At 65.5% G+C, this 57,671-nt stretch carries 41 protein-coding genes and 1 riboswitch (1 of these 42 running past the window's edge); of the genes, 25 read left to right on the plus strand and 16 right to left on the minus strand.

Annotated features, from left to right (window positions below):
• Positions 1-128 precede the first annotated feature (128 nt).
• Together AC1VNY_RS30410 and AC1VNY_RS30415 are read right to left on the minus strand one after the other, a co-directional pair.
• A complete protein-coding gene (locus tag AC1VNY_RS30410; protein WP_482407922.1) occupies positions 129-902 on the minus strand; it encodes an ABC transporter ATP-binding protein in 774 nt (257 codons plus the stop codon).
• Positions 899-1,942: a FecCD family ABC transporter permease gene (locus AC1VNY_RS30415; protein ID WP_482407923.1), complete on the minus strand. Its 1,044-nt coding sequence runs from the start codon at positions 1,940-1,942 to the stop codon at positions 899-901. Before AC1VNY_RS30415 ends, AC1VNY_RS30410 begins: the two co-directional genes overlap by 4 nt.
• A gap of 112 nt (positions 1,943-2,054) precedes the next feature.
• Positions 2,055-2,252, plus strand: a riboswitch (cobalamin riboswitch).
• Between the two features lie 109 nt (positions 2,253-2,361).
• Between AC1VNY_RS30415 and AC1VNY_RS30420 the strand changes: the two genes are divergently transcribed.
• Together AC1VNY_RS30420 and AC1VNY_RS30425 are read left to right on the plus strand one after the other, a co-directional pair.
• Positions 2,362-4,629: a TonB-dependent receptor gene (locus AC1VNY_RS30420; RefSeq protein ID WP_482407924.1), complete on the plus strand. Its 2,268-nt coding sequence runs from the start codon at positions 2,362-2,364 to the stop codon at positions 4,627-4,629.
• A gap of 112 nt (positions 4,630-4,741) precedes the next feature.
• A complete protein-coding gene (locus AC1VNY_RS30425) occupies positions 4,742-4,915 on the plus strand; it encodes a hypothetical protein (protein ID WP_016846987.1) in 174 nt (57 codons plus the stop codon).
• A 166-nt stretch (positions 4,916-5,081) separates the two neighbouring features.
• Here AC1VNY_RS30425 and AC1VNY_RS30430 read toward each other — a convergent pair whose 3' ends face one another.
• Positions 5,082-6,329, minus strand: coding sequence for a hypothetical protein (locus AC1VNY_RS30430; RefSeq protein WP_482407925.1), 1,248 nt, complete (start codon positions 6,327-6,329; stop codon positions 5,082-5,084).
• Positions 6,330-6,555: 226 nt separating this feature from the next.
• Between AC1VNY_RS30430 and AC1VNY_RS30435 the strand changes: the two genes are divergently transcribed.
• Positions 6,556-7,794: an MFS transporter gene (locus AC1VNY_RS30435; protein ID WP_482407926.1), complete on the plus strand. Its 1,239-nt coding sequence runs from the start codon at positions 6,556-6,558 to the stop codon at positions 7,792-7,794.
• A 28-nt stretch (positions 7,795-7,822) separates the two neighbouring features.
• Here AC1VNY_RS30435 and AC1VNY_RS30440 read toward each other — a convergent pair whose 3' ends face one another.
• Positions 7,823-8,275 (minus strand): MarR family winged helix-turn-helix transcriptional regulator, encoded by a 453-nt coding sequence (locus AC1VNY_RS30440; protein WP_482407927.1) that lies wholly within the window; start codon positions 8,273-8,275, stop codon positions 7,823-7,825.
• Between the two features lie 76 nt (positions 8,276-8,351).
• Between AC1VNY_RS30440 and AC1VNY_RS30445 the strand changes: the two genes are divergently transcribed.
• Positions 8,352-10,160, plus strand: coding sequence for a chloride channel protein (locus AC1VNY_RS30445; protein WP_482407928.1), 1,809 nt, complete (start codon positions 8,352-8,354; stop codon positions 10,158-10,160).
• 167 nt (positions 10,161-10,327) lie between these two features.
• On the plus strand, positions 10,328-12,046 hold the full coding sequence (locus AC1VNY_RS30450; RefSeq protein ID WP_482407929.1) for an N-acyl-D-amino-acid deacylase family protein: 1,719 nt from the start codon (positions 10,328-10,330) through the stop codon (positions 12,044-12,046).
• A gap of 79 nt (positions 12,047-12,125) precedes the next feature.
• Here the strand turns inward: AC1VNY_RS30450 and AC1VNY_RS30455 are convergent, their stop codons facing one another.
• Positions 12,126-13,442, minus strand: coding sequence for an MFS transporter (locus AC1VNY_RS30455; RefSeq protein WP_304498301.1), 1,317 nt, complete (start codon positions 13,440-13,442; stop codon positions 12,126-12,128).
• 226 nt (positions 13,443-13,668) lie between these two features.
• Between AC1VNY_RS30455 and AC1VNY_RS30460 the strand changes: the two genes are divergently transcribed.
• The 5 genes from AC1VNY_RS30460 (at position 13,669) to AC1VNY_RS30480 (ending at position 19,311) form a co-directional block, all read left to right on the plus strand.
• Complete coding sequence (locus AC1VNY_RS30460) at positions 13,669-14,430, plus strand: class I SAM-dependent methyltransferase (protein ID WP_482407930.1); 762 nt, start codon at positions 13,669-13,671, stop codon at positions 14,428-14,430.
• 36 nt (positions 14,431-14,466) lie between these two features.
• Entirely contained in the window at positions 14,467-15,120 is a 654-nt protein-coding gene (locus AC1VNY_RS30465) for an ABC transporter ATP-binding protein (RefSeq protein ID WP_028343545.1), read from the plus strand.
• Positions 15,117-17,576, plus strand: coding sequence for an ABC transporter permease (locus AC1VNY_RS30470; RefSeq protein ID WP_482407931.1), 2,460 nt, complete (start codon positions 15,117-15,119; stop codon positions 17,574-17,576). The genes AC1VNY_RS30465 and AC1VNY_RS30470 overlap by 4 nt, the downstream gene beginning before the upstream one ends.
• Positions 17,566-18,651 carry a lipocalin-like domain-containing protein gene (locus AC1VNY_RS30475; RefSeq protein ID WP_482407932.1) on the plus strand — a complete coding sequence of 362 codons (1,086 nt, stop codon included), beginning with the start codon at positions 17,566-17,568 and terminating at the stop codon, positions 18,649-18,651. Before AC1VNY_RS30470 ends, AC1VNY_RS30475 begins: the two co-directional genes overlap by 11 nt.
• A gap of 267 nt (positions 18,652-18,918) precedes the next feature.
• Positions 18,919-19,311 carry an MAPEG family protein gene (locus tag AC1VNY_RS30480; protein ID WP_482407953.1) on the plus strand — a complete coding sequence of 131 codons (393 nt, stop codon included), beginning with the start codon at positions 18,919-18,921 and terminating at the stop codon, positions 19,309-19,311.
• A gap of 166 nt (positions 19,312-19,477) precedes the next feature.
• Here the strand turns inward: AC1VNY_RS30480 and AC1VNY_RS30485 are convergent, their stop codons facing one another.
• The 3 genes from AC1VNY_RS30485 to AC1VNY_RS30495 all read right to left on the minus strand — a co-directional run bounded on the left by AC1VNY_RS30485 (position 19,478) and on the right by AC1VNY_RS30495 (position 25,401).
• Positions 19,478-20,668: an ABC transporter substrate-binding protein gene (locus AC1VNY_RS30485; protein WP_028344242.1), complete on the minus strand. Its 1,191-nt coding sequence runs from the start codon at positions 20,666-20,668 to the stop codon at positions 19,478-19,480.
• Between the two features lie 297 nt (positions 20,669-20,965).
• A complete protein-coding gene (locus tag AC1VNY_RS30490) occupies positions 20,966-24,139 on the minus strand; it encodes an efflux RND transporter permease subunit (protein WP_028344243.1) in 3,174 nt (1,057 codons plus the stop codon).
• The gene (locus AC1VNY_RS30495) at positions 24,136-25,401 is read right to left on the minus strand and encodes an efflux RND transporter periplasmic adaptor subunit (protein WP_482407954.1); all 1,266 of its coding nucleotides are present in this window, start codon (positions 25,399-25,401) and stop codon (positions 24,136-24,138) included. Before AC1VNY_RS30495 ends, AC1VNY_RS30490 begins: the two co-directional genes overlap by 4 nt.
• Positions 25,402-26,184: 783 nt before the next feature.
• Between AC1VNY_RS30495 and AC1VNY_RS30500 the strand changes: the two genes are divergently transcribed.
• The 5 genes from AC1VNY_RS30500 to AC1VNY_RS30520 all read left to right on the plus strand — a co-directional run bounded on the left by AC1VNY_RS30500 (position 26,185) and on the right by AC1VNY_RS30520 (position 36,624).
• A complete protein-coding gene (locus tag AC1VNY_RS30500; RefSeq protein ID WP_482407933.1) occupies positions 26,185-34,230 on the plus strand; it encodes a cadherin domain-containing protein in 8,046 nt (2,681 codons plus the stop codon).
• Positions 34,231-34,546: 316 nt separating this feature from the next.
• Positions 34,547-35,014 (plus strand): phage tail protein, encoded by a 468-nt coding sequence (locus tag AC1VNY_RS30505; RefSeq protein WP_482407934.1) that lies wholly within the window; start codon positions 34,547-34,549, stop codon positions 35,012-35,014.
• A gap of 12 nt (positions 35,015-35,026) precedes the next feature.
• Complete coding sequence (locus AC1VNY_RS30510; RefSeq protein WP_482407935.1) at positions 35,027-35,530, plus strand: phage tail protein; 504 nt, start codon at positions 35,027-35,029, stop codon at positions 35,528-35,530.
• Positions 35,531-35,539: 9 nt separating this feature from the next.
• Positions 35,540-36,067: a phage tail protein gene (locus tag AC1VNY_RS30515; protein WP_482407936.1), complete on the plus strand. Its 528-nt coding sequence runs from the start codon at positions 35,540-35,542 to the stop codon at positions 36,065-36,067.
• The gene (locus AC1VNY_RS30520; protein ID WP_482407937.1) at positions 36,064-36,624 is read left to right on the plus strand and encodes a GNAT family N-acetyltransferase; all 561 of its coding nucleotides are present in this window, start codon (positions 36,064-36,066) and stop codon (positions 36,622-36,624) included. Before AC1VNY_RS30515 ends, AC1VNY_RS30520 begins: the two co-directional genes overlap by 4 nt.
• On the opposite strand, the gene AC1VNY_RS30525 is transcribed toward AC1VNY_RS30520, so the two are convergent.
• Complete coding sequence (locus AC1VNY_RS30525; RefSeq protein WP_482407938.1) at positions 36,606-36,908, minus strand: DUF6916 family protein; 303 nt, start codon at positions 36,906-36,908, stop codon at positions 36,606-36,608. The genes AC1VNY_RS30520 and AC1VNY_RS30525 overlap by 19 nt on opposite strands.
• 484 nt (positions 36,909-37,392) lie before the next feature.
• Between AC1VNY_RS30525 and AC1VNY_RS30530 the strand changes: the two genes are divergently transcribed.
• From AC1VNY_RS30530 to AC1VNY_RS30570, 9 genes are all read left to right on the plus strand, one after another.
• Complete coding sequence (locus tag AC1VNY_RS30530) at positions 37,393-38,547, plus strand: iron-containing alcohol dehydrogenase (RefSeq protein WP_482407939.1); 1,155 nt, start codon at positions 37,393-37,395, stop codon at positions 38,545-38,547.
• Between the two features lie 87 nt (positions 38,548-38,634).
• Positions 38,635-40,185: an AMP-binding protein gene (locus AC1VNY_RS30535; RefSeq protein ID WP_482407940.1), complete on the plus strand. Its 1,551-nt coding sequence runs from the start codon at positions 38,635-38,637 to the stop codon at positions 40,183-40,185.
• A 113-nt stretch (positions 40,186-40,298) separates the two neighbouring features.
• Positions 40,299-40,997: a DUF2270 domain-containing protein gene (locus tag AC1VNY_RS30540; RefSeq protein WP_375764010.1), complete on the plus strand. Its 699-nt coding sequence runs from the start codon at positions 40,299-40,301 to the stop codon at positions 40,995-40,997.
• 78 nt (positions 40,998-41,075) lie between these two features.
• Positions 41,076-41,963 (plus strand): TauD/TfdA dioxygenase family protein, encoded by an 888-nt coding sequence (locus AC1VNY_RS30545; RefSeq protein WP_482407941.1) that lies wholly within the window; start codon positions 41,076-41,078, stop codon positions 41,961-41,963.
• Between the two features lie 436 nt (positions 41,964-42,399).
• Positions 42,400-43,995 (plus strand): ABC transporter substrate-binding protein, encoded by a 1,596-nt coding sequence (locus tag AC1VNY_RS30550; RefSeq protein WP_482407942.1) that lies wholly within the window; start codon positions 42,400-42,402, stop codon positions 43,993-43,995.
• 91 nt (positions 43,996-44,086) lie between these two features.
• Complete coding sequence (locus tag AC1VNY_RS30555; protein ID WP_038387887.1) at positions 44,087-45,034, plus strand: ABC transporter permease; 948 nt, start codon at positions 44,087-44,089, stop codon at positions 45,032-45,034.
• Positions 45,035-45,120: 86 nt separating this feature from the next.
• Positions 45,121-46,014 (plus strand): ABC transporter permease, encoded by an 894-nt coding sequence (locus AC1VNY_RS30560; RefSeq protein WP_482407943.1) that lies wholly within the window; start codon positions 45,121-45,123, stop codon positions 46,012-46,014.
• Positions 46,014-47,027 carry an ABC transporter ATP-binding protein gene (locus AC1VNY_RS30565; RefSeq protein WP_482407944.1) on the plus strand — a complete coding sequence of 338 codons (1,014 nt, stop codon included), beginning with the start codon at positions 46,014-46,016 and terminating at the stop codon, positions 47,025-47,027. The genes AC1VNY_RS30560 and AC1VNY_RS30565 overlap by 1 nt, the downstream gene beginning before the upstream one ends.
• On the plus strand, positions 47,024-48,019 hold the full coding sequence (locus AC1VNY_RS30570) for an ABC transporter ATP-binding protein (RefSeq protein WP_482407945.1): 996 nt from the start codon (positions 47,024-47,026) through the stop codon (positions 48,017-48,019). Before AC1VNY_RS30565 ends, AC1VNY_RS30570 begins: the two co-directional genes overlap by 4 nt.
• A gap of 133 nt (positions 48,020-48,152) precedes the next feature.
• Here AC1VNY_RS30570 and AC1VNY_RS30575 read toward each other — a convergent pair whose 3' ends face one another.
• From AC1VNY_RS30575 to AC1VNY_RS30590, 4 genes are all read right to left on the minus strand, one after another.
• On the minus strand, positions 48,153-50,132 hold the full coding sequence (locus AC1VNY_RS30575) for an acetyl/propionyl/methylcrotonyl-CoA carboxylase subunit alpha (protein WP_482407946.1): 1,980 nt from the start codon (positions 50,130-50,132) through the stop codon (positions 48,153-48,155).
• Positions 50,129-51,757, minus strand: coding sequence for an acyl-CoA carboxylase subunit beta (locus AC1VNY_RS30580; RefSeq protein WP_482407947.1), 1,629 nt, complete (start codon positions 51,755-51,757; stop codon positions 50,129-50,131). Before AC1VNY_RS30580 ends, AC1VNY_RS30575 begins: the two co-directional genes overlap by 4 nt.
• Entirely contained in the window at positions 51,757-53,355 is a 1,599-nt protein-coding gene (locus AC1VNY_RS30585; protein ID WP_482407948.1) for an AMP-binding protein, read from the minus strand. The genes AC1VNY_RS30580 and AC1VNY_RS30585 overlap by 1 nt, the downstream gene beginning before the upstream one ends.
• A gap of 145 nt (positions 53,356-53,500) precedes the next feature.
• Positions 53,501-54,367, minus strand: coding sequence for a beta-keto acid cleavage family enzyme (locus AC1VNY_RS30590; RefSeq protein WP_461192790.1), 867 nt, complete (start codon positions 54,365-54,367; stop codon positions 53,501-53,503).
• A 213-nt stretch (positions 54,368-54,580) separates the two neighbouring features.
• On the opposite strand from AC1VNY_RS30590, the gene AC1VNY_RS30595 reads away from it, so the two are divergent.
• Complete coding sequence (locus AC1VNY_RS30595; protein WP_482407949.1) at positions 54,581-55,804, plus strand: ABC transporter substrate-binding protein; 1,224 nt, start codon at positions 54,581-54,583, stop codon at positions 55,802-55,804.
• 143 nt (positions 55,805-55,947) lie between these two features.
• Here AC1VNY_RS30595 and AC1VNY_RS30600 read toward each other — a convergent pair whose 3' ends face one another.
• The 3 genes from AC1VNY_RS30600 to AC1VNY_RS30610 form a co-directional block, all read right to left on the minus strand.
• The gene (locus AC1VNY_RS30600) at positions 55,948-56,778 is read right to left on the minus strand and encodes a helix-turn-helix domain-containing protein (protein WP_482407950.1); all 831 of its coding nucleotides are present in this window, start codon (positions 56,776-56,778) and stop codon (positions 55,948-55,950) included.
• Between the two features lie 116 nt (positions 56,779-56,894).
• A complete protein-coding gene (locus AC1VNY_RS30605) occupies positions 56,895-57,551 on the minus strand; it encodes a glutathione S-transferase family protein (protein ID WP_482407951.1) in 657 nt (218 codons plus the stop codon).
• A protein-coding gene (locus tag AC1VNY_RS30610) for an acyl-CoA dehydrogenase family protein (RefSeq protein ID WP_482407952.1) crosses the window boundary here: on the minus strand, positions 57,551-57,671 show its 3' end. The gene runs 1,049 nt beyond the window's last position; only the last 121 of its 1,170 coding nucleotides appear in the window; the start codon falls outside the window, past its right edge; the stop codon is at positions 57,551-57,553. Before AC1VNY_RS30610 ends, AC1VNY_RS30605 begins: the two co-directional genes overlap by 1 nt.

The following is a 57,671-nucleotide window of genomic DNA, read 5'->3' on the forward strand; positions in this document are numbered from 1 at the left end:
AGAGGTGTATAAGAGACAGAATGAACACTCTGTGAGTGGAGAGAGCCCCCACCCGCTGCGCTCTTCGAGCGCAGCGACCTCCCCCGCAAGCGGGAGAGGTGAAAGCTCGTGGTAAGGCCGTGGCCTCATCACACGTCCGCCCACGGCACGATGACGGCTTCGCGCCGAAATTCGGCACGATAGGCGCTGACCCGGAACACGCTGGCGAGGACGCTCTCCGACAGTGCCTCGACAGGCGCGCCCTGCGCGGCCAGCCGCCCCTCCGCGAGCACCAGCACATGATCGGCGAAGCGCGCGGCGAGCCCGAGATCGTGCGTCACCACGATCACCAGCACGCCGGTGTCGGCGACGTTGCGCAGCTTCTGCATCACGTCGATCTGGTGGCGCGGATCGAGCGAGGCGGTCGGCTCGTCGGCGAGGATCACCGGCGCCTCCACCGCGAGCACCCGGGCCAACGCGACGCGGCTGCGCTCGCCGCCGGAGAGTTCAGTGACGCGACGATCGCTGAATTCAGTGACGTCGACCGCCTGCATCGCTCGCAGCACCGCCTCAATATCCGTCTGCGACAGCCGCGCCGGATCGGTCGCGCCGTGTGGGTAGCGACCGAGCGCGACGATGTCGCGCGCCGGCAGCGGCCAGTGCACCATGTGCCCCTGCGGCAGATAGGCAAAGCGCTTCGCACGCTCGCGCAGCGGCAGCGACGCCAGCGGATCGCCGCCGATCCGGATCTCGCCGTCGGAGGGAATCAGCCCGGCCAGTGCACGCAGCAGCGTGGTCTTGCCGGCGCCGTTCGGCCCGACCAGCGCGACCAGATGGCCCGATGGCAGCGACAGCGAGATATCGTGCAGCACCTTGCGGCTGCCGAGCGAGGCATTGAGAGCGGCGGCGGAGAGCAGCGTCATGCCACGCCTCCGCCGAGCGCGCGGCGTTCGCGCATGATCAGAAAGAGGAAGAACGGCACGCCGATGATCGAGGTCAGCACGCCGACCTTGATGTCCGAGGTCGAGGGGATGATACGCACCGCGATATCGGCCGCGAGCAGCAGCGCTGAACCGGTGAGCGCGCTCGGCACCAAGAGCCGTGCCGGATCGTGACCGATCAGCGGACGCATCAGATGCGGCGCGACGAGGCCGATGAAGCCGATCGTGCCGGTGACCGCGACCGCGCCGCCGACGCCGAGCGCCACGCCCGTGATCACGAGGAGCCGCAACCGCCCGACATCGACGCCGAGGCTCTGCGCCGCCTCCTCGCCAAGCGTCAGCGCGCGGAAGGCGCTCGCCTGGCTGAGCAGGATGGCGGCGCCCGCGACGATGAAAGGCAGTGCCAGCGCCACGTGCTGGAAGCTGCGGTCCTCCAGCGAGCCGAGCAGCCAGAACGCGATCTCCAACACCACGAACGGATTGCTCGAGAGATTCATCACCAGCGCCGTCGCCGCCCCCGCAAAGCTCGAGATCGCGAGCCCGGCGAGGATCAGGATCAAGAGCCCGGCATTGCGGCCGGCGATCGCAAGCAGCGCGAACACGGAGCCGAAGGCGGCGACGATCGCCACCACCGGCAGCGCATAGGAGCGCACATCGGCGAGGCCCAGCGCGATCACCAGCACTGCGCCGAAGGCCGCCGATTGCGGCGCGCCGAACAGCGACGGCGAGGCCAGCGGATTACGCAGCAGCCCTTGCAGCGCCGCGCCTGACAGCCCGAGAATAGCGCCGATCGCGAATGCCAGGATGGTGCGTGGCAGGCGTATCTCGCGCACGATCACCTGCGCCACATCGCTGCCGCCGCCGAACAGCGCCTCGATCACCGCAAGCGGCGACAGCCGCACCGGCCCGATGCCGAGCGAGATCACCAGCAGCAGGACCACGAGGGCAAGCAGCGCCGCGGTGGCGCCCCACCGGCGTCGCGCCGCGACCTCGGCCGCCAAGGCAAAATCCTGCACGCTCATTGAATCCATGCTCTTACAGCGATCGCCGTGGCAGACAAGCGACACTCGACAAAAACCGTGGCCGCCCGGCCGTCGCCTGACTTCCGCCGGATTGACTTTGCTGCCCGGCCGAACCCTAGATGAACATGACGGTTCTTTCATGAGATGAAAAGGGAATGCGGTGCGGGGAAACTTCCCCAACGCCGCGGCTGCCCCCGCAACTGTATGCGGTGAATCCTTCGTCACAGGCCACTGGGAATCTCGGTCCTGGGAAGGCGACGAAGGGTAACGACCCGCGAGCCAGGAGACCTGCCGTCAGCCGTGGTCACACGCGAGGATGCCGGTCGGGGAGTACAGGCATGAGCTTCACCTGATGCCGTGAGCACGATGGTGAGACTGGTTCGCGGTGACGTGCCACTGACGTTGCCGAGGCCTCGCTTATGTTCTCCTTCCCTCTCGATCGGCGGCACCGCGCGCTTCTGCTCGCGTCGACGGTGATCGCGCCGGCTATCCTTGTCCCCGCCGCGCGGGCGCAGCAGGCGCCCGCTCCCGATCAGCTGCCGGCGATCGAAGTCACCAAGCCGGGCGACCAGAACGTCACGCGCGCCAGGCCGGCCGCCGACGAAGCGCCGGCGCCGCGCCGCCCGGCGCCGGGCACCACGCAGAGTAACAATACGGGCAGCGGCAGCGGATCTGGCACGACAGGAACCGGCGTGGCCACCGGAACGGGTGGCAGCGGTAGCGGCCGCCAGTTCGCCGGCATTGTCGGCGCCTCCTCGGCCGTGATCACCGCCGACGACATCGCGCATTCGCCGGTGCAGTCGTTGCCCGAGATCCTCGCGCAGGTGCCGGGCGTGCAGTTGCAAACCCCCTATGGCGGGCCGAATGGCGCCAAGACCTCGGTCGACCTGCGCGGCTTCGGCGCATTCGCGACCGACAACACCCTCTTCCTGCTCAACGGCCGCCGCCTCAACGACGTCGACAAGGCCGGCTTCGACCTCACCACGATCCCGCTCGATTCCATCGAGCGCATCGAGATCACGCGCGGCAACAGCGGCGCGGTGCTCTACGGCGACAACGCGGTGGGCGGCGTGGTCAACATCATCACCAAGACCGGTGTCGGCGGCCCGCCGACGACGATGCGGGCCGAGGGCGGATACGGCTCGTTCAACACCCGCATGGCCGCGGTCTCCGCTGCGCTCAATTCCGGACCGTGGTCCACCTCGTTCTACGGCAACGGCATCAAGTCCGACGGCTACCGCGTCAACAATGCGCTCGACCAGCGCAACGCCGTCGGCAACATCAACTACACCACGCCTGATCTCACCGCCTTCCTCACCGTCACCGGCAGCGACCAGAGGCTCGGCCTACCCGGCGGACGGCTGGTCGATCCGTCGATCGGCGTCAACGAACTGCTCACCGATCGCCGCGGGGCCGCGACGCCCTTCGACTATGCCAACCAGCAAACCGCCAGCGTCACCGCCGGCTTCACCAGGACGCTGATCAACGGCGTCGACCTGATCGTCGACGGCGGCTGGCGGCAGCGCGAGACGCAGAGCGGCTTCTTCGGCAAGGTGCCGACCATCAGCTTCGCTTCGACCTACAATGACGCCGCGCTGCAGACCTGGTCGCTCACGCCGCGGCTCAGCGTCAAGAATGTGATGCTGGGGATGCCGTCGACGATCCTGACCGGCATCGACTATTACGATTCGACCTTCCGCGAGGCGCGCGGCGCCTATCAGGGCGTCGACCCGTTCCACATCTACAATATCGAGCAGCAGAGCGTGGCCGGGTACTGGCAGCACACGATCGGCGTGCTGCCGACGACCGACTTCTCCTACGGCGCGCGTGTGCAGAACACCAGCGTCTCGGCGCGCGATCGCTACGACCCGAGCGCGCCGTTCGCGTTCGACGCGCAGGCTGCGCCGCTCGACAGCAACGAGACGCAATACGCGCTGCATGTCGGCGTCGAGCATCGCCTGACCGACACCTTCTCGGTGTTCGGCCGCGCGGCACGCGCATTCCGCACGCCTGATGTCGACGAACGCGTCGCGTCGGGTCCGTCATTCGACCCGCTGACCTTCGCCCCGATCCCGCAGACCTTCCAGCTCAAGACCCAGACCTCGCAGGACGTCGAGGGCGGCTTTCGCGTCAGGACCAACCGCTTCCAGGTCCAGACCAGCGTCTATCTGATGGATCTCGACAACGAGATCCACTTCAACCCGGTGCTGTTCTTCAACACCAACCTCGACCCCACCCGCCGCTATGGCTCGGAGACCAGCGCGGCGCTCAAGGTCAGCGACAGCGTCACCCTGCGCGGCGGCATGGCGATCACCCGCGCGGTGTTCCGCGAAGGCATCTGGGTCGGCAACGACGTGCCGCTGGTGTCGCGCTACACCGGCAATCTCGGCGTCACCTGGAATATCTGGCAGAACTATCTGGTGTTCGACGCCACGGTGCGGGCCTGGAGCGCGCGCATCATGGACAACGACCAGGCCAACACCCAGAGCCGGATTCCCGGCAACGCCACCGCCGACATCAAACTGAGCGGGCAGTATGACCGCTTCTTCTGGTCGCTGAGCGTGAACAACCTGTTCAACGCGCTCTACTACGACTACGCCATCGCGAGTACGTTCACGGAGGGCCGCTTCTCGGCCTATCCGCTGCCCGGCCGCACCTACATGGTAAAGGCCGGCGCGGCGTTTTAGAGCTGTCCAGTGGGGCGAGGTTTGACCCCGCCGTACCCTCTCATCACGTTACAAGCGTCCGCAAACTGGAGTAGAATTCCGCCAGCTGATTTGACCCGTGCAGGGGAAACGCATGGCCAAGGCCGGAAAGACGAGCAAGGACGGCGCCAAGACCAAAGACAAGACCGACGACAAGTCGAAGAAGCCTCCGCCGCCCGCAGCGCTGCAGGACGATGACTATTACGAGGACGGCGACATCGCCACGCCGAAGCTCGACCGCTACGGCAATGATGACGAGCCATTGTAGGGTTAACGCAACAATTCATTCCCCACGTCGTCCCGGCGAAAGCCGGGACCCATTACCACAGGATTGAGTTGTTGAAGCACCCTGTGGCCCAACGCTGCGCAACAATTAATGTCTGTGGTTATGGGTCCCGGGTCGCGCTTCGCTTGCCCGGGACGACGGGTTGGAGTTAACCGAATTCCTCGCCCTCGATCGCCTTGATGCTGCCGCGATCGAGCAGATGCGCGCCAAAGCCGCCGCGCGCCAGCGATGAGGCGATCTGCGGTGATGCCAGCAGCAACGCCGTGGTCATCGCCAGCGGCACGGCACTGAGCCAGTCGAGCCGCACCGGCGTCAGCTCTTCGCTGCTTCCCCGATAGTGCCCTTCGCCCGTGGCGATCCGGCCGCATTCCCGGATCAGGTCACGCCGTGTGCCATCGCGCGACGCACTGCCGAGCAGCGCCTGCATCGCCAGATGCGTCCGCACCCCGGCGCGGCCCTCGGGCAGCGGCGCCGGGGTCTCGCCGCGCGAGACACGCAGCAGCAAGTCGACCAGATCGACGCCCGACTGAAAGGCGTTCATCGGCTCGACCAGCCGCGGGTTGCAGTCGATCAACAGCGGCGTTGCGCTGTCGAGCGGCATGATGACGTCGACCGAGAGCGCGCCGTGCCAACCAAGATGCGCGCCGATGGTCTCGAGGCCGGCGCGGATCGCCGGCCTGCTCACGCTCTCCTTGATCGCCTCGCCACCGCCCACACCGGCCGCAATCTGGCGGTAGGCATGGAAGCCGACAAGCGTGCCGTGGCAGAACACCGACTGCGCCTTCTCGACCGTGCCGGTGATCAGATCCTGCGCCAGCACCTCGCCGGCGAAATCGTCCGCGGACTCGAGGTCGTAGAGCGCGCGATTGAGATCACCAGCGTCGCGCACGAACCAGACGCCGCGGCTGGCGGTGCCGACCGACGTCTTGACCACGGATGGAAACCGCACCGCCTCGCGCAGTTCCTCGGCCGAGTTCACGATCCGGGTCGGCGGCTGCGGCAGGCCGAGCCGGTCGAGCAGGCGGCTGCAGCCGGCCTTGCTGTGCACGGCGCGATAGCTGGCGAAATCCGGCAGCGCGAGGCCGGAACGTGATGCCAGCCCCGCCGCGGCGCGGGCGAACAGAAAGCCCTGTTCATGGGTCGGCAGCAGCACATCGAAATGCCGCGAGGCCAACAGGCGCTCGACGAAGCGCAGGAAGCCGGCCGGATCTGACCGCAGCGGCGGACAATGGTGGTATTTGCGGACGAAGCGGGAGTAGCGCGCTAGGCACCAGCGCGAGGGGTCGCAAACCTCGACGTGATGGCCGGCCAGCCCCAGGATCGTGATCGCCTCGCGGCCGGAGGTGCTGGAGCCCTCTGACACAAGCACCTGGAGCGGCTTTTTGGCGTCGATCATGACCGATCATCGCCGTGCCGCCGCGCTTTGTCGCCGCATTTAATGCCGCATGTGTCGATCCGGCACGCCCGCGCCGGGGGCAGCCATGCGCCCGCGTTCATGGACAATTAGCGGCCAATCTCTATTTTCGGCGGGCCCTGCCGGGCATTTTGTTTGACGCGTTTTCTTCACGCGAACCAGTGCCCACTTCGCTTGAAAACGCTATGGAACTGGGGTTCTCAAGGACATGGTCGACGTTCTGGCCGCACCGCAGCAAGCGAAAGCCGACAGCGCGCTGCGCACGCTGACGGGGATTTCGGTCGCCCATTGGGTCAGCCATTTCCATATCTTCGTGCTGCCGATGCTGTTCCCGTTCCTGAAGCAGCAGCTCGGCGTCGGCTATGTCGAGCTCGGCCTCGCGCTGACGGTGTTCGCGGTGGTCTCGGGGCTGACCCAGGCGCCGATCGGTTACCTCGCCGACCACATCGGCGCGCGCAAGATCCTCTTGATCGGACTGACCGTGGGCGGTTGCGCGCTGATCGGGCTCGGCCTGCATCTCAGCTATACGTCGCTGATCGTCTGCGCGGTGCTGCTTGGCCTTGCCAACAGCGTCTATCATCCGGCTGACTATGCGATCCTCTCGGCTCATATGGACGAAGCGCGGATGGGCCGCGCATTCTCGATCCACACCTTTGCCGGCTTCCTCGGCGGCGCGGTGGCGCCCGCGATCATGGCAGCGCTCGTCGCCTCGATCGGCGGCCTCGGTGCGCTGATCGTCGCCGGCGCGGTCGGTCCGCTGGTGGCGCTGTTCCTGATCGTGCTCGGCATTCCCGATGCCGGCGCCAACAAGAACAAGTCAAAGGACGACGCCGCGCCGAAGGCGAGCGTGATCACGCCGGCGCTGATGGTGCTGACGGCCTTCTTCACGCTGCTCAGCCTGTCGACCTCGGGCATCAACAATTTCGGCGTGGTCGCACTGATGGGCGGCTACGGCGCGTCGTTCTCGACGGCCAATATCGCGCTGACCGCATTCCTCGGCGCCAGCGCGGCCGGCGTGCTCGCCGGCGGCTATCTCGCCGACTGGACCCACCGCCACAGCCAGGTCGCCGCGGCCTGCTTCGCGGTCAATGCCGTGCTGGTGCTGCTGATTGCGCTGCTCAACCTGGCGCCGGTGGCGCTCACGCTGGCGATGGGGCTGGCCGGATTCCTCGGCGGCGTGATCGCGCCGTCCCGCGACATGATGGTGCGCAACGCGGCGCCGCCCGGCGCCGCCGGCCGCGCCTTCGGCATCGTCTCCACCGGCTTCAACTTCGGCGGCATCGTCAGCCCGCTGCTGTTCGGCTGGATCATGGACCAGCACATGCCGCACTGGGTGTTCGGCGCCTCCGTGGTGTTCATGGTGCTGACCGTGCTGCTTGCCCTGGTCACCGAGCGCAAGCCACAGGCTTCGGCGTATCAGGCCGAGACGGCGATCCCGCGCGCCTGACGCGCGAAACGTCGTGCATGCGACGCGTTCATTCCGACCGTCGCGACAGCACCTGCTTCAGGAGCGGCTCGATCCGCGACAGCTCATCGAGATGGACCGCCGACAATTCGGCGAGATGATCGGCTGCAAGGCCGGTTAATTTCAGCAGCACCCGCCGCTGGTCGGCGGGATCAAGCACGCGCTCGACCAGCCCGGCCTCGGACAGCCGGTCGACCAGTTCGACCGTGGTGTGGTGACGAAGCCGCAGCCGTTCGGCCAGATCGCCGACCGCAACCGGCCCGCCGCCCGGATACCCCCTGATCGCCAGCAAGGCCTGATGCTGCCGCGGCGTCAGGCCCGCGGCCTTCGCGGCATCCTGGCTGAACTCCAGAAAACGGCGGATCAGATAGCGAAATTGCGACAGCGTCTCGTAATCGGCTTGGCTGGGAACCTGCTTTGGGTCCTGCCGCGGCGATTTCGACGGTCCTTTCAACGCTGCCATTCGATGTCTCCCGCTTGTAATTATATCGCAATGCGATATGACGCCGCGTCCACTTCATCCGAGCCTTACGCCACCAATGAGCGTCATTTCCACCAAATCGAGCGCCTCCGCCAAGACCAGTGCCAAAATCGGCGACAAGGCCAGCCACCTGCTGAGCGACTTCACGACCGATCCCCGCGTCGTGGTGATCTCGGCGATCGCCGTGTTCGTCTCCGCCGCCGGCGTGCTGGCCGGTGCGGGACTGCTGCAGCTGATCAAGCTCGCCACCAACATCGCCTATTTCGGCCAATTCAGCTTCGCCGACCTGAAATTGCAGGATTCGCCGCTCGGCCTCTGGACCGTGTTGGTGCCGGTCGCGGGCTCGCTGATCATCGGGCTGATGGCGCGCTTCGGCAGCGAGAAGATCCGCGGGCACGGCATTCCGGAAGCCATCGAAGCTATCCTGCTCGGCCGTTCCCGGCTCGACCCCAAGGTGGCGATCCTGAAGCCCTTGTCGTCGGCGGTGTCGATCGGCACCGGCGGCCCGTTCGGCGCCGAGGGCCCGATCATCATGACCGGCGGGGCGATCGGCTCGCTGATCGCGCAGATGCTCCCGGTCAGCGACAACGAGCGCAAGACCCTGCTGGTGGCGGGCGCCGCCGCCGGCATGACCACCGTGTTCGGCACGCCGATCGCCGCGATCATGCTCGCGGTCGAACTGTTGCTGTTCGAATGGACGCCGCGCAGCTTCATTCCCGTCACCGTCGCCGCCGTGGTGGCGGCGGTCGGGCGCACCTTCCTGCACATGCCCGCGCCGCTGTTTCCGTTCACCGGCGGCGTCGACATCTCGGTGCTGCAGCTCGGCGCCTGGATGCTGATCGGGATCCTTTCCGGGCTGCTGTCGGGCGTGCTCACCCAGCTGGTCTATGGCTGCGAGGACATCTTCCTCAAGCTGCCGATCCACTGGATGTGGTGGCCGCTGATCGGCGGCCTGGTCGTCGGCCTCGGCGGGCTGATCGAACCGCAAGCGCTCGGCGTCGGCTATGACAACCTCGCGTCGATGCTGAGCGGCGAAGTGGTGCTGAAAGCCGCGCTGCTGCTGCTCGTGGTGAAGGCGGTCATCTGGTCGGTCGCGCTCGGCTCGGGCACGTCGGGCGGCGTGCTGGCGCCGCTCCTCATCATGGGCGGCGCGATGGGAACGGCGCTGAGCGGCTATTTGCCCGAAGCGAGCCCCGGCTTCTGGGCGTTGCTGGCGATGGCGGCGACGATGGGCGGCACGATGCGCTCGCCGCTGACCGCGACCTTCTTCGCCGTCGAGCTCACCGGCAACACCCATGTGCTGCTGCCGCTGATCGCGGCCTGCGGCACCGCGCATGGCGTCACGGTGCTGCTGATGCGGCGCTCGATCCTGACCGAGAAGGTGGCGCGGCGCGGCCATCATCTGGTGCGCGAGTACCGTGTCGATCCGTTCGCGCTGACGCGCGTGCGCGACGTCATGACCAAGGCGGTCGAGACCGTCTCCGACACCATGACGCTGCACGGCGCGGCCACCTTCCTGACCAACCCGAAGACCGGTCACCCGAGCTTTCCCGTGGTCGACGCCAACCATCACGTGCTCGGCGTGATCGACCCGCCCTCGGTGCTGCGCTGGCGCCGCGCCGGCAAGCATCGCACCGCGACGCTCAAGCAGCTGCTGGCCGGCAGCAAGATCACCGTCGCCTATCCCGACGAATATCTCGACCGGCTCGCCGACCGCCTGATGCAGGTCAACGTCTCGCATCTGCCTGTGATCTCGCGCGAGGACCAGCGCCTCGTCGGCTATATCGGCTGGAAGGACCTGATGCGCGTGCGCGCGAGGCTGCAGGCCGAAGAGACTCAGAAGACAGCGTTCTTCGGCGCGCGATAGGTTCGCGGCGATTTGCCCGGCGGAACAAATTTCCGCCGGGCGGCAACGCTCGATCCCAGCTGGTAAATCAGCGTCCGCGCATCCCAGAGCTTCATCGGTGCTAGTTGACAGCATAAGGGGCTGACCCATGATGCCGTCAACCAAAAACAGCCTCGGGATGAAATGCCATGACCTCGACCCCAGACCTCGTGATCCGCGGCGGCACGATCGCTGACGGCAAGGGCGGCGACCTCTATGAAGCCGATGTCGCGATCTCAGGCGGCAAGATCACCGAAGTCGGCAAGGTCTCGGCAAAGGGCACGGAAGAGATCGACGCACGCGGCAAGCTCGTGGCGCCCGGCTTCGTCGACGTCCACACCCATTACGACGGCCAGGTGACCTGGAGCCAGGACATCACGCCATCATCGCAGAACGGCGTGACCACGGCGATCATGGGCAATTGCGGCGTCGGCTTCGCGCCGTGCCGGCCGAGCGATCACACCAGGCTGATCCAGCTGATGGAAGGCGTCGAGGACATTCCGGAGCCGGTGCTCTCCGCCGGCATTCCCTGGGCGTGGGAAAGCTTTCCCGACTACATGGAGTGGCTGTCGAAGCGCAGCTTCGACATGGACATCGGCGCGCAGCTGCCGCATGCGGCGCTGCGGGTCTATGTCATGGGCGAGCGTGGCGCGCGCCGCGATCCCGCAACGGCTGCGGACAACAAGGCGATGGCAGCGCTCGCCGGCGACGCCGTGCGCGCGGGCGCGCTGGGTTTCTCCACCTCGCGCACGCTCAATCACCGCACCTCGACCGGCGACTACACGCCGACGCTGAAAGCCGGCGAAGATGAACTGACCGCGATCGCCGGCGCGATGCACGGCGTCGGCCGCAGCGTGCTGCAATTCGTGCTCGACCAGAGCACCGTGCACGAAGACCTGCCGATGATGCTGCGGGTCGCCGAGAACACAAGGTGCCCGATCTCGTTTTCGGTCGCCCAGGCCGACAAGGCGCCGCGGCGCTGGCGGCAGACCATGGACACCATCAATGAAGCCGCCGCGCGCGGCCTGTCGATCACGACCCAGATCGCGGCGCGGCCGGTCGGGCTGCTGCTCGGGCTCGAATTGTCGCGCAACCCGTTCCAGACCCATCCGAGCTATCGCGAGATCGCCAGGCTACCGCTGGCCGAGCGGCTCGCGCAGCTGCGCCGGCCCGAGGTGCGCGCGGCGATCCTGAGCGAGAGCGCAACGGCAACCGACGATCCGCTGTTCTTCCGCCCGAACTACGACAAGATGTATCTCCTGGGTAATCCGCCGGACTATGAGCAGCCCCCGGAGAATGCGCTCGGGCCGCAAGCGCGCCGCCAGGGCCGGCAGCCGGAAGAGCTCGCCTATGACGCGATGCTGACCGACGAGGGCCGCGGCATGCTCTACGTGCCGTTCCTGAACTATGCCGACGGCAACCTCGACGCCGTGCATGAGATGCTGCGCGAGCCGAGCGCCGTGCCCGGCCTCTCCGACGGCGGCGCGCATTGCGGCATCATCTGCGATGCCAGCTTCCCGACCTATCTCTTGACGCACTGGACGCGCGACCGCAGCCGCGGCGAGAAGCTCTCGATCCCGTTCGTCGTCGCGGCGCAGTCGCGCAAGACCGCGCTGTCGGTCGGTCTGCATGATCGCGGCGTGATCGCTCCGGGCTTCAAGGCCGACGTCAACGTGATCGATTACGACCGGCTGCATTTGCACCCGCCGAAGGTGCATTACGACCTGCCGGTCGGCGGCCGCCGCCTCTTGCAGCAGGTAGACGGCTATGACGCCACCATCGTGTCGGGCATCGTGACCCAGCGCGAGGGCAAGGCCACCGGCGCACGCCCGGGCAAGCTCGTCCGCGGCGCGCGGGGATTGAATTAAGACAAGACAGTCGCGGCAAACACCCGCCTCTCCCCTTGTGGGAGAGGCAAGGTGCAGCAAGTCTCTAAGGGTGCGCCCCTTACGTCGGCGACATCGCGCCTTTGATCGTGTCTGCCGGCTGCGACGTGCCGGTCAGGCGCGCGCGCTCGGTGTTCGGCCACAGCAGCAGCAGGCCGAGCAGGCCGGAGCCGGCCATGATCGCCGCGTTGATGGTGAAGCCGGACATGTAGCCGGCCATCGGCGTGGCCGCGTGCTGGATCACATTGCCCATCACCATCGGCGCCAGGATGCCCGAGATCGTGTAGAGCGCGCCGTAGATCGCGATGATGGCGCCGCGCTGCGACACCGGCGTGAACTCGCCGAGCATCGGCGGGCACACCACATAGATCGAGCCGCACAGGCCCGAGCCGATCACAAGGAGCGCGATCATGATCCCACCGGGCGGCGCATAGGGCAGCATTGCGAGAATGGCGCCGCCGACGATCAGCGGCACCGAGCCGAGCACGCCGCGCGCACCGCGGGTGGTGAAGCCGCGCGTCAGCATCAGCTGCGAGATCCACCCCGTGAGCAGCACGATCGTCGCGCCGAAGATCCAGGGCAGGATCGAGACGAAGCCGGCCTGGTGCTGCGAGAAGCCGAGCCCCTCGATGATGAAGGACGTGAACCAGGTGAGCCCGAGCGACAGCGCCCAATAGGCGCCGAAGGTTGCCACCACGCAGCCGATGAAGGTGCGCGAGGTCAAAAGCTTCAAATAAGGAATCCGCGGCTCGTCGGCCGTCACGGCAGACGTCGACACCAGCGGCCCTTCCTTGCCGAGTGCGAACCAGGCGACGGCCCAGATCAGGCCGACGATGCCGAGCGCGCCGAAGGCGTGATGCCAGCTGTGATTGACGATGATCCAGTTCAGCGCGGGCACGGCGAGGATCACGCCGAATGCGGAGCCCTGCGACAGGATCGCGGTCGGCAGCGTGCGCTTCTCGTCCGGAAACCATTTGTAGATCGCGTGCGCGGCGACCGAGAACGCCGGCCCCTCGCCGGCGCCGAGGATGATGCGGCAGATCACCAGCGTCGTGAAGCTGACGGTGCCGACCATCGGAAATTGCGCCAGCGACCAGATCACCGCCAGGATCAGCAGCACCCAGCGGGTGGCGACGCGATTGACGATGAAGCCGACCACGATCGCCGAGATCGAGAACAGCAGGAAGAATGACGAACCGAGATCGCCGAACTGCTCCTGGGTGAGGCCCATTTCCTTCTTGATCGGCACGCCGGCGAGCCCGACCACGATCTTGTCGGCAAAGTTCACCACCATGAACAGGAATAGAAGGAAGGTGATTTGCCAGGCGCCCTTCGGCGTCCCCTCTGACGTCCTCTTGGACGTCGCTTGCGTCGTCATGTCCGGCTCCCCGTCGTTTTCGTTTTTGGCTTCGTAAAATCGGCCCCGTCCGGCGATGCTAGCCACGCCTCGCCGTGCAACGCAACACCGCATTTCCTCGGGGGTCACGCGCCCCAGAGCGCTTCCAACGACCTGATCACGATCGCGTCGGTCGCGCCAGTGAAGCGGTGAACTGTCATGTCCCGACTGCTATGTTCGAGGCCAACGAAAAGCCCGGGGTTATTTCATGAACAGATCGATCCTACGTGCGGCCGCTTGCATTGCACTCGTATCCGCCGCCCTGCTTGCCGTCCCTCAGGTTCGCGCGGAAGACGCCGCCAATCCCGACTACGCCGCGATCGTCGCCGCACCCGATCGCAGCGATGCGGATCGCCAGGTCGACCAGCGCCGGCAGCCGGCCAAGATGCTCGCCTTTGCCGGCGTCAAGCCCGGCATGACGATCCTCGACATGGCGGCCAGCGCCGGCTACAGCACCGAACTGCTGGCGCGCACCGTCGCCCCGTCGGGCAAGGTCTACGCGCAGGATTCCGCGACCGTGCTCGAGCGCTTCGTCAAGGACAAGTTCGACACCCGCGCCAAGGCGCCGGCGATGAAGAACGTGGTCCATGTGGTGCGGGACTATGACGACCCGATCCCGCCCGAGGTCAAGGACCTCGACATGATCACCTTCTTCTTTTTCTATCACGACATCACCTATCTGCCGGTCGACCGCGCCGCGATGAACAAGAAGATGTTCGCCGCGCTCAAGCCGGGCGGCCTCCTCGTGATCGCGGATCACTCGGCCAAGGCGGGCGAAGGCACCAGTGTCGCCAAGACGCTGCACCGGATCGAGGAGAGCACCTTGAAGCAGGAGATCGAGGCGGCCGGCTTCAAGCTGGTGGCCGAGGGCGATTTCCTGCATCATGCGGAGGACCCCAAGGACATTCCCGTCTTCAAGGCACCGGTGCCGATCGACGAGTTCGTCCTGAAATACCAGAAGCCGCAATGAGGCACGGCCATCGCTTCATCTGACCAGACCGCCGCGGTGCTTCGCGTCACCGGCCTGACCAAGAGTTACCGCTCTGCCGGCGAAGACGTCGCCGTGCTGCGCGGCGTCGACCTTGCCGTTGCAACCGGCGAAAGCGTGGCGCTATCAGGCGAATCCGGCAGCGGCAAGAGCACGCTGCTGCATCTGATCGCGGGGCTCGATGCCGCCGATAGCGGCGAGATCGCCCTCGCCGACATCGTCGTCTCCCGCCTCAACGACGCCGGCCGCGCCGAATTGCGACGCGACCGGCTCGGCCTCGTCTTCCAGCAGTTCAACCTGATCCCGAGCCTGACGGTCGCGGACAATCTGGTGTTTCAGTCGCGCATCGCCGGCCGGCATGACGCCGCCTGGCACGACGAACTGGTCGAGCGCCTCGGCCTGAAAAGCCTGCTCAGGCGCTATCCCGAGCAATTGTCCGGCGGTCAGCAGCAGCGCGTCGCGATCGGCCGCGCGCTGGCGCCCAAGCCGCTGTTGCTGCTCGCCGACGAGCCGACCGGCAATCTCGACGAGGACACCGCCGACGAGGTGCTGGCACTGGCACGCGATCTCGTGACCCGCACCGGCTGCGGCTTCCTGATGGTCACGCACAGCGCGCGGCTCGCGGCAACGCTCGACCGCCAGGTCACTTTGCATGCCGGGATCGTCGCATGAGGCGCGCGCTGTGGATCCTCGCCGTGCTGCTCAGCCACTGGCGGCGGCATCCGATGCAGCTCGCAACACTGCTGATCGGGCTGATCTCGGCCACCGCGCTGTGGAGCGGCGTGCAGGCGCTGAACCAGCAGGCCCGCATCGCCTATGACCGCGCCGCCGCGACCTTCGGCGGATCGCGCACCGCGATGCTGGTCGCCACGGACAGCGCGACCTTCCCGCAAAAACAGTTCGTCGACCTGCGCCGTGCCGGCTGGCCGGTGTCGCCGATGCTGGAGGGCCGGGTCCAGATCGACGGCCGCAGCTTCCGCCTGCTCGGCGTCGAGCCGGTGACGCTGCCGTCCGAGGTCGGCAACGCGCCGACGGTCGGCCGCGGCAGCCTGCAAGCCTTCGTCACGCCGCCGGGTGAAATGCTGGTGGCGCTGGAGACGCTGCGCGATCTCGGCCTCAAGGAAGGCGAGCGGCCAGAGGCCAACGGCACGAGCTTGCCGCCGCTGCGCGTGCAGGCCGAGCTCGCGCCCGGCGCACTGATCGTCGATATCGGCATCGCGCAGGACATCCTCAAAATGCCCGGCCAGGTCTCGCGCCTGCTCGTCGGCAAGTCCACAGCACCGCACGCAGCGCTGGAAAGCGTGGCTGGTGACAAGCTCCGTCTGGTCGAGCCGAGCGCCGAGAGCGACCTCGAACGCCTCACCGACAGCTTCCATCTCAACCTCTCCGCGTTCGGCCTGCTGTCGTTCTTCGTCGGCCTGTTCATCGTCAACTCCGCGATCGGCCTCGCCTTCGAGCAGCGGCTGCCGATGCTGCGCACGCTGCGCGCCTGCGGCGTCTCGGCACGAATGCTCAACACCGTGCTGGTGATCGAGCTGGTGTCGCTGGCGCTGGTCGCCGGCCTCATCGGCCTCGTCTGCGGCTACTTCATCGCGGCTGCCTTGCTGCCGGATGTCGCGGCCTCGCTGCGTGGGCTCTATGGCGCGCAGATCCCCGGACAGCTTTCGCTCAAACCCGTCTGGTGGTTCGCCGGCATCGCCATCAGCATTCTGGGCGCGCTCGCCGCGGCGGCCGCTAGCCTTGCCAAAGCGATCCGGATGCCGGTGCTGGCGACGGCGCAGCCGCAGGCCTGGCAGCAGGCGCAGCGCCGCTGGCTGATCATCCAGAGCGCGGCGGCACTCGCGGTGTTTGCGGTCGCCGCGGGCCTGATCTGGTTCGGCGATTCCCTGATCGCGGGATTTGCCGTGCTCGCCGCGCTGATGCTCGGCGCGGCGCTGATCCTGCCGATGGTCCTGCAGATTGCGCTGGCGTTCGGGCAGCGCAGCGCGCGGGCGCCGGTCGGCATCTGGTTCTGGGCAGACAGCCGCCAACAATTGTCGGGCCTGTCGCTGGCACTGATGGCGCTGCTGCTTGCGCTCGCGGTCAATGTCGGCGTCGGCACCATGGTGGAAAGTTTCAACCGCACCTTCCTGGTCTGGCTCGATGGCCGCCTCGCCGCGGACGTCTATATCAGCGCCGCCAGCGATCAGCAGGCAAAGGAGATCAAGGCCTGGCTGCGCGATCGACCCGAGGTTGAGGCAATCCTGCCCGGCGGCCGCGCCGACACCCAGCTCGGCGGCGCGCCGATCGAGGTGCTCGGCCTGCCCGACCACGCCACCTATCGCGACAACTGGCCGTTGCTCGAAAGCGCTGCGAATGCGTGGGTTCGGCTGCGGCCCGGCGACACCGGCCTCGTCAGCGAGCAGCTGTCGCGACGGATGAAGCTGGCGATCGGCGATCATATCGAGGTGCCCGCCCCCGGCGGCAACTGGCCGCTCGAGATCGTCGGCATCTATGCCGATTACGGCAACCCCAAGGGCCAGATCGCGGTCAACTTCGCCGCGCTGACCCGGCGCTTCCCGCAGACACCAATGACGCGGATGGGCCTCCGCGTGGCACCGGACAAGATCGCACCGCTGATCACCGCGCTGCAGGAGAAATTCGGCCTCGACGACCGCAACGTCGCCGACCAGGCTAGGATGAAAACGGAATCCAGGCGGGTCTTCAATCGCACCTTCTCGGTAACCGCAGCGCTCAACGCCTTCACCCTCGGCGTCGCCGGCATCGCGCTCTTGACCAGCCTGCTGACGCTGGCCAACTCGCGGCTGCCGCAGCTGGCGCCGCTCTGGGCGATCGGCCTGACCCGGCGGCGGCTCGCCGCGCTCGAACTGTTGAAGACCATGGCGGTCGCACTGATCACCGCCCTGTTCGCGCTGCCGCTCGGCCTTCTGGTGGCGTGGTGCCTGCTTGCGATCGTCAACGTCAAGGCGTTCGGCTGGCGGCTGCCCTTCCACGTATTTCCCTTGCAGCTGATCGAGCTGCTCGCGGTGGCGCTGGCCGCAGCATTCTGCGCGGCGGCACTGCCGGTCGCGAGGCTTGCCCGCATGCAGCCGGCCAGCCTGATCAGGATCTTTGTCAATGAGCGCTAGCGGCACCATCACGCGCCGCGCCTTTGCCGGCGGTGCGCTGGGGCTCGCGCTGCGCGGCAAGGGCCTTGCGCAGGGCTTTGCCGGGCTCGGCGAGACAGCGGAAGGATTTGCCGCCGTCACGCCGGGCAAGCCGTTCACGTTCCCTGCGGATCACGGCCCGCATCCGGAATTCCGGATCGAGTGGTGGTACGTGACCGCCAACCTGTCCGACACGAGCGGCGCGGCCTATGGCGCGCAATGGACGCTGTTCCGCCAGGCGATGAAGGCCGGCGGACCGGCCGAGGGTTGGGCCAATCAGCAGCTCTGGATGGGCCACGCCGCCGTGACCAGCGCCGGCACGCACCGCTTCAGCGAAACCTTTGCCCGCGGCGGCGTCGGGCAGGCCGCCGTCGAAGCCACGCCGTTCCGCGCCTGGATCGACGCATGGGAGCTGCGCGGGCGCGATGCATTCGATGCGCAGCGTGTCGCGCCGCTTGAGCTCAAGGCCTCCGCTGACGACTTCAGCACCGCGCTGCGGCTCGAGGCCGACCGCGCGCTGGTGCTGCAGGGCGACCACGGCTACAGCCGCAAGTCGGATCGCGGGCAGGCCTCCTATTACTACAGCCAACCGTTCTACAAGGCGTCCGGCCGCATCGTGATCGACGACAGGCCGGTCGATGTCACGGGCTCGGCCTGGATGGATCGCGAATGGAGCAGCCAGCCATTGGCGGCCGACCAGACCGGCTGGGACTGGTTCTCGCTGCATCTACCCGGCGACGAGAAGCTGATGCTGTACCGGCTGCGCCAGAAGGACGGCCGCGAAAACCTGTTCGGCAACTGGATCACGCCGGACGGCCGCTCGGCCGAGATCGCCGCCGGCGGCAACAGCATCGCGCCGCTCGCAACCACCGAGATCGACGGCCGCAAGCTGCCGACGTCATGGCGCGTCAGCCTGCCCGCGCGCGGCCTTGCCATCGAGACCACGCCACTCAATGCACGGAGCTGGATGGGAACCAGCTTCCCGTATTGGGAAGGCCCGATCCGCTTTTCAGGCAGCCACGCCGGAATCGGCTATCTTGAGATGACGGGGTACTAGGACGTGACGGAATTGGTCCGAATGGGGCCACGGCATAACTGTGCTCCCTCGCCCCGTTCTTACGGGGAGAGGGTTGGGGTGAGGGGCCGTCTCCACGTACGCGGTGACAGCTGGTCTCGCCGAGGTCCCCCCTCACCCGGAACGCATCTGACGATGCGTTCCGACCTCTCCCCGCGCGCGGGGAGAGGTAAAGCAAGGCCGCATGTCACACCGGGCTTCGCTGTCCCGTCATGACATCGGGACCAATGGAAAGAGGAAATGCCTGACATGTACCACTACACCGCCATCGTCACCTGCCTTGCGGTCGCGCTGCACTTCTTCTTCGCGCTGCAGGTCGCCCGCGCCCGCGCGGTCTACGGGGTCAAGCTGCCCGCGATCACGGGCAATCCGGATTTCGAGCGCATCTACCGCATCCAGATGAACACGCTGGAATGGATGCCGATCTTCCTGCCGTCGCTCTGGCTGTTCGCGATCTATGTCGGCGATGCCGCGGCCTCGGCGGTCGGCGCAATCTGGGTGATCGGCCGCATCGTCTATTTCATCGGCTATCGCGAAGCGGTGGCGAAACGCAGCCCCGGCTTCGCCATCCAGGCGCTGGCCTGCGTCATCCTCTGGGTCGGCGCGATCGGCGGCGCGGTGTGGCGGCTGGTCCACGCGTAACGCCGCCACATATTTCGCCGTCGTCCCGGCGAAGGCCGGGACCCATTACCACAGGCAGGTGTTTTGCGAAGGCTGGAGCTCCAGCTGCGCGCAACAACCGACATCGGTGGTTATGGGTCCCGGCCTTCGCCGGGACGACACCGATGTTTGTTTCGCTAGCCTCGCCTCACTTGGTCAGCGGGCAGCCGCTTTCCTTGGCGGTGAAGAAGGCCTTGTCGCCGGGCACCACGGCGATCTGCTTGTAATAGTCCCACGGCTTCTTCGATTCCGAGGGTTTCTTGACCTCGAACAGATAGAGGTCGTGCACCATGCGGCCGTTCGCGAGCACCTTGCCCTTGGCGAAGGCGTCGTCGACCGGCAGCTCCTTCAGCTTGGCGGCGACCGCCTCGCTGTCCTTGGTGCCGGCGGCCTTCACCGCCTTCAAATAGCTCAGCGTCGCCGAATAGGTACCGGCGTGGATCATGCTCGGCATCCGGCTGGTGCGCTTGAAGAAGCGTTCGCTGAAGGCGCGCGAGGCATCGTCGTGATCCCAGTAGAAGCCCTCGGTGAGCACGAGACCCTGCGCCGCCTCGAGCCCAAGACCGTTCACCTCCGACAGCGTCATCAACAGGCCGGCGAGCTTCTGGCCGCCGCGCACGATGCCGAACTCGGCCGCCTGCTTGATCGAATTGGTGGTATCGAGTCCGGCGTTGGCGAGCCCGATGATCTTGGCCTTCGAGCTCTGCGCCTGCAGCAGGAAGGACGAGAAGTCCGACGAGTTGAGCGGCACGCGGACCGAGCCGACCACCTTGCCCTTCTTCGACACGACGATGTCGCTGGTGTCCTTTTCCAGCGCGTAGCCGAAGGCGTAGTCGGCGGTCAGGAAGAACCAGGTGTCGCCACCCGCCTCCGTCAGCGCGCCACCGGTCCCGACGGCGAGCGCGCGGGTGTCATAGGCCCAGTGGAAGCTGTAGGGCGTGCAGGCATCGCCCGTGATGCGCGAGGTCGCCGCGCCGACCACGATGTCGATCTTCTTCTTTTCCTTCGACAGCTCCTGCACCGCGAGCGCGACCGACGACGTCGTGAGCTCGGTGATCATGTCGACGTTCTCGACCTCGTACCAGCGTCGCGCGATCGCGGTCGCAAGGTCCGGCTTGTTCTGATGGTCGGCGGTAACGATCTCGATCTTCTGTCCCAGCACCTCGCCGCCGAAATCCTCGACCGCCATCCGCGCGGCTTCGAGCGAATATTTGCCGCCGTAGTCGGCATAGACGCCGGACTGATCGTTCAGGATGCCGATCTTGACGCCTTGGGCCATCGCCGGCGCCGCAAGCATCAGGCTGCAAGCCGCGACCGCGGCCAAAAATCCGGACTTCATTTTATGCTCTCCCAGCAGTTTCTATCAGGAAAATCGGCGCGACATTATTTTATAACCCCACGCCTGCCCATCTCTTTCCGCTCAGCCAAAAGTATGGGCTCGCGGCGGTCGCGCATGATCTTTGACCCGTCACCCTGTGGTGCGAGCCTTGCGGCGCAGCTGCGCCGCTGGGCGAGCCTCGAAGGGCGCACGGCCCGGCTCGTGGCCGTGCACCCTTCGAGACGCCTGCTTCGCAGGCTCCTCCAGCGACAAAGGCGAAGCCTTTGCGCGGGGGTGACGGACACAAGTGTAGGCTGCTCAACCCGCCACAGTCGCCTTGGGCTCCGCCGGCTTGCCCTCGTTCTTTCCTTCCGCGAGGTTGCGCACCACCATGTAGAAGATCGGCGTGAAGATCAGGCCGAACAGGGTGACGCCGAGCATGCCGAAGAACACGGCAACGCCGACCGCCTGCCGCATCTCCGAGCCCGAACCGGTCGACACCACCAGCGGCAGCACGCCGAGGATGAAGGCGAACGAGGTCATCAGAATCGGCCGCAGACGGAGCCGGCAGGCTTCGATCACCGCGTCCAGCCGCGACCGGCCCTCGAGCTCGATGTCGCGCGCGAACTCGACGATCAGGATCGCGTTCTTGGCGGCCAGCCCCACCAGCACCACGAAGCCGATCTGGGTCAGGATGTTGACGTCCTGGCCCATCAGCCGCACGCCGATCGTGGCCGCGAACAGGCACATCGGCACGATCAGGATCACCGCGAACGGCAAGGTCCAGCTGCCATATTGCGCGGCCAGCACCAGATAGACGAACAGCACGCAGATCGGGAACACGTAGAGGCCGGCATTGGCGCCGGTGACCTGCTGGTAGGACAGGTCGGTCCACTCGAAGGAAAAGCCGCTCGGCAATGTCTGGTCGGCGAGCTGCTTGATGGTGTTGAGCGCCGTCGTCGAGCTCACGCCCGGTGCCGGCTCACCCTGCAGTTCGGACGCCGAGTACAGATTGTAGCGCGCCACGCGGTCGGGTCCCGAGACGTCCTTGAAGTCCACGATGCTGCCGAGCATCACCATGTCGCCGGCGACGTTGCGGGTGCGCAGCCTCGCGAGATCGGGGCTGTCTTTCCGGAACGGCAGATCGGCTTGCGCGGTAACGTGATAGGTGCGGCCGAACAGGTTGAAGTCGTTGACATAGGTCGAACCAAAATAGGTCTGGATCGTGTCATTGATGTTGGCGATCGGCACCCCGAGCTTCTGCGCCTTGACGCGATCAATGTCGACGAACAGCTGCGGCGTGTTCGCGGTGAACGGCGAGAACACCGATGTGAGAGACGGCGATTTGCGCGCGGCTGTCACCAGTTCATCGGTCGCGGAAGCCAGCAGTTCGGGTCCGCGCCCCTGGCGATCCTGGACACGGATGGTGAAGCCACCACCGGTGCCGATACCGGGCACGGCCGGCGGCGGAATGACGATGATGAAGGCGCCCTGGATCACCGACAGACGCTTGCGCAATTCGGCCGTGATCGCGTTCGCCGTCAGCCCCTTCTTCAGGCGCGCCTCCGGCTCGTCGAATACCGGGAACAGCGCCGCGGCGTTGCCCTGCTGCGTGCGGGTCGCACCGGAGAAGCCGGCGAAAGCCGCGACGCGAACGATGCCCGGCGTATCCAGCGCGATCCGCTCGATCTCGCGCACAACAGCGGTGGTCCGCGCCAGCGACGCGGCGCCCGGCAGCTGCGCCGAGATGATGACGTAGCCGCGATCCTGCGCCGGAATGAAGCCCTGCGAGGTGGTCGCGAGCAGCCAGCCGGCGCTGCCGATCAGTACGAGGTAGAGCGCAAGCATCACCACCGTATGCCGGATCACGAAGTCGGCTACCGATGCATAGCCGTGCGCGAGCCGGTCGAACACGCGGTTGAACAGCGCGGTGAAGCTATCCCAGCCGCGCGCGATGATGTTCCAGCGCGCCGGCGGGCGTTTCTCCTCATGCGGCACCAGGATCTGCGAGGCCAGCGCCGGCGACAGGGTCAGCGAGCAGAAGCAGGAGATCGCGGTCGCGACCGCGATCGTCACCGCAAATTGCTGGAAGAACTGCCCGGAAATGCCGCCGAGGAAGGCGGTCGGCACGAACACCGCGCACAGCACGAGCGCGATCGAGACCAGCGCGCCGCCGACCTCCTCCATGGTCTTGAGCGCAGCGTCGCGCCTGCTCATGCCGTGCTCGAGATGTCGCTCGACATTCTCGACCACCACGATCGCGTCGTCGACCACGATGCCGACCGCCAGCACCAGGCCGAACAGCGTCAGATTGTTGATCGAGAAGCCGAGCGCGGCCATTACCGCGAAGGTGCCGACCAGCGACACCGGGATCGCGATGATCGGGATGATCGCAGGCCGCCATCCCTGCAGGAACACCAGCACCACGATGACGACGAGCGCCATCGCCTCGTAGATCGTCTTGATCAGCTCGTGGACCGATTGGGCGATGAATTCGGTCGGGTTGTAGCCGATATTGTAGTCGAGCCCCTTCGGGAAACTCGCCTTCATCCGCTCCATCGTGTCGGAGATGCTCTTGGCGGTGGCGAGCGCGTTCGATCCGGGCCGTTGCGTCACCAGCAGCGCGACGGCGGATTTGCGCAGCAGGAAGCTGTTGGTGGCGTAGGACAGCGCGCCGAGCTCGACGCGGGCGACGTCGCGCAGACGTACCGTGCGGCCGTCGGAGCCGGCCTTCACCACGATGTCCTCGAACTGCCTGATGTCCTTGAGGCGGCCGGTGAAGACGAGGTTCGGCTGGAAGGCGCGATCGGCGATCGGCGGCTCGGCGATTTGTCCGCCGGCGATCTGCAGGTTCTGCGCCCGGATCGCCGCCAGCACCTCGGTCGATGTCAGACCGAGATTGGCGATCCGGTCGGGATCGAGCCACAGCCGCATCGAGTAATCGCGCGCGCCGAACATCTGGATGTCGCCGACGCCATCGAGCCGCAACAGCTGGTCGCGGACCTGCAGCAGCGCGTAGTTGGAGATGTAGAGCTGGTCGAACGTGTCGTCGGGCGACAGCATGAACACGACCATCAGGATGTCGGGCGAGTTCTTGCGCGTGGTCACGCCGTTGCGCTGCACCTCTTCGGGCAGCCGCGGCTGCGCGATCGCGACGCGGTTCTGCACCAGCACCTGGGCCTTGTCGAGGTCGGTGCCGAGCTTGAAGGTCGCGGTGATGGTGAGCTGGCCGTTCGACGTCGCCTGGCTGTAGAGATACAGCATGTCCTCGACGCCGTTGATCTCCTGCTCGATCGGAGCGGCGACAGTGTCGGACACGGTCTGCGCCGAGGCGCCCGGATATTGCGTGGTGACGACGACGGTCGGCGGCACCACTTGCGGATATTCCGAGACCGGCAGCGTCGGATAGGCGATCGCCCCGACGATCAGCAGCACGATCGACAGCACCATCGCGAGGATGGGCTGGTTGATGGAGAGCCTGCCGAGATTCATGGTTTGGCACCTGCGGCGGGCTTGTCAGCGGCCGCCGGCTTGTCGCCTGCCGCGGGCTTGGAATCCGCCGGAGCCTGCGCCATCTTCGGCGTCACCTTGGCGCCGACGCGGGCGCGCTGCAGGCCGTCGACGATCACGTGATCCTCCGCCTTGAGGCCTTCGCGGACGACGCGCAGGCCATCGTCGAGCGGCCCGAGCGTGACTGCTCTTGCTTCCACCGTGTTGTCGTCCTTGACCACGAACACGATCTTGCGCGACTGGTCGGTGGCAACCGCGCTGTCCGGGATCAGCAGCGCCTCATAGGGCGACGAGCCGATGATGCGGACGCGGCCGAACTGGCCGGGCAGAACCGACAGATCCTTGTTCGGAACGACCGCGCGGCTGCGCAGCGTCGCGGTCGAGACGTCGAGCCGGTTGTCGAGGAAGTCCATCTTGCCCTCATGCGAGGGCTTGGTTTCGCCGGTCAACGCGATCTGCACCGGGTTCGCCGTGTCGCGCGAGCTCGGCCGCCTGCCTTCGAACCACAGCTTGCTGTTGCGTTGATAGGTCGCCTCGTCGACGTCGAAATAGATGTAGATCGGATCGAGCGACACGATCGAGGTGAGCAGCGTCGCGCCGCCCTCGCTGCCCTGCACCAGATTGCCCGGGGTCACCAGATGCCGGCTGACGCGGCCGGTGATCGGCGCCAGCACATGGGTGAATTCGACGTTGAGCTGCGCGGCCTTCAGGGTGCCTTCGGCCTGGGTCTCGGCCGCGCGTGCCGCCTGCAACGCCTGGCGGCGCTGGTCGACGACCTGCTCGGAGACCGCGCTGGTCTGCACGAGGTTCAGCCCGCGCTCGAGATCACGCTTGGCAAGCTCCCCCTTGGCGCGCGCGTCGGCGAGCTGGCCCTCGGCCTGCAGCACGACCGCCTCGAACGGCCGCGGGTCGATGATGTAGAGCAGATCACCCGCATGGACGATCGCACCATCCTTGAACTCGACGCTGTTGACGAAGCCGCCGACACGGGCGCGGACCTGGACCTCCTCGATCGCCTCGAAGCGGCCGGTGAACTCGTCCCAGTCGGTGACGGTGCGCTTGACCGGCTGCGCGACGGTCACGGGCGGCGGCGGAGGCGCGGCCTGCGATTGCGCGCTCTTGTTGTCGCAGCCGCCGAGCGCCAGCCCGGCCAGCAGCCCGATCGGCGCAAGACCGAGCCAAGGCCTGAGCGACGGACCGCGCCAGGCATGGCGGCGAAGCGAATGACGCTCGACGCCGGTCACCGGAGCCATACGTCCCGTTCTGTCAATCGAACTCAATTCCCTCTCCCCCAGGATCAGTGCAGGGCTACGAAAGTCGCAATTGAACTTGCGGTGATTCAACGCGGATGGACCACCGCAATGTCGCGGCAGCGGACGTCACAGATGTAGCCGCTCCCCAGTCTGTTCAAGATGGCCGTCGGATCAAGCAAATAGTTGCGTAGTCTGAAAGCCTTACGACGTGATCGCGAAGCCGTGACGACGGGAAGGGACAGATTCACTGGCCTTTCGGGTGAGGAGAGATCACAGACGGTTCGCCGGGAATCAATTACAAGGCGAATCACCGACACATATCCGTCACACAACGCCAATTCGGTCCGCGGCGCAGAAACCACCGGGGGTCGAACAAGATTAAAAATGGTCAAATTCACATACTCTACCTCCCGCTGCATGACCGAATCGTGGTTAACGATGCGGTGTCACGTGGACACACATTGACACTCGGAAACATCGACAATACGGTCGTGGTTGCCAACCGGTAAATTTTCTTGGCCGCCGCGCTTTTCTCGAACATTCATTGGGCTTTTCTCGCGGCGTGAGTGAGTGGAAGCGATTACGTAATGGCAAGCGCATTTGATCTTGCTGATGTCGGGACTCCGCAACCGTCGCGGTGTCCGCATATTGCGAGCGGACCGGTGCGATCTCGGGTCGCGTGTGGTCAACCTCAACGTGTGAAATGCTTCACACGTCATCGTCTCCAACAAATGTAGTTATTGATCGGCTTTCACGCCGATCGCAGGAGTGCTCATGACGACCATACCTGCCTATACAATCGGCGGTTTAACGCGCCCCGAGCTTCATCTCGATCCGAGCGGCAATATCATTCTGGATCCGGCCGCGCAGGCGTTCGTCAATACATATGGTCTGCAATATCTTTACCTGGGCTGCCCTCCCGGCACGCCGTATCCGCCGGTACCCGGCTTCCTGTCGCCTCCGACCGACGCCAATTCCGGCGCCAACACGGTCGTTGAGGGCGCCGCAGCCAATACATCGGTCGGCATCACCGCGCAATCCACCAGCCTGATCGGTCTTCCGGTCACCTATTCGCTGGTATCCGATTCCTCGCATGGCGGCTTCAAGGTCGATCCGAATACCGGCGTGGTGTCGATTGCCGATCCCTCCAAGGTCGATTTCGAGAGCTCCGGCGGCAGCTACGTCGTCAATGTGCAGGCGACCGACGGTATCTTCGTCTCGTCGCAGAGCTTCACGATCGCGGTCAGCAATGCGCCGCCCTCGACACCGACCGACGGCAACGCCACCGCCAACGCCGTCAACGAGGGCGCCGCGGTCAACACCTCGGTCGGCATTACCGCGTCGTCGGCCGACGTCAACGGCCCCGGCGTCACCTACTCGCTGACATCGGATTCCTCCAATGGCGGCTTCAAGATCGATCCCAACACCGGCATCGTCACCGTCGCCAATTCCACCAAGATCGACTTCGAGACCGCGCCGGGCCACGCCTACACCATCACGGTCCAGGCCAGCGACGGCCATGGCGGCGTCAGCTCGCAGAGCTTCACGATCAACGTCAACGACGTCGCGATCAGCACCCCGGTCGACGTCAATGCCGCCACCAACAGCGTCGTCGAAGGCGCCGCCGTCAACACGTTGGTCGGCATCACCGCCTCCGCGGTTGATCCGAACGGCCCCGCAACCACCTATTCGCTGACCGGCGACACCTCCGGCGGCGGCTTCACCATCAATGCCACGACGGGTGTCGTCACCGTCGCCGATCCGAACAAGCTCGACTATGAGAGCGCGCCGGGCCACGCCTACACCATTACCGTCCAGGCCACGAGCGGCGCGAGCTCGACGACGCAGACCTTCACGATCGGCGTGACCGACGCTCCGCCGTCGGCGCCCGCCGACGTCGACGCCGCGGCCAACTCCGTGGTCGAAGGCGCCGCCATCGGCACAACCGTCGGCATCACTGCGCACGCCACCGACATCAATGGCGGCACCGTGACCTATTCGCTGGTCGGCAATGCCCACGGCCTCACCATCAACGCCGCGACCGGCGTCATCACCGTCGCCGATCCCACCCAGATCGATTTCGAAACCGCGCCCGGCCACGCCTACACCATCACCGCACAGGCCAGCGACGGCACGCAGACCAGCACGCAGACCTTCACCGTCAACGTCACCGACGTTGCGCCGTCGACCCCGGTCGACAACAATGCTGCCGCCAATACGGTCGTCGAAGGCGCGGCCGCCGGCACCACGGTCGGCGTCACCGCATCCTCGACCGACATCAACGGCCCGGCGGTGACCTATTCGCTGACCGGCGACACCTCCGGCGGCGGCTTCACCATCAACGCGACAACGGGCGTCATCACCGTCGCCGACCCGAGCAAGCTCGATTACGAAAGCGCGCCTGGCCACGCCTATACCGTCACCGCGCAGGCCAGCGACGGCACCCTTGCGACCTCGCAGACCTTCACCATCGCCGTCACCGAAGCCCCGCCGTCGACCCCGGTCGACAGCGACGCCGGCGCCAATGCGATCGCCGAAGGCGCGGCCAACGGCTCGACCGTCGGCGTCACGGCGTCGTCGATCGACGTCAATGGCCCGCCGGTGACCTATGCGCTGATCGGCGACACTTCCGGCGGCGGCTTCACCATCGACGCGACAACCGGCGTCATCACGGTCGCGGATAGCACCAAGCTCGATTACGAGAGCAGCGGTCCGACCCATTCCTACACCGTCACCGCGCAGGCCAGCGACGGCACGACGGCGAGCTCGCAAACCTTTACGATCGCCGTCACTGACGTCGCGCCATCGACCCCGGTCGACTCCGACGCCGGCGCCAACACCGTCCTTGAAGGCGCAGCCAACGGCTCGACCGTCGGCATCACCGCGTCGGCGACCGACATCAACGGTCCGGCCGTGACCTATTCGCTGATCGGCGACAGCTCCAACGGCGGCTTCACCATCAATGCCGCAACCGGCGTCGTTACGGTCGCCGATTCGAGCAAACTCGATTTCGAAAGCTCGGGCGGCAGCTACACCGTCACGGCGCAAGCCAGCGACGGCACGCTGGCGAGTTCGCAGACCTTCACCATCAACATCGCGGATGTTGCGCCATCGACCCCGGTCGACGGCGATGCCGCCGCCAACAGCGTTGTCGAAGGCGCGGCCGCCGGCACTGCGGTCGGCATCACCGCGCACGCCACCGACGTCAACGGCCCGGCCGTGACCTGGTCGCTGATCGGCGACACCTCCGGCGGCGGCTTCACCATCGACCCGACCACCGGCGTCATCACCGTCGCCGACCCGACCAAGATCGATTACGAGAGTAGCGGCCCGACCCATTCCTACACCGTGACCGCGCAGGCCAGCGACGGCACGCTGGCGAGCTCGCAGAGCTTCACCATCGCCGTCAACGACGCCGCACCGTCGACCCCGGTCGATGCCGACGCCGGCACCAACACGATCGCCGAAGGCGCCGCCAACGGCTCGACCGTCGGCATCACCGCGGCGGCAACCGACGTCAACGGCCCCGCCGTGACCTGGTCGCTGATCGGCGACACCTCCGGCGGCGGCTTCACCATCAACGCGACGACGGGCGTCATCACCGTCGCGGATAGCTCCAAGATCGACTACGAAGGCCCGGCCGGGCACGCCTACACCGTCACCGCGCAGGCCAGCGACGGTTTGCTCACGAGTTCGCAGACCTTCACCATCGCCGTCACCGACGTCGCGCCGTCGACCCCGGTCGATGCCGACGCCGGCGCCAACCGCGTTGCGGTCAACGCACCGGTCGGCGCGGGAACCGGCGTCACGGCATCCTCGACCGACGTCAACGGCCCCGCCGTGACCTATTCGCTGGTCGGCGACACCTCCGGCGGCGGCTTCACCATCGATGCGACCACCGGCAAGATCACGGTCGCCGATCCCAGCAAGATCAACATTGCCGACCCGTCCTATGACGTCACGGTCGATGCGAGCGACGGCACGCTGCACAGCCAGCAGACCTTCACCATCGCCGTCGTGGTCGACCAGGCGCCGGTCGTCACCGCCGGCCACACGCTGAACTACACCGAGAACCAGGCCGCGAGCGTGATCGATTCGGCGATCACCGTCACCGACGGCGACGACGCCAATCTGGTTTCCGCGACAGTGCAGATCACCGGCAACTATGTCGGCGGCCAGGATGTCCTCGGCTTCACCAACCAGAACGGCATCACCGGCTCGTTCGATGCCGCAACCGGAACGCTGACGCTGACCGGCTCGTCCAGCGTCGCGAACTACCAAACCGCGCTGGCGTCGGTGACTTATATCAACACCAGCGACAATCCGTCCGGGCTGGCGCGCACCGTCACCATCACGACCAATGACGGCACGCTCGACAGCTCACCCGTCACCGACACCATCAACGTCACCCCGGTCAACGACCCGCCCGTCGTCACCGCTGGTCATACGCTGAACTACACCGAGAACCAGGCCGCGACCGCGTTCGACCCGGCGATCATCGTGTCCGACGTCGACAACACTACGCTGGCCGGCGCGACGGTGCAGATCACCGGTAACTACGCGAACGTTCAGGACGTCCTCGCCTTTACGTCCCAGAACGGCATCACCGGCTCGTTCAATGCGGGAACCGGCATGCTGACGCTGACAGGCACCGCCAGCGTCGCCGATTATCAGGCGGCGCTCGCCTCGGTGACTTATCAGAACACCAGCGACAACCCGTCGGGCCTGGCGCGCACCGTCACGATCATCGCAAACGACGGCACGGCGACCTCCACGCCGGTCACCGGCACCATCAACGTCACGCCGGTCAACGATCCGCCGGTCACGACCGCCGGCGGCACGCTGAACTACACCGAAAACCAGGCCGCGACCGTGATCGATGCTTCGGTCAACGTGACCGACGTCGACAGCGCCAACCTGACCGGCGCGACGGTGCAGATCACCGGCGGCTTCGCCGCCGGCCAGGACGTGCTGGGCTTCGTCAACCAGAACGGCATCACCGGCTCGTACAATTCCGCGACCGGCGTGCTGACGCTGACCGGCTCCTCCAGCGTCGCCAACTACAAGGCCGCGCTCGATTCCATCACCTATTTCAACTCGAGCGACAACCCGTCCGGGGCGGATCGCACCGTCAGCTTTACGGTCACCGACGGCACCGACAGCAGCAACACCTCGACCTCGACCATCCATGTCACCCCGGTCAACGATGCGCCGGTCGTGAGCTTCGGTGCCATCACCGGCTTCTCCGAGCCGCCGAACGGCACGCCGGCAGCGAACTCGACGCCGGTCACGATCACGCCGAACCTGACGATCACGGACGCCGAAGGCAACAACCTGACCGATGCGACCTTCGTGCTGAACAATCTGAAGCCGTCGGATGCGCTGTCGATCGCCGGCCACGCCGGCAACAGCGGCGATATTGGCGGCATCCACTTCGAGATCACCAGCACCGCGGGCACCGAGACGATCAGTTTCACCGGTACCGACACGCTCGCGCACTACAATGCGGCGCTGGACCTGATCCAGTTCAACAACACCAGCGAAAACCCCGACACCACCGCGCGTTCCTACAGCCTGACCGTGCACGATGACGGCGGTACCGCGAATGGCGGCAGCAACACCGGGACGGGATCGACGACAGGAAGCGTCACCGCCGTGGACGACGGACCCACCGCGTCGGTGCCGGCGGACAATTCGATCGGAACAGCGTTCTCACACACCAATTTCGCGATTTCAGGGCTTTCGGTCGCCGACATCGATGCCGCGAGCGGCAACGTCACGGCGACGATTGCCTCAAGCCATGCGAACCTGACCTTCAATACCGCCGGGCTCGCCAGCTTCACCAACAACAGCAGCCACACGGTGACGCTGACCGGCACCGTCGCGCAGGTCAACACCGCGCTCGCGACGCTAACCTACAACAGCGACGACGGCTTCACCGGCTCGGATACCGTCACGCTGAACATCAACGACAACGGCAACACCGGCACCGGCGGGCCGCTCACGTCGGGCGCCCAGACCTTCCATGTCGGCGTCGTCCCGCAGGTGTTCTACATCGACAACTCACCCACGGCGCTGGCCAACAGCGCCAATCTCGGCACTGCGGCCGATCCATACACCTCGATCGCCGCCTACAACGCGGCGAATCCGGCCGGCTCGGGCGACTATGTCGTACTGAGGTCCGGCACCTATACCGAGGCCAACGGCATCAACCTCGCCAACGGCGTCAACCTGGTCGGCGGCAGCCACAGCCTGACCTTCAACAATCCGGTGACCGGCGCCTTGGTAACCGCGAACACCGCGACCGGCACCGATCCGGTGATCAAGGTGACCGGCGCCGACAACGGCATCGACCTGCTCGGCACGTCGGGCCACAGCATCAGCGGCGTCAGCATCGATACCTCGGCCTCGACCGGCATGGGCATCAGCGACGACAACAACAATGTCGGCACCGTCACGATGTCCGACATCACGGTCAAGACCGCCAGCGGCACCGGCATGAGCTTCACCCATGGCGGCACGATCGTCGTCACCGGCAGCAACAACACCATCACGTCGACGACCGGCACTGCCCTCGATGTCGAGCACACCAATATCGGCGCGGGCAATCTCACCTTCAAGAGCATTTCGTCGACCGGCTCGTCGGGCAACGCCGGCATCATCCTCGACACGACGGGAGCGGCCGGCGGGCTCACGGTCACCGGCACGGGAGCCGCCGGCTCCGGCGGCACCATCAACAACAAGACCGGGGCTGACATCCTGAGCGGCACCGACGCCGGTGGGCAGACGACGTCAGGCACCGGCGGAACCGGCATCTACCTGCACAACACCTCGAACGTGTCGCTGAGCGACATGACGCTGCATGACTTCAGCAACTTCGCGATCTACGGCAACAACGTCACCGGATTCACGTTCGCGGACGGCACCATCAGCGGCGTCAACGGCACCACCAATGCCGGTGACCGCGAGGAAAGCAGCATCCGGTTCGACAATCTGCTCGGCACCGCCTCGATCACCGGATCCGGCATCTCCGGCGGATACAATCAGAACATCGATCTCTACAACACCAGCGGCACGCTGAACCGCTTGACGATGGACAACGACACGTTCGGCCTGATCAATGCCATCGGCGGTAACGACAATGTCCGCGCGCAGGTTTACAATTCCGCGACCGCCAACTACACGCTGACGAACAGCACGTTCGCCGGCACACGCGCCGACTTCATCGCGATGACCGCCAACAACAATGCGTCGATGGACGCCGTTGTTCGGGGCAACACGTTCCACAACGGACAGGCCATCATTCCCGGCGGCGGCACCGCGGTCGACATCAGGAGCGGATCCGGCGGTCTCGTCTCTGCCGCGACCACCACGTTCGATATCTCGCACAACACCCTGACCGACGGCGGCGCCAACGCCTTCGACACGGTCGGCATCTTCGTGGCGAAGGGCCAGGACAACGGCACCATGTCCGGCACCATCGCCAGCAACAACATCGGCCCGGCGAAGGTGGGATCCAACTCCGATGGCATCTTCGTCCGCGACGCCGGCGCCGGCAGCCTGACGACGCTGATCCAGAACAACACCATCACCGGGGTCGGCAACAACGGCATCCATCTCCAGAACAACGACGGCAGTTCGACCTTGAACGCCACGCTGTACGGCAACTCGGTGTCGTCTCCGACCTCCGCCAATCCGTTTGCCGCAATGCTTGTCGACAACGGCGCGACGGCGACCGACACCAGCACGACGAATGTCGTCATCGGCATGGGCGCAGGCGGCACGGGCAGCAAGAACACGCTGAACCACAACGCCAGCTATGCCACCGACGTCGAGCTCAGCAACTTCAACGCCAACACCCATCTGAACCTCTCGCGGAACGGTTCGGCATCGGGCACCGCTGCGGGCGTGATCACCGACGACAACACCAGCGGCACGGGCGCCATCACCGTCGACACCACGGGCGGCGTCGGCACGACGACGCTGGTCAACACGCTGCCGACGCTTCCCGCGGTGGTCGCGCCGCTGCTCGCCGAAGCGGGCGGCGTTCAGGCGTCGACTCCGGGCACAGGCGAGATGCACCTGACGCAGGCTGAGCTCAACTCGGTAGTGTCGGCGGCGATTGCGCAATGGGCGAGTGCGGGCGCCAGCGCGACGCAGCTCGCTCTCCTGCATGCGACGACTTTCAGCGTCGCCGATCTCGCCGGCCAGATTGTCGGTCAGGAAGGTGCCGGGCATATCACGATCGATACCGATGCGGCCGGGCATGGCTGGTTCATCGACCCGACGCCATCGGACAATTTCGAGTTCGCGCACGCCATCAATGCCGCCGGCACCGATCTCTTGACCGACCCGTCGACGGCCGCGGCAGGCCATCTCGATCTGCTGACCACCGTCGTGCATGAATTGGGCCACGTGCTCGGCCTTCCCGACACTGTCTCGCCGTCCGATGCCAACAGTCTGATGTATATTGGCCTCGCCGACGGCGAGCGCCGGTTGCCAACGACTACGGATGTCGCTCAATCCAACCTGGCATTGCAGAAGGCCATGCCGACGCAAGGCACCGTAGCCTCGCAGACGACCAATACGTCGACGGTCAACCTGACCAACCGCGACAGCTTCGACTTCTCGTCATTGACCCAGACGCAATCGCAGACCAACACAAGCCATGTGGACCTGACCAACCAGACCTTGCCCGATCTGTTCAGCGGGCATTCCAATGCCGCCACGCCATGGTGGGTTGGCCACGAGACGGTGTTCGCCGCCATGGGCGGCACGCCGACCGATCATCTCCAAACCCATCACGATCTGGTTGTTTGATCGAACGTTGCGACGGCCCCACCAACGCCTGCCGAAGCGATCCGGCAGGCGTTGTTGATTTAGTGAGATCGCGTTCGTGTCGCCCCTGGTGGCGAAGCTCCACGTCGTCATCACAACGACATTTGTTGCGTCACACCTCCGAAAAAATCACGAAAGCCACATAATCGTTGAGGTTGCACTTGGCACAAAACACGCTATCGTGCATTTCGTTATCGCGTGACAGCATTTGCCTGGCATTTTCATTAACTGAGTCACTGACAAGACGGATCATCTGGGCGGAGGATCGATGTCTCAACCATATCTCTCGGAAATCAGGATGATGTCGTTCAGCTTCCCGCCCAAGGGCTGGGCGCTCTGCAACGGTCAGGTGCTACCGATCAATCAGAACCAGGCCTTGTTCTCGCTGCTTGGTACGACTTATGGTGGAAATGGCACGACGACTTTCATGCTGCCAAATCTGCAGGGAAAGGTGCCGCTGCATACGGGCGCGGGCTTCGCCCTGGGGCAGACCGCCGGTGAAACGTCCCACACGCTGACAATCTCCGAGATGCCGCAGCATCCGCACACGTTTCAGGGCACGACCAACAACGCCGACAACGCCGTGCTCACCGGCAATCTGATGGCGACGTCAGCCAATCTCTATACGGCCCCGAACAATCTGACGACGCTGGACCCAAGCACCGTCGCCAATGCCGGAGGTTCGCAGCCTCACGAGAACATGCAACCCTATCTCACGATCAACTTCTGCATCGCTTTGCAGGGCATCTTCCCCTCCCGGAATTGAAGGACGCGCGCCATGGGCGAGCCATATGTTGGCGAGATACGCATGTTCGGCGGCAATTTTGCGCCAAACGGCTGGATGTTCTGCCAGGGACAAATCCTGGCGATCTCCCAGTACGACGTTTTGTTTAACCTGATCGGGACCACGTATGGCGGCGACGGCCAGTCGACGTTCGCTCTGCCGAACCTGCAGGGCCGCCTGCCCATGCACCAGGGCAGCAGCTTCGTCATGGGGCAGAGCGCCGGCGTCGAGCAAGTGACGCTGACGACCCAGCAACTGCCCATCCACTCCCACCCGATGGCGGCATCCCTGAACAACTCGACCGGCAGCACGGTGACGGGCAACGTCGTCGGCGCCGTGGGTGCTACGCAGATTTACCGCGAGGTACCGGCAGGTTCGGCGATGGCGAACCAGGCCTGCACATCCGTCGGCGGCAACCAGCCGCACGACAACATGCAACCTTACCTCTGCGTCAGCTTCATCATTTCAATGTTCGGCGTTTACCCGAGCCAAACCTAGGACGGGACCATGTCTGACCAATTCCTGGCCGAGATCCGTATTTTTCCGTTCAACTTCGCTCCCGTCGGGTGGGCCCTCTGCAACGGCCAGCTCATGCCGATCTCGCAGAACACCGCGCTGTTCTCCCTGCTCGGCACCACCTATGGCGGTGACGGCAAGAGCACCTTTGCGTTGCCCAACATGCAGGGCAACGCGCCGATGCAGCCGGGACAAAGCTCCTTTGGCACCGTGTACGATCTCGGACAGGCCGCCGGCTCAACGACAGTGACGCTGCTGCAATCTGAAATGCCCCTGCACAACCACGGGGTCCTGGGCAATATCAATCCGTCGAACCTCGCCACGCCCAGCCCGGTGCGGTCGCTAGCACGCGCAAACCCGGGTCAGGCCTACACCGCGACGTTGACCAACATTTCGCCGTTTTCGGCCATCAGTTCGATTATGCCGATCGGCGGCGGCCAGCCCCACAATAATATGATGCCCTATCTCACCCTGAGTTTCTGTATCGCATTGCAGGGCATTTTCCCGACGCGGCCATGACGGATGGTTTGCGCACGGATATTGTTCCCGCGGCGTCCGGGTGGACACGCGCCGCGGATGCCGGCCTGACGTTTCGCCGTATTGCCGACAGCGATTTGGCCTTCCTTGCGCGGCTCTATGCCTCGACCCGAACCGACGAACTGGCTGTGACGCCGTGGAGCGCCGAACAGAAGGCTGCTTTCCTGGCGATGCAGTTCCAGGCCCAGCATAGGCACTACCAGCAGTACTATCCGACGGCTGACTGGCTGGTGACGATGCGCGGCGGCGAGGACGTCGGCCGTCTCTATGTCGACCGCTGGCCGGGCGAGCATTGCGTCATCGATATCGCCTTCCTGCCCCAACATCGCGGATCGGGTCTCGGCGGCGCGCTGATGCGCGACGTGCTCGACGAGGCTGCCCGCGCCGGCAAGGCCGTCTCGATCCACGTGGAGAAATTCAATCCCGCGATGCGGCTCTATCGCCGGCTAGGTTTCCTCACCGAGGAAGACAAAGGTGTCTACGATCTGATGCGCTGGCGGGCGGCGGGAGCTTCCGACCGTCAGGTGAAGACCGCCTGATAGCCATTGCCATCCGCGAGCGGACCGACGGGCACCAAAAAGATGTCCATTACGCCCAGCGCGGGATGCCGCACCGGATAGATCGCCTGCGGCAACCACGCGCCCTTCGGGCCCGTGAACAACAGCGAGAACGCACCGCCCGGCCGGCCGCTGTTGCCCGCGGGCTCGACCTTGGCGAGCCTCAGCGCCACCGCGCGATCCGCCGCCTGCATCTCGAACTCCGCATCCTGATGCGGCGTGAAGTCGTCAATGTTCAGTTTGGCGAGATCGACGGTGGATGTCATACGCAGGTCCCTGTTGCTTTCGAGGTGTAACACACGCCGCGATGTTGCCGTCAAGATTTCTGCCGGTCGTCCGATTTCGACCTGAAGCTTTCACCGTCATTCCGGGGCGTCCTCTGCTTCCAGGGGGAGGCAAGTAAACGCAAGACTCGGATGCAGCGCGCCGCGAGGATGCGGATGTATGACTCACGCGAGCGCCACATATTCGATGTCGTCCCGGGCAAGCCAACGGGTCGGCGCGAAGCGCCGCCCGATGACAGGCTCCGCGCGACCCGCGACCCATAACCACCGATGCCAATTGTTTAGCCAGCGCTCGGGCCACAGCTCACTTCAACAACGCAACCCTGTGGTTAGCGACAGCGGAATGGGCGGCGCGACCGTATCAAGCCACCGGCAGGACCCTGATGACGGCCCCGCCTTCCTCCGCTAACCTCCCGGCAAAGGGCCGCCAGCAAGGCGGCGGACCGTGTTGAGGGAGGACAGGCGCGTGCATCGAGGCCGTGTCGTATTCGGCGCCATGGACGAGGTCGTGTTCGGGCGGCCCGCGCGTGAGGCCATCGTCGAGCAGTTGGACCGGCTGGGCGCCGAGCGCGCCTTTCTGATGGTGTCGGGCACGCTGAACCGCGAGACCGACGAGATCGAGAAGGTCCGCGCGGCGCTTGGGCCCCGCTGCGTCGGCATCTTCGACAAGATGCCGGCGCATACGCCGCGCGCCGCGGTCATCGCGGCAGCGGAGCAGGCGCGCTGTGCGAAAGCGGATTTGATCGTCACGATCGGCGGCGGCTCGATCACCGACGGGGCCAAGGCGGTGCAGCTTTGCCTCGCCAACAACGTCACGACGTCCGACGGCATCGAGACGATCCGCACCCATGGCGGCGTCTCGCCCGCGATGAATCCGCCGACCGTGCGCCAGATCAGCGTGCCGACCACCATCGCCGGCGGCGAGTTCTCGTCGATCGCCGGCGTCACCAACGAGGCCAAGCGGCAGAAGGAGATGCTGCGCCATCCGCTGGTGATGCCGCGCGCCACCATCCTCGATCCGGAACTGTCGGTGCACACGCCGGAATGGCTGTTCCTGTCGACCGGCATCCGCGCCGTCGATCATTGCGTCGAAGGCATCTGCTCGCGCGAGGCGCATCCCTATGGCGACGCGCAGGCGCTGAAGGGGCTCGAGATGCTGGCGGCCGGCCTGCCGCGGGTGAAAGCCGACCCGAAGGATATTTCGGCGCGGATGGATTGCCAGATCGGCACCTGGCTCTCCACCGGCCCGCTCGCATCGGGCGTGCCGATGGGTGCGAGCCACGGCATTGGCTACGTGCTCGGCGCCGAATTCGACGTGCCGCACGGCTACACCTCGTGCGTGATGCTGCCCGCGGTGATGCGCTGGAACAAGCGCGACAATGCCGACCGTCAGGCGCTGGTCGCGGCCGCAATGGGGCGTGCGGGCGCGGACGCCGGCGATGTGCTCGACCGCTTCATCCGCGACCTCGGCATGCCGCGCAGCCTGCACGAGGTACGCGTCGGCCCCGAGCATTTCGACCGCATCGCAACGCAAGCGATGCGAACGCCCTGGGTGCCGCGCAATCCGCGCAAGATCGACGATCCATCCCAAGTTCGCGAGATTCTGGAGATGGCTGCATAGAGCGTTTTCGAGCGAAGTGGGCACCGGTTCGCGCGAAGAAAACGCGTCAAACGAGAACAAGCACGATCAAGGGGGATCTGGAGTTCGATGTACACCGGCAAGCATGCTTACCTGCGCCCGCTGCAACCCGCCTTCATCATGGCCGGGACCGGCGAGACCGTCACCTATCGTGAGCTCGAGGCGCGCTCCAACCGGCTCGCGCATCTGTTCCGCAAGCAGGGGCTGCGGCGGCTCGACCATTATTCGATCTTCATGGAGAACAACAACCGCTACCTCGAGGCCTGCGGCGCCGGCGAGCGCGCCGGGCTCTACTTCACCTGCGTCAACTCCTACCTCACCGCGGGCGAGCTGGCCTACATCCTGACCAACAGCCAGTCGCGTATCCTGATCACCTCGAAGCTGAAGCTCGACATCGCGCGCGAGGCGCTGAAGGAGTGTCCGCAGGTCCAGCTCTGCATCGTGGTCGACGGCGAAAGCGAGAGCGATCGCGTTGTCGGGCTGCAACAGGCCACCGCGGGCCTGCCGCCAACGCCGATCGCGGACGAATATGCCGGCACCGCGATGCTGTATTCCTCCGGCACGACCGGCCGGCCCAAGGGCATCGTGCGGCCGCTGCCGGAGCAGCCGCCGTCGCAGAACCTGCCGCTGTTCGATTTCCTGACCAAGCTCTGGCACTACCGCGAAGGCATGGTCTACCTCTCGCCGGCGCCGCTCTACCACTCGGCGCCGCAAGCCGCGGTCAATCTCACCATCCGGATGGGCGGCACGGTCGTCATCATGGAGAGTTTTGATCCCGAGCGCTATCTCGAGCTGGTGCAAAGATGGGGCATCACCCACAGCCAGCTGGTGCCGACCATGTTCTCACGCCTGCTGAAGCTGCCCGAGGAGGTTCGCGCCCGCTACGATCTGTCGACCCTCGAGATCGCGATCCATGCCGCCGCGCCCTGCCCGGCGCTGGTCAAGGACGACATGATCAAATGGTGGGGACCGATCATCCACGAATATTACGGCGCGACCGAGGGCCTCGGCTTCACAGCCTGCAACAGCCAGGAGTGGCTCGCGCATCGCGGCACCGTCGGCAGGGTCCTGCTCGGCGATCTGCATATCCTCGACGAGAACATGGAGCCCTGCCCCAAGGGAACGCCGGGCACCGTGTGGTTCAAGACCGCCACGCCATTCGAATATTTCAACGACCCCGCCAAGACCAGCGAGGCGCGCTCGGCCGACGGCAGCATGAGCACGGTCGGCGACGTCGGCTATGTCGACGACGACAACTTCCTTTATCTCACCGACCGCGCCACCTTCATGATCATCTCCGGCGGCGTGAACATTTATCCGCAGGAATGCGAGAACCTCCTGATCACCCACCCCAAGGTCGCCGACGCCGCGGTGTTCGGCGTGCCCAATGTCGATCTCGGCGAGGAGGTGAAGGCGGTGGTGCAGCCGGTCGACGGCATCGCGCCGGGGCCGGAGCTCGCCGAGGAACTGATCGCGTTCTGCGCCAGCGTGCTGTCGCGCCAGAAGGTGCCGCGCTCGGTGGATTTCGAGGCCGAGCTGCCGCGGCTGCCGACCGGCAAACTCTACAAGCGCCTGCTGCGTGACCGCTATTGGGGCAACAAGACCTCGCGGATCGTGTGAGCGGCATCCGGACTGATGCTGCCAACCCAAGCCGGCGGACGCAACAGACTCGCCGGTCGCGCGGATTTCGCGCTATGCTCCGGGATCGCAAGCCAGCTTCGCCGGAGGCCGCCATGCCATCGCCCCAGCCGCGCGAGCCGGAGCCGGTGCAGGCCGGAAGGCTCGAATTCACTGCCGCCGAGATCGGTGCACTCGCCCATCTCTATCGTGGCGAGGTCTATCGCAGCACGGTCTGGCGCACCCGTCTCGACAGTTCGACCAACTGGGCGGTGGTCACGACCGGGATCGCGCTGTCGGCGACCTACAGCAGTGCGGAAGCCTCGCCCTTGCCGATGGTCCTGGTCGGACTGCTGGTGACCGTATTCCTGCTATTCGAGGCGCGGCGCTATCGCTATTTCAACGTCTGGCGCGCCCGGGCGCGGTTGCTCGAAACCGATTTCTACGCACCGATGATCCGCGGCGAGGGGCTCTCGCCGAATGCGGCCTGGACCGACCTGCTCGCCAACGACTACCGCCGCCCCAGCTATCACATCAGCTATGTCAGAGCGATCGGCCGGCGCCTGCGACGGACTTATGGCTGGATCTTCGCGATCCAGGCCATCGCCTATTACGGCAAGCTGGCGATCCACCCGCTGCCGCTGACCACGATGAGCGCGATCCTGGACCGCGCTTCGATCGGTCCGATTCCTGGAACCATCGTGATTCTGGCCGGTGTCGCCTTCCATTCCAGCTGGGCGCTGTTCGCCTTCGTCACTCATCGCATCGAGGTCGCGGACCGGCGCACGCGGCACAATCTGATCGCAATGGGCTGAGGCGCCGCGGGCCGCGTTGCCGATCGCGGGCTTTTCCCCTAACCTCGCCTCAACAACAAAGAAAAGGGAGGACTTGCGATGGAAGTGATCCCACTGCGTCCGGGATTCGGTGCCGAGCTGCGCGGCGTCACGCTGTCGGACGTTGCCGCCAGCGATGCCGCCTATGCGGCGGTGCGCGCGGCGTTCGAGGAACATTCGGTGCTGGTGTTCCGCGACCAGGAGGTCAGCGACGACATCCAGCTCGCCTTCTCGCGCCGCTTCGGCCCGCCCGAGGTGACCAAGGTCGGCTCGATGGGCACCGGATCGCATTTTGTGATTCTCTCGACCTTCGGGCCCGACGGCAAGGTGGTTCCATCCGATCACCGGCAGCAGCTGCGTGCCAGGGCCAACCAGCTCTGGCACACCGACTCTTCCTTCAAGCGCGTGCCGGCGCTGACCTCGATCCTGTCCGCTCGCATCATTCCCGAGCATGGCGGCGAGACCGAATTCGTCTCGATGCGGCTTGCCTTCGAGCGGCTCGACAAGGACACGGCGAAGCGGCTGGAGAACTCGTTCGCCTGGCACTCCTACGCACATTCGCGCAGCAAGGTGGCCACCGGCCTTGCGACGTCGGATGAAGTCGACGCGCTGCCGCCGGTGTGCTGGCGCATGGTCTGGCGCAATCCCGTCAATGGCCGCGGTGCGCTGTATCTGGCTTCCCACGCTTATGGCGTCGAGGGCATGGATGCCGACGCCGGCAAGGCGCTGATCGAGCAATTGACCGAAGCCGCGACCGCGCCCGGCGTCAGCTATCTGCACCAGTGGAAGCAGGGCGACGTCGTGATGTGGGACAACCGCGCCACCATGCATCGCGGCCGCCCCTGGCCGGCGCATGAAGGCCGCCTGATGATTCGCACCACGATCTCGGCGACCGAGGCCGATGGCGTCGCCAACATGCGCCTGCCCTCGCCGCAGGCGGCGGAGTGAGGCGAATGCGAATGTTTCCCCGTCGTCCTGAGGTGCGAGCCTTGCGGCGCAATTGCGCCGCTGGGCGAGCCTCGAAGGATGCACGGCCACCAGCTGGGCCGTCGATCCTTCGAGACGCGCTTCGCGCTCCTCAGGATGACGGAGAGCGTGTGCAGTGCGCGGCTTACATCGGCGACATACTGTCGCTGATTGCGGCCCGCTTCACGCCGCACGCATCGGCGCCCGCAACTTAATTCGAATGGAGTTTCGCCGCTGCATAGCAAAACAACCCGGGTTCCCCACAATCACAGCCATTATTCCCGATCAGCGGAAATTTTAATGTTGTGGCGTCATCCGAATTGCCAATCCCCGCGCGATCCTCGCTGGTTGCCCGACAGCCTCACCGTGGTATCGTCGATGCCAATCGGCCATTGAGACCGAAATGTGGGAGGGGACCATGCGGAGCGTGCAAGCGCTGGCCGTCGCGGTGTTGTCTGTGCTGATCATCGGCGACGTTTCACGCGCAGCCGAGCCGAAACCGGGCGGCATCTTCAGAATCTATCACCGCGACAGCCCCGGCAGCGCCTCGATCCACGAGGGCGCGACCTATTCGCTGAACGTTCCGTTCATGCCGATCTTCAACAATCTCGTCATCTTCGACCAGCACATCGCCCAGAACAGCGCCAGCACGATCAGGCCCGAGCTTGCCGAGAGCTGGGCCTGGAGCGGCGACAACAAGACGCTGACCTTCAAGCTGCGCAAGGACGTGAAATGGCACGACGGCAAGCCGTTCACCGCGGCCGACGTCAAATGCACCTTCGACATGCTGATGGGCAAGTCGCAGCAGAAGTTCCGGCAGAACCCGCGCAAGTCCTGGTACGAGCAAGTCGAAGAGGTCACGACCAACGGCGACTATGAGGCGTCGTTCAAGCTGAAGCGGCCGCAGCCGGCGCTGCTGTCGCTGCTCGCCTCGGGCTATTCGCCGGTCTATCCCTGCCATGTGTCGCCGGCCGAGATGCGCACCAAGCCGGTCGGTACCGGCCCGTTCAAGTTCGTCGAGTTCAAGGCCAACGAGTCGATCAAGCTCACCAAGAACCCGGACTACTTCAAGAAGGGCCTGCCTTATCTCGACGGTATCGAGTTCACCATCATCCCGAACCGCTCGACCGCGATCCTCGGCTTCGTCTCCGGCAAGTTCGACATGACGTTCCCGACCGAGGTCTCGATCCCGCTGCTCAAGGACGTCAAGTCGCAGGCGCCCAATGCGGTCTGCGTGGTGGAACCGAACAACGTCTCCACCAACATCATCATCAATTCGACCGCGCCGCCGTTCGACAATCTCGACATCCGCCGTGCGCTGGCGCTGGCGCTCGACCGCAAGGCGTTCATCCAGATCATGTTCGAGGGCCAAGGTGACATCGGCGGTACCATGGAGCCGGCACCGGACGGGCTGTGGGCGATGCCGAAGGACATGCTGGAGCAGATCCCCGGCTACGGTCCCGACATCGAGAAGAACCGCCAGGAAGCCCGCAAGCTGATGCAGAAGGCGGGCTATGGCCCGGACAAGCACCTGCAGATCAAGGTCTCGACCCGCAACATCGCGGTCTATCGCGATCCCGCGATCATCCTGATCGACCAGATCAAGAGCATCTACATCGACGCCGAGCTCGACGTCGTCGACACCGCGCAATGGTTCCCGAAGATCGCCCGCAAGGACTACTCGCTCGGCCTCAACCTGACCGGCAATGCCGTCGACGAGCCCGACCAGTCGTTCTACGAGAACTATGCCTGCGGCTCGGAGCGGAACTACACCAATTATTGCAACAAGGAGATCGAGAAGCTGTTCGACCAGCAGTCGGAAGAGACCAACACCGACAAGCGCAAGAAGCTGGTCTGGGAGATCGACAAGAAGCTGCAGGAAGACGTCGCGCGTCCGATCATCTTCCATGCCCGCACCGGCACCTGCTGGCAGCCTTACGTGAAGAATGTCACGATCATGTCCAACAGCTCCTATAACGGCTATCGTTACGAAGACGTCTGGCTGGACAAGTAGGCGTAGCGTTTTCGAACGAAGTGGATACCGGTTCGCGTCAAGAAAACGCGCCGGAAGACAAGACACAGGCGGGATCAGGGAGAGAGCCAGGGTGTTTGCCTATATCGTGCGGCGGCTGTTCCTGATGCTCGTGACCCTGTTCGGGATCTCGGTCATCATCTTCGTGCTGCTGCGCGTCGTTCCCGGCAACATCGTCGACATCCTGTTCGACGCCGCGGGCTTCGTCGATCCCGCCGACAAGGCCAATCTCGAGCGCGAGCTCGGCCTGAGCCAGCCGATCGTGATCCAGTATCTGCACTGGATCGGCGGCCTGCTGCACGGCGATCTCGGCTATTCCTACGTCTCGGAAAAGCCGGCGCTGGAGGAAATCCTGCCGCGGATTCCGATCACGGCGCGGCTTGCCGGACTGGCGCTATTGTTCTCCGCCTCGATCGGCATTCCACTCGGTGTCATCAGCGCCGTCCACCAGGGCTCACGGCTCGATTATGCGCTGCGCGTCGTCAGCCTCAGCGGCCTGTCGCTGCCGTCATTCTGGCTCGGCCTGTTGATCCTGATGGCCTCGGTCTCGCTGTTCGGCACCATGCCGATCTTCAATCCCAACCCGAAAACCTGGATCGAGGCGCTGACCATCTATGCCGTGCCGGCGATGGCAGTCGGCTTCCGCAGCGCGGCGCTCACCATGCGCATCACCCGCTCCTCGATGCTGGAGATCCTGCGCCAGGACTATATCCGCACCGCGCGTGCCAAGGGCGCCTCCGAGGCCTCCGTGAACTATCACCACGCGCTGAAGAACGCGGTGCTGCCGGTCATCACCGTGATCGGCATTGAGGCCGCGTTCCTGATCGGCGGGCTGATCGTCACCGAGACCGTGTTCAACATCCCAGGCATCGCCCGCTTCCTGGTCGAGGCGCTGCGCTGGCGCGACTATCCGATCGTGCAGAACCTCGTGATGTTCATCGCTGTCGTGGTGGTGGTTGTGAACTTCATCGTCGACATGCTCTACGCAGCAATCGATCCACGTATCCGGTTTGGAGACTGAGCATGATCCGGAAAAGTGGGAACCGGTTTTCCTTGCGACAAACGCGAAGCGTTTGCGCTGAGATCATGCTCAACTAAAGAGGCCAAGTGGCAACGATCAATTTCGACAGCGAATTGCGACGTGCCGGGGCCAACGCCACCGGCGGCTGGGGACGGTTTGCGTTCCTCGCACAGCGCCACGTGCTCGGCACGGTCGGCCTCGTCATCATGCTGCTGTTCGTGCTGACCGCGATCTTCGCTAACGTCATCAGCCGCTACGATCCGCTCAGCGTCGATTCCGCGCACCGGCTGGCTGCGCCGTCCTCGCTGCATTGGTTCGGCACCGACTCCTTCGGCCGCGACGTCTGGAGCCGCATCATCCACGGCGCGCGGATCTCGCTTGCGGTCGGCATCGGCTCGACGACGCTCGGCGCTACGCTCGGCGTGATCGTGGGCCTCGCCTCCGGCTATCTCTCCGGCTGGGTCGACCTCGTGTTCCAGCGGGTGACCGACATCCTGCAGTCGCTGCCGCTCTTGGTGCTCGCACTCGTCATGACCGCGGCGCTCGGCCCATCGCTGCCGAACGTGATCCTGGCGATCGCAATTCCCCTGATCCCGACGGTCGCACGCGTGATCCGCGCCAACACGCTGGCGCTGCGCGAGCAGCCGTTCGTGGAGGCCGCCAAATCGATCGGCATGAGCGAGACGCGGATCGCGCTGCGCCACGTGCTGCCCAACACGATTGCGCCGCTGATCGTGCTCGCCACCGCGCAACTCGGCTCGACCATCCTGACCGAAGCGTCGCTGTCGTTCCTTGGCCTCGGCATCCCCGAGCCTTATCCGTCCTGGGGTCGCATGCTGTCCGAATCCGCCGCCGAATATGTCCGCACCGCGCCATGGCTGGTGATCTTCCCCGGCATTGCGATCAGCCTCGCAGTGTTCGGCACCAATCTGTTCGGCGACGCGTTGCGCGACATTCTCGATCCGAGGCAGCGCGGCTGATGAGCGAGGCCAAGACGTTCGATACGATTCTCGACGTGAAGAACCTGCAGACGGTGTTCTTCACCAACTCCGGCCTGTTCCGAGCAGTCGACGACGTCTCGTTCTCGGTCCGTCGCGGCGAGACGCTCGCGATCGTCGGCGAGTCCGGCTGCGGCAAGAGCGTCAGCGCGCTGTCAATCATGCGGCTGGTGCCCGATCCGCCCGGCCGCATCGTCGGCGGCTCGGTGACGCTCGAGGGCACCGATCTGCTGAAGCTCGACGATGCCGCGATGCGCGACATCAGGGGCAACCGCATCTCGATGATCTTCCAGGAGCCGATGACCTCGCTCAATCCGGTGATGCGGATCGGCGACCAGATCATCGAGGCGGTGCGCCTGCACCAGAAGGTGAGCAGCAAGGAGGCCTGGAAGCAGGCCGTCGACATGCTGCGGCTGGTGCGCATCCCGGAACCGGAGCGTCGCGCGCAGGAATATCCGCATCAGCTGTCCGGCGGCATGCGCCAGCGCGCCATGATCGCGATGGCCCTGGCGTGCCGGCCGGCGCTCCTGATCGCGGACGAGCCGACCACGGCGCTCGACGTCACCATCCAGGCGCAGATCCTGGCGCTGATCGTCGATCTGCAAAAGCGGCTCGGCACCGGGCTGATCCTGATCACCCACGACCTCGGCGTCGTCGCGCAAACCGCGCAGCGCGTGATCGTGATGTATGCCGGCAAGAAGGTCGAGGAGGCGACGGTCGAAGCTTTGTTCGAGACGCCGCTGCACCCCTACACGCGCGGGCTGATGGCCTCGATGCCGGCGGTGATCGCGCTCGGCGCGAAGACCGATGCGCGGCTGACCGAAATCCCCGGCATGGTGCCGTCGCTGACCAAGCTGCCGCCCGGCTGCGCCTTCGCGCCGCGCTGCAAGCTGGCGGTCGACCGCTGCCGGCAGGAATATCCGCCGCTCGACGAGATCAAGAGCAATCACTGGGCCGCGTGCTGGCGCGCCGGCGAGATTGCGGAGGCGTCATGACCGAACAGCGCCCGCTCCTCGAGGTGACCGACCTCGTCAAGCACTACGCGGTGCGCGGCGGTGTGCTGCGCCGGCAGGTCGGCACCGTGCATGCGGTCGACGGCGTCAGCTTCGCGCTTGGCACCGGCGAGACGCTCGGGCTGGTCGGCGAATCCGGCTGCGGCAAGTCGACGGTGGCGCGCACCGTGCTGCGGCTGGTCGAGCCGACCAGCGGCGCCATCAAGCTGGATGGCGAGGACATCGCGCCACTCAGCAAGGCGGCGCTGCGGCCGTACCGGCGCTCGATGCAGATCGTGTTCCAGGATCCGTTCGCCTCGCTCAACCCGCGCATGACGGCCGGCGACATCGTCGGCGAGCCCCTCACCGTGCATGGCCTTGCGACGGGCGCGAAGAAGCAGGAGCGTGTCGCGGAACTGTTCCAGCAGGTCGGTTTGCGGCCCGACCAGATGAAGAATTTCCCGCACCAGTTCTCCGGCGGCCAGCGCCAGCGTATCTGCATCGCGCGTGCGCTGTCGCTCGGGCCGCGGCTGATCGTCTGCGACGAGCCGGTCTCCGCGCTCGACGTCTCTATCCAGGCGCAGGTGATCAATCTGCTGATCGACCTGCAGCGCCAGCAGAACTTCTCCTATCTGTTCATCGCGCACGATCTCGCGGTTGTCGCCCATATCAGCCACCGCGTCGCGGTGATGTATCTCGGCCGCATTGTCGAGATCGCCGACAAGCACGAGCTGTTCGCCAATCCGCGCCACCCCTACACCCAGGCGCTGCTCGCCTCGGTGCCGATCGCCGACCCCAAGGCCAAGCGAACCGCGCCGCTGATCGACGGCGATGTCCCGAGCCCGATCAATCCACCTTCAGGCTGTGCCTTCCACACCCGCTGCCGCTACGCGATGGATCGCTGCAAGACCGAACGCCCGGTGCTGCAGGCGGCCGGTCCGGCGCATCAGGTCGCCTGCTGGCTGAATGACGGAACGGGGCAAGCGGCCTCATAAATTAGTGTCGTCCCGGCGAAGGCCGGGACCCATTACCCCGAATGCCCGTTGATTTGCCAAACTGGGGCCACAGCTTGCTCCAACAACATACAGCGGTGGTTGTGGGTCCCGGCCTTCGCCGGGACGACAGTCTTTATGCCGCCGCCTCGATCTCCACCACGATCTTCCCCGTCGTCACCTGCTCGCCCTCGGCGACATCGATCGACGTGACCGTGCCCGCGACGCCGGCGGTGTGGACGTGCTCCATCTTCATCGCTTCCAGCGTCATCACCGGCTGGCCGGCCGCGACCTTGTCGCCCGGCTTCACCAGCACCGCGACGACCCGGCCGTTCATGGCGGCGCGGACCTTGCCGTCGCCGCCGGCCGCCGTCGCGCTTTCCGGCGGCGCCAGCGTGAAGTCGCGCACCGACAGCGTGACGCCGCGATGCAGGATATAGAGTCGATCGCCATCGCGCAGGAATCTGGCCTGCTCCATCACCCCGTCGTGGTGGAAGCGGATGCTGTCCTGGCTGAGCTCGTCGATCACGAAGCTGAAGCGATCGCCGTTGCGGGTCGCGAGGTAGCTGCCGTCGCGCTCGCGAACGATCTCGATCTCCTGCACGCCGTGGCCGAGATCGATCCGCAGGCCGAGCGGGAATGTCGCAGAAAGCGACCGGCCGCGCTGCCATGGCGGCGCGTGCGGATGGGTGACGTAGAGCAGCAGCGCCGCTAGCGCGACATCGCTGCCGCGATCGGGCCGGACCGCGAGCAGCGCTTCGCGGTTGTCGCCGATGAAGGCCGTGGTCGCCTCGCCCCTGGCAAAGACCGGATGGCGCAGGCAATCGATCAGGAAGCCCTGATTGGTGGTGACGCCGAAGGCCGTGACCTGCTCCAGGGCACAGATCAGCTTGCCGCGCGCTTCATCGCGGGTCGCGCCGTGGCTGATGACCTTGGCGATCATCGAATCATAGAACGGCGGAATCTCCGATCCGGACTGCAGCGCGTGCTCGACGCGGATGCCATCGGGCATCTGCCACCGCGCCATGCGGCCGGATTGCGGCATGAAGTCGTGACCAGCATCCTCCGAGCAGAGCCGGACCTCGATGGCATGGCCGGAGAACTTGACGTCCTCCTGGGTCAAGCCGAGCGGCGCACCACTGGCGATGCGCAGCTGCAATTCGACCAGATCGAGCCCGGTGATCGCCTCGGTGACGGGATGCTCGACCTGCAACCGCGTGTTCATCTCCATGAAGTAGAAGTTTCCGGCGCGATCGAGCAAAAACTCCAGCGTGCCCGCCCCCTCGTAGCCGATCGCCTTGACCGCCTGCACCGCGACCGCGCCCATCCGCGCGCGCAGCTCCGGCGTCACCGCCGGCGACGGCGCCTCCTCGACCAGCTTCTGGTGCCGCCGCTGTACCGAGCAATCGCGCTCGCCGAGATGGATGGCGTTGCCATGGCGGTCGCCGAACACCTGGATCTCGATGTGGCGGGGATTGACGATCGCGCGCTCCAGAATGACGGTCGGATCGCCGAACGCGCCCTGCGCCTCCGACCGCGCGCTGCGCAGCGCGTCGGGAAATGCCGCCGCATCGGCGACCAGCCGCATGCCGCGGCCGCCGCCGCCGGCGACCGCCTTGATCATGACCGGAAAACCAATGGCCTTGGCTTCCGCCAGCATCACGGCATCGCTCTGGTCGGCACCCTGGTAGCCGGGCACGCAGGGCACGCCGGCCCGCTGCATGATCTCCTTGGCGCCGGCCTTGTTGCCCATCGCAAGGATCGCTTCCGGCGACGGACCGATGAACACCAGACCCGCATCGCGGCAGGCCTGCGCAAAATCCTCGTTCTCGGCGAGGAAACCATAGCCGGGATGCACCGCGCCGGCGCCGCTCGCCTTGGCCGCGGCGATGATCGCGTCAATCTTCAGATAGGATTGCGCCGGCAGCGCCTCGCCGATCCGCACCGCCTGGTCGGCCTCGCGCACATGCAGCGCATCGCGGTCGGCGTCCGAATAGACGGCGACGACGCCATGGCCGAGCCGCCGTGCCGATCGCATGATGCGCAGCGCGATCTCGCCGCGATTGGCGATCAGGACCTTAAAGAACGGCGTCCGCTTCACGATTGCCCCGCTCATGGCCGCGCCACCGAAAACTGCATGCGCTGCGGGCTGCGGGCCTCGGCCTCGCGGCAGATCGAAAGCACCTCTGACAGCACCGTCCGCGTATCGCGCGGATCGATCACGCCGTCGTCGAGCACGCGGGCGCTGGTCGAGAACACGTCCATCTGGCCGTCGAACACGCCGGTGATCTGCGCCTTCATCGCGTCGAGCTTCTCCTTCTCGATCGGCTTGCCGCGCCGCGCGGCGGCGGCTTCGGTGACGATCGCCATGGTTTCGGCGGCCTGCTCGCCGCCCATCACCGCGGTCTTGGCGTTGGGCCAGGAGAAGCAGAAGCGCGGGTGGAAACCGCGACCGCACATGCCGTAATTGCCGGCGCCGAACGAGGCGCCGCAATACAGCGTGATCTGCGGCACCGTCGCCGAGGTCACCGCCTGGATCATCTTCGAGCCGTGCTTGATCATGCCGGCCTCTTCATAGGCCCGGCCCACCATGTAGCCGGTGGTGTTGTTCATGTAGAGGATCGGCGTACGCGATTGGCAGCAGGCCTGGATGAAATGCGTCGCCTTGTTGGCGCCGGGCACGTCGAGCGGGCCATTATTGGTGATGATGCCGATCGCTTGGCCCTGGATGCGGGCATGGCCGCAGACCGTCGCCGGACCGTAATTGGCGCCGAACTCGGTGAAGTCGGAATCGTCGATGAAGCGCGCGATCGCCTGGCGCATGTCGACGGGACGCTTGTGATCCATCGGCATGATACCGAGCAGCTCCTCGGCGTCGTAACGTGGCGGCTTGAACGCGGCCGGTTCGAGGGCCGGCCGATCCCAGGAACGGTCCCAAGGCAGCTTGGCCATGATGTCGCGCGCGATGCGCAGTGCATCGCGGTCGTCCTCGGCGAGATAATCGCCAAGGCCCGAGATCGATGTGTGCATCTCGGCGCCGCCGAGCTCCTCCTCGGTCGCGATCTCGCCGGTGGCGGCCTTGAGCAGAGGCGGCCCGGCGAGGAAGGCGCGGGTGCGGCCGCGCACCATCACGATGTAGTCGGACAGGCCGGTCTGGTAGGCGCCGCCCGCGGTCGAGGAGCCGTGAGTGACGGTGACGACAGGAAGCCCCGCCGCCGACAGCCGCGCCAGGTTGCGGAAGATGTTGCCGCCACGGACGAAGTCCTCGACGCGGTAGCGCAGCAGATTGGCGCCGGCGCTCTCGACCAGCTGCACATAGGGCAGCCTGTTCTCCAGCGCGAGCTCCTGCACCCGCAGCGTCTTGTCGAGGCCGTAAGGCTGTAATGCGCCCGCGTCGATGCCGGCATCATTGGCGCTGACCATGCAGCGGATGCCGGAGACGAAGCCGATGCCGGCGACCAGTCCGCCGCCGGGCACGCTCTTGTCCGCATCCGCCACGTCGAACATGTAGCCGGCGAGCGTCGACAGTTCGAGGAAGGGCGAGCCGGGATCGAGCACCAGCGCAACGCGTTCGCGCGGCAACAGCTGGCCGCGCTTGTGGAAGCGGTCCTTTGCCGCGGCGGAGGCCGCGCGCGTCCGCTCCTCCAGGGCGCGCATCCGGGCGATCAGCGCCAGCATGCCGTCGCGATTGCCCTGGAAGGCGGCGCTGCCGGTGGAAATCGTGTTCTCGATGATGGCCACTAGGCGCGCTCCACAAAATGCCCACTGTATTGCTGCCGCAGCTCGACCTTGCGCAGCTTGCCGGTCGCGGTCATCGGCATCTCCTCGAGGATACGCACCAGCTTCGGCACCTGGAAGCCGCCGAGATGCTTTCTGCAATGCGCCTCGATGCCGGCCTCGTCGGCCGCCGCGCCGGGTTTCAGCTTGACGAAGGCGGAGACCGCCTCGCCCCATTGCGGATGCGGCAGGCCGACCACGGCGGCATTCTGCACGGCGGGGTGCGCCAGCAACGTCTCCTCGATCTTGACGGAGGCAACGTTCTCGCCGCCCGACTTGATCATATCCTTCTTGCGGTCGAGGAACAGCACCTCGCCATTGCCGTCGATCAAGGCAAGATCGCCGGTATGGTGCCAGCCGAACTTGCGCGCCTCCTCGGTCGATTTTGGGTCCTTGTAGTAGCCCATCATCACATTGGGCCCGCGATGCACCAGCTCGCCGATCTCGCCGCGCGGCAGCAGGTTGCCATTGTCGTCCATGATCGCGGTCTCGTTGACGATCAGCGATTCGCCCCAATAGTTGCCGAAGCGGTCGAGCTGCACCTCCGGGCGGGACATCGTCGTCGCCGGATACATCTCGGTCTGGCCGCTGGACAGCACGAAGTTCGGACAGAGATCGGCCATGGCGCGCTCGAGCAGCGGCTTGCCCATCGGCGCCATGGTGTAGATGCAGCAGCGCAGGCCCGACAGGTCGTAGTCGCGCCGGCGCGGATGGTCGAGGATCGCCTGGTACATCAAGGACAGGCCGACGAACACGGTGAGCTTATCGCGGACGATCGCCTCCATGCAGGCAACCGGATCGAAGCCGCGCATCAGCGCCATGCGGCCGCCGACCGAGAGATAGCTGAGCAGCAGCACGTGGCCGGCGCAGTGGAACAGCGGAAACTGTCCGGTGATCCCGTCATCGCGCGAGAGCTGCATCTCGATACAATTGCTCATCACGGCCATGACAACGGCGAGGTGACAATGCATCGCGCCCTTCGGCCGCGAGGTCGTGCCTGACGTATAGATGATCATCGCGAGGTCGCGGTCGTTGATCTCGATGTCAGGCTCGATATCGGACTGTCCCTCCAGCAGACCGTTGAACTCCTGCAATCCGGTCTTGCCGGCATTGCCGGTCAGGTCGATTGCGATCATCTCCATGCCGCGCGCTTCCAGCGCCGCGCGGCGGTCGGTCTGGGCATGAAGGGCGTCGTCGATGACGGCGAAGCGGACCTCGGCATGGCCGAGGATGTAGTCCATATCCGAGGGCCCGAGCATGGTGTTGATGGGCACCCAGACCAGGCCGGCGCGGTGAATGCCGAACAGCGCTTTGACGAACTCGACGGAGTTGTTGCAGACGGTCGAGATCTTTTCGCCCGGCTTCAGCCCGCGCTGCACCAGATGATTGGCGAAGCGATTGGCGTCGCGCTCGAGTTCGGTAAAGGTGACCTGCCGGTTGCCATCGGTCAGCGCGATGCGATCCGGGAACCGCCGCGCGGCGCGCTTCAACAGATCGCCGATCGCGACCCGGCCGATACGACCCGGCCCGGTGACACCGCCGGTTGCTGCGAGATTGTCCATGCTTGGTTCTCCTCTCAACCGTCATTGCGACGAGCCCGCGACAAAATTGCGAAGTAATTTTGCGCTGAAGCGACGAAGCAATCCATACTTTCCAAACGGCAAGATGGATTGCTTCGCTGCGCTCGCAATGACGGCTGGCGTAGCCCTAGTGCCTGACCCCAAAGATCTGCCGCGCTTCCGCCGGGCTAGCGATCTCACGGCCGGCGCGGCGCGCGCAGGCGGCGAGGCCTTCGACGAGCTGCCCGTTCGACGTTACCTTGGTGCCGTCGCCGAGATAGAACGTATCCTCGAGCCCGCTGCGCAGATGGCCGCCGAGATCGGCGGCGCGCTGATGCAGCGGCCAGATCTCGGCACGGCCGATCGCGGTGACCTGCCAATGCGCCTCCGGCGCCTTCAGCTTCAAGAGGATCGGCAGCAGCTCCGGATCGGCCGGCATGCCCGAGGCAACGCCCATGACGAAATTGTATTCGAGCGGGCCGGAATACATCCCGGTCTGCCGGTACATCCCGACGCAGCGCACGATGCCGACATCGAAGCACTCGAATTCGGGAATGGTGCCGGCCGCCTTCATCACGTCGAGATAGTCCTGCACCTTCTCGACGGCGTTATCGAACATCATGGGCGGCCAGGCCCAGGTGTTGTCGGCCTTCACCTTGAGATAATTCAGCGAGCCGGCATTGCAGGCGGCGATCTCGGGCCTGGTCTCGCGCACGCAATCGAGCGCGCCCTGGTAGTTCGGGCCCGAGGTGCCGGTGGTGTGATTGATGATCACGCCGGGGCAGGCCTCGCGGATCGCCTGCTGGATCTCCTTGCTGACGCCAACCTCCCACGACGGCAGATGGCCCTTGTTCGGCTCCTGCTGCCGCAGATGGATGTGCATGATGCTGGCGCCGGCGTTGAACGCGGCCCTGGCCTCGCGCGCCATCTCTTCCGGCGTCACCGGAACGTTGTGCTGCTTCGGGTCGGTAAGCACGCCGTTCAGCGCGCAGGTGATGACGGCCTTGTCGCTCATGGGTCTCTTGTCCGCTTTGCAGCGCACATGCGCTGCTGATCGCCCCATGATGAGAACTTTGCCTTCGCGCCATCTTGCGTTGACTGGCTAAGTGGATGCGCTCACGACACAATCAGCCGCCAGCCGGTTAACACAAGACGCCAAGCCCACGTGACGGATAGCCTTGCTGAAAGCAGAAGCGGCGCAACAAGCCGGCATCACGGGGAGAACGTCATGGTCTCGATCAACCGGCGCACATGGCTCACCGGCGCGGCAGGCGTGGGGCTTGCCGCAGTCGCAGGCGTCCGAGCTTCACTTGCCGAGGACACGCCCGGCGTCACCGCAACCGAGATCAGGATCGGCAGCACCACCTCCCTGAGCGGCCCGGTATCCGCGCTCGGCGTGCAGGCGCGCTGCCAGGAAGCCTATTTCAAGATGCTGAACGAGCAGGGCGGCATCGCCGGCCGGCAGATCAAGTACATCTACTACGACGATGCGTTCAATCCGGCGAAGACGGTCGAGCAGGTGCGCCGCCTGATCGAAAGCGACAATGTCGCCTTCCTGTTCAACATGCTCGGCACCGCGCCGAACTCGTCGGTCGTCAAATACATCAACACCGCCAAGGTGCCGCACCTGTTCCTGTCGGTGAATGGCGACAAATGGGGTGACTACAAGACCTATCCCTGGACCATGGGCTTTGCGCCGAGCGCGCGGACCGAGGCGCAGGTGTTCATCAAATACGCGCTGAGCCAGAACAAGAACGCGAAGTTCGCGGTGCTCTACCAGAACGACGACCTCGGCAAGGACTTCGTCGCCGGGGCCAAGGACGTGCTCGGCGAGCGGTTTGCGACCGCAGCCGTGGTGGCCTCGCACGAGGTCACCGATCCCACGATCGATTCCCAGATCGTGGCCCTGCGCGGCGCCAATCCCGATGTGCTGATTTCGGGCACCACGGCAAAGTTCTGCGCGCAGTCGATTCGCAAGATCTATGAGCTCGGCTGGAAGCCGATGCACTTCATCGCCAGCGGCGCCGCCTCGATCTCATCGACCATTGCGCCTGTCGGCCTCGACAAGTCGCAGGGCACGATCTCGTCGGCCTATGTCAAGGACGTCGCCGACCCCGCCTGGGCCAATGATCCCGGCGTGAAGAACTTCCTCGCCTTCATGGAGAAGTACTTCCCCGACGGCAATCCGAAAGAGGGCTACAACCTCTACGCCTACACGGTGGCGCAGGTGCTGAAAATCGTGCTCGAGCAATGCAAGGGCAATTTCAGCCGCGACAACATCATGGCGCAGGCCAACAACCTGAAGGACGTCGAGGTCCCGACGCTGTTGCCCGGCATCCGCGTCAACACCAGCCCGACCAACCATCACCCGCTGCAGCAGCTTCAGCTGCAACGGATCGAAGGGCCCGGCTGGCTGCGGTTCGGCGAGGTGATCCAGGGCGCGAATTTGTAGCGGAGGCGAATCCCAGGTGTCGTCCCGGCGAAAGCCGGGACCCATAACCACAGCCGGTTTATTGTTTCAAAAGGTCTCTGCCAACCCACGCCATCGATAGATCACGCGGTATGGGTCCCGGCTTTCGCCGGGACGACGGATCCTTACGTCAGCGCGCGTTCGCTCGCGGCCTGTCCGGTGCGATAGATCGCAAGATCCCGCGAGCCGGAGAAGATCGCGCGCGGCTTCAGGCCATAGAAGCGACGGATCGAATGGCTGAAATGCGTCGAGTCGGGATAGCCGATATCCTGCGCGAGATGCGCGAGGTTGATGTCCTGGTTGGCGAAGTGCAGCAGATGCCGCGCGCGCTTCCAGGCGCGGAAGGAGCGGAACGAGATCCCGGTCTCCTCCTTGAACAGATGCAGGAAGCGCGAGGGCGATAGCCCGGCCTCGGCGGCGCAGCCTGCCGCGGTCACCGGCTCGCCGGAGAACTGTCCGATGCGGCCGATCGCACGCACGACACGCGGATCGAGCACGCGCTGCGGCAGCGCGTCGCCGAAGCACATGGTGTCGAACTCGACATTCGCGATAGCATCGCGATGCTGCATCTCGGCGAGCGTCGCATAGGCGTTGCGAATGCGATTGGCGAACAGATGAGAGTCCGGTCCTTGCAAACGGCGGGCGACCGCCTCAAGCGTGCCGTCGGGCACGCTTTCCGGCTCGATCGCGACGCAGATCGCCGAGCGATATTCGCTGGTGATGGTGTGGCGCAGGTTCGGCATCGTCACCGCGAGCTCGCCATGCAACTCGCGGCCGTCGCTGGTCGACAGATGCAGCCCGTCGCGGATCGCGACATAAACATGGAATGCGCCGGGACAGCGCTCGCGCGGGCGGCCGAGCAGCCCGGCATAGAACACCCGTTCCGGCGTAATCAGCATCCGGTGACCGGATTGCTGGCTGGAGCTCTGGCACTTCGCGTCCACGATCGCGTCCATGGCGGTTCCTCCTCGCGCGGCTCTTTGGGCCGCTGCGGCGGAGCTACCATAACGCAAATTCGCAAGCTGTCACCGATGTGCTGGATCAATTCCGGGACACATTGCCTTCGGCGAGATCAGGGCCGCGCCCGCGGCGCAACGTTCTGTTCCTGCCCGGCTTTTTGCTCCGCCGCCACCGCGCGCTTGTAGCCGTCGCGCTGCTGCAGCCGCGCCCAATAGGCCGCGACATTCGGCCCGAAATCCTTGGCGAGGCCGATATTGCTGGCAAGCCGCAGCGCATAACCGTTCGTAATGTCGGCCGCGGTGAAGCGTTCCGCGCAGAGGAATTCCGACTTCGCGGCGGCGGCTTCCACCGCACGCAGGCGGCCGAGGAACCATTTTGCATAGTCACCCGAGACCTGCGGGTTGCGCCGCTCCTCCGGCTCGAGCTGGCTGTAGCGGAGCACCAGCGTCTGCGGAAAGGTCAGCGTCGCGTCGGAAAAATACATCCAGTTCAGGAACGCGCCATAAGCCGGCTCGTCGACACCGACAATCAGCGGCGTCGGGCCGTATTTGGTGCCGAGGTAATGGCAGATGCCGGAGGACTCCGTCATCCTGGTCTCGCCATCGATCATGAACGGGATGGTGCCGAGCGGATTGATGCCGAGATATTCCTTGGCGAACACCCGCGGCGGGAACGGCAGCATCTTCAGCTCATAGGGCAGCCCAAGCTCCTCCAGCATCCACAGCGGACGGAACGAGCGCGCGGCGTCGCAGTGATAGAGCGTGATCATCAGGCGTTTCCCTTTTGCTTCAGGCCAGGCAGCGTGCCCATCATCTTGCACAATACCATGAGCATGACCTCGTCGGCGCCGCCGCCGATCGAGGTCAGGCGGCTGTCGCGATAGGCGCGG

Source organism: Bradyrhizobium ferriligni, assembly GCF_056837965.1.

Coding starts and splice junctions, on each gene's coding strand:
- AC1VNY_RS30410 (WP_482407922.1), bottom strand. CDS start 902: ATGACGCTGCTCTCCGCCGCCGCTCTCAATGCCTCGCTCGGCAGCCGC.
- AC1VNY_RS30415 (WP_482407923.1), bottom strand. CDS start 1,942: ATGAGCGTGCAGGATTTTGCCTTGGCGGCCGAGGTCGCGGCGCGACGC.
- AC1VNY_RS30420 (WP_482407924.1), top strand. CDS start 2,362: ATGTTCTCCTTCCCTCTCGATCGGCGGCACCGCGCGCTTCTGCTCGCG.
- AC1VNY_RS30425 (WP_016846987.1), top strand. CDS start 4,742: ATGGCCAAGGCCGGAAAGACGAGCAAGGACGGCGCCAAGACCAAAGAC.
- AC1VNY_RS30430 (WP_482407925.1), bottom strand. CDS start 6,329: ATGATCGACGCCAAAAAGCCGCTCCAGGTGCTTGTGTCAGAGGGCTCC.
- AC1VNY_RS30435 (WP_482407926.1), top strand. CDS start 6,556: ATGGTCGACGTTCTGGCCGCACCGCAGCAAGCGAAAGCCGACAGCGCG.
- AC1VNY_RS30440 (WP_482407927.1), bottom strand. CDS start 8,275: ATGGCAGCGTTGAAAGGACCGTCGAAATCGCCGCGGCAGGACCCAAAG.
- AC1VNY_RS30445 (WP_482407928.1), top strand. CDS start 8,352: ATGAGCGTCATTTCCACCAAATCGAGCGCCTCCGCCAAGACCAGTGCC.
- AC1VNY_RS30450 (WP_482407929.1), top strand. CDS start 10,328: ATGACCTCGACCCCAGACCTCGTGATCCGCGGCGGCACGATCGCTGAC.
- AC1VNY_RS30455 (WP_304498301.1), bottom strand. CDS start 13,442: ATGACGACGCAAGCGACGTCCAAGAGGACGTCAGAGGGGACGCCGAAG.
- AC1VNY_RS30460 (WP_482407930.1), top strand. CDS start 13,669: ATGAACAGATCGATCCTACGTGCGGCCGCTTGCATTGCACTCGTATCC.
- AC1VNY_RS30470 (WP_482407931.1), top strand. CDS start 15,117: ATGAGGCGCGCGCTGTGGATCCTCGCCGTGCTGCTCAGCCACTGGCGG.
- AC1VNY_RS30475 (WP_482407932.1), top strand. CDS start 17,566: ATGAGCGCTAGCGGCACCATCACGCGCCGCGCCTTTGCCGGCGGTGCG.
- AC1VNY_RS30480 (WP_482407953.1), top strand. CDS start 18,919: ATGTACCACTACACCGCCATCGTCACCTGCCTTGCGGTCGCGCTGCAC.
- AC1VNY_RS30485 (WP_028344242.1), bottom strand. CDS start 20,668: ATGAAGTCCGGATTTTTGGCCGCGGTCGCGGCTTGCAGCCTGATGCTT.
- AC1VNY_RS30490 (WP_028344243.1), bottom strand. CDS start 24,139: ATGAATCTCGGCAGGCTCTCCATCAACCAGCCCATCCTCGCGATGGTG.
- AC1VNY_RS30500 (WP_482407933.1), top strand. CDS start 26,185: ATGACGACCATACCTGCCTATACAATCGGCGGTTTAACGCGCCCCGAG.
- AC1VNY_RS30505 (WP_482407934.1), top strand. CDS start 34,547: ATGATGTCGTTCAGCTTCCCGCCCAAGGGCTGGGCGCTCTGCAACGGT.
- AC1VNY_RS30510 (WP_482407935.1), top strand. CDS start 35,027: ATGGGCGAGCCATATGTTGGCGAGATACGCATGTTCGGCGGCAATTTT.
- AC1VNY_RS30515 (WP_482407936.1), top strand. CDS start 35,540: ATGTCTGACCAATTCCTGGCCGAGATCCGTATTTTTCCGTTCAACTTC.
- AC1VNY_RS30520 (WP_482407937.1), top strand. CDS start 36,064: ATGACGGATGGTTTGCGCACGGATATTGTTCCCGCGGCGTCCGGGTGG.
- AC1VNY_RS30525 (WP_482407938.1), bottom strand. CDS start 36,908: ATGACATCCACCGTCGATCTCGCCAAACTGAACATTGACGACTTCACG.
- AC1VNY_RS30535 (WP_482407940.1), top strand. CDS start 38,635: ATGTACACCGGCAAGCATGCTTACCTGCGCCCGCTGCAACCCGCCTTC.
- AC1VNY_RS30540 (WP_375764010.1), top strand. CDS start 40,299: ATGCCATCGCCCCAGCCGCGCGAGCCGGAGCCGGTGCAGGCCGGAAGG.
- AC1VNY_RS30545 (WP_482407941.1), top strand. CDS start 41,076: ATGGAAGTGATCCCACTGCGTCCGGGATTCGGTGCCGAGCTGCGCGGC.
- AC1VNY_RS30550 (WP_482407942.1), top strand. CDS start 42,400: ATGCGGAGCGTGCAAGCGCTGGCCGTCGCGGTGTTGTCTGTGCTGATC.
- AC1VNY_RS30565 (WP_482407944.1), top strand. CDS start 46,014: ATGAGCGAGGCCAAGACGTTCGATACGATTCTCGACGTGAAGAACCTG.
- AC1VNY_RS30570 (WP_482407945.1), top strand. CDS start 47,024: ATGACCGAACAGCGCCCGCTCCTCGAGGTGACCGACCTCGTCAAGCAC.
- AC1VNY_RS30575 (WP_482407946.1), bottom strand. CDS start 50,132: ATGAGCGGGGCAATCGTGAAGCGGACGCCGTTCTTTAAGGTCCTGATC.
- AC1VNY_RS30585 (WP_482407948.1), bottom strand. CDS start 53,355: ATGGACAATCTCGCAGCAACCGGCGGTGTCACCGGGCCGGGTCGTATC.
- AC1VNY_RS30590 (WP_461192790.1), bottom strand. CDS start 54,367: ATGAGCGACAAGGCCGTCATCACCTGCGCGCTGAACGGCGTGCTTACC.
- AC1VNY_RS30595 (WP_482407949.1), top strand. CDS start 54,581: ATGGTCTCGATCAACCGGCGCACATGGCTCACCGGCGCGGCAGGCGTG.
- AC1VNY_RS30600 (WP_482407950.1), bottom strand. CDS start 56,778: ATGGACGCGATCGTGGACGCGAAGTGCCAGAGCTCCAGCCAGCAATCC.
- AC1VNY_RS30605 (WP_482407951.1), bottom strand. CDS start 57,551: ATGATCACGCTCTATCACTGCGACGCCGCGCGCTCGTTCCGTCCGCTG.